Annotated in this window: 49 protein-coding genes and 1 tRNA gene (1 of these 50 cut by a window edge); 42 read left to right on the top strand and 8 right to left on the bottom strand. The window is 70.3% G+C overall.

The features are described from left to right. Window positions 1–2,362: the 3' portion of an exo-rhamnogalacturonan lyase family protein gene (locus tag ABT147_RS14130; protein ID WP_351405483.1), read on the top strand. The gene continues 386 nt to the left of window position 1, outside the view; the window shows 2,362 of its 2,748 coding nt (coding positions 387–2,748); its start codon lies beyond the left edge, outside the window; its stop codon occupies window positions 2,360–2,362. Between the two features lie 108 nt (window positions 2,363–2,470). Here ABT147_RS14130 and ABT147_RS14125 read toward each other — a convergent pair whose 3' ends face one another. Next, window positions 2,471–4,897: an SCO7613 C-terminal domain-containing membrane protein gene (locus ABT147_RS14125; RefSeq protein ID WP_351405481.1), complete on the bottom strand. Its 2,427-nt coding sequence runs from the start codon at window positions 4,895–4,897 to the stop codon at window positions 2,471–2,473. A 103-nt stretch (window positions 4,898–5,000) separates the two neighbouring features. On the opposite strand from ABT147_RS14125, the gene ABT147_RS14120 reads away from it, so the two are divergent. After that, window positions 5,001–5,459 carry an SRPBCC family protein gene (locus ABT147_RS14120; RefSeq protein ID WP_351405478.1) on the top strand — a complete coding sequence of 153 codons (459 nt, stop codon included), beginning with the start codon at window positions 5,001–5,003 and terminating at the stop codon, window positions 5,457–5,459. Between the two features lie 39 nt (window positions 5,460–5,498). After that, window positions 5,499–5,570, top strand: a tRNA-Val gene (locus ABT147_RS14115). Window positions 5,571–5,631: 61 nt separating this feature from the next. Here the strand turns inward: ABT147_RS14115 and ABT147_RS14110 are convergent. Continuing rightward, complete coding sequence (locus ABT147_RS14110; protein WP_351405476.1) at window positions 5,632–6,357, bottom strand: 3'-5' exonuclease; 726 nt, start codon at window positions 6,355–6,357, stop codon at window positions 5,632–5,634. Between the two features lie 168 nt (window positions 6,358–6,525). On the opposite strand from ABT147_RS14110, the gene ABT147_RS14105 reads away from it, so the two are divergent. The 3 genes from ABT147_RS14105 (at window position 6,526) to thrS (ending at window position 10,609) form a co-directional block, all read left to right on the top strand. Next, a complete protein-coding gene (locus ABT147_RS14105; RefSeq protein WP_351405473.1) occupies window positions 6,526–7,092 on the top strand; it encodes a DUF4365 domain-containing protein in 567 nt (188 codons plus the stop codon). 206 nt (window positions 7,093–7,298) lie between these two features. Next, a complete protein-coding gene (locus ABT147_RS14100) occupies window positions 7,299–8,543 on the top strand; it encodes a hypothetical protein (RefSeq protein WP_351405628.1) in 1,245 nt (414 codons plus the stop codon). Between the two features lie 89 nt (window positions 8,544–8,632). Beyond that, entirely contained in the window at window positions 8,633–10,609 is a 1,977-nt protein-coding gene (thrS, locus tag ABT147_RS14095) for a threonine--tRNA ligase (protein ID WP_351405471.1), read from the top strand. 52 nt (window positions 10,610–10,661) lie between these two features. Here the strand turns inward: thrS and ABT147_RS14090 are convergent, their stop codons facing one another. Next, window positions 10,662–11,318: a potassium channel family protein gene (locus ABT147_RS14090; RefSeq protein WP_351405469.1), complete on the bottom strand. Its 657-nt coding sequence runs from the start codon at window positions 11,316–11,318 to the stop codon at window positions 10,662–10,664. Between the two features lie 67 nt (window positions 11,319–11,385). On the opposite strand from ABT147_RS14090, the gene ABT147_RS14085 reads away from it, so the two are divergent. Then, entirely contained in the window at window positions 11,386–11,946 is a 561-nt protein-coding gene (locus ABT147_RS14085) for an HIT family protein (protein WP_351405467.1), read from the top strand. Window positions 11,947–12,198: 252 nt separating this feature from the next. Here ABT147_RS14085 and ABT147_RS14080 read toward each other — a convergent pair whose 3' ends face one another. Both ABT147_RS14080 and ABT147_RS14075 read right to left on the bottom strand, forming a co-directional pair. Next, the gene (locus ABT147_RS14080) at window positions 12,199–13,869 is read right to left on the bottom strand and encodes an AbeC-like domain-containing protein (RefSeq protein ID WP_351405465.1); all 1,671 of its coding nucleotides are present in this window, start codon (window positions 13,867–13,869) and stop codon (window positions 12,199–12,201) included. 317 nt (window positions 13,870–14,186) lie between these two features. After that, entirely contained in the window at window positions 14,187–16,385 is a 2,199-nt protein-coding gene (locus ABT147_RS14075; protein ID WP_351405463.1) for an elongation factor G-like protein EF-G2, read from the bottom strand. Between the two features lie 275 nt (window positions 16,386–16,660). On the opposite strand from ABT147_RS14075, the gene pgsA reads away from it, so the two are divergent. The 15 genes from pgsA to ABT147_RS14000 all read left to right on the top strand — a co-directional run bounded on the left by pgsA (window position 16,661) and on the right by ABT147_RS14000 (window position 32,500). Further along, window positions 16,661–17,401, top strand: a complete 741-nt coding sequence (gene pgsA / locus ABT147_RS14070) for a phosphatidylinositol phosphate synthase (RefSeq protein ID WP_351405460.1) — start codon at window positions 16,661–16,663, stop codon at window positions 17,399–17,401. Next, window positions 17,398–18,360: a phosphatidylinositol mannoside acyltransferase gene (locus ABT147_RS14065; RefSeq protein WP_351405458.1), complete on the top strand. Its 963-nt coding sequence runs from the start codon at window positions 17,398–17,400 to the stop codon at window positions 18,358–18,360. The genes pgsA and ABT147_RS14065 overlap by 4 nt, the downstream gene beginning before the upstream one ends. Continuing rightward, complete coding sequence (locus tag ABT147_RS14060) at window positions 18,357–19,517, top strand: glycosyltransferase family 4 protein (RefSeq protein ID WP_351405456.1); 1,161 nt, start codon at window positions 18,357–18,359, stop codon at window positions 19,515–19,517. The genes ABT147_RS14065 and ABT147_RS14060 overlap by 4 nt, the downstream gene beginning before the upstream one ends. 205 nt (window positions 19,518–19,722) lie before the next feature. Continuing rightward, a complete protein-coding gene (locus ABT147_RS14055) occupies window positions 19,723–20,268 on the top strand; it encodes a LemA family protein (RefSeq protein WP_351405454.1) in 546 nt (181 codons plus the stop codon). 304 nt (window positions 20,269–20,572) lie between these two features. Further along, complete coding sequence (gene pdxS, locus ABT147_RS14050; protein WP_351405452.1) at window positions 20,573–21,490, top strand: pyridoxal 5'-phosphate synthase lyase subunit PdxS; 918 nt, start codon at window positions 20,573–20,575, stop codon at window positions 21,488–21,490. Between the two features lie 6 nt (window positions 21,491–21,496). Further along, the gene (gene pdxT, locus ABT147_RS14045) at window positions 21,497–22,105 is read left to right on the top strand and encodes a pyridoxal 5'-phosphate synthase glutaminase subunit PdxT (protein WP_351405450.1); all 609 of its coding nucleotides are present in this window, start codon (window positions 21,497–21,499) and stop codon (window positions 22,103–22,105) included. A 48-nt stretch (window positions 22,106–22,153) separates the two neighbouring features. Next, a complete protein-coding gene (locus tag ABT147_RS14040; protein WP_319105893.1) occupies window positions 22,154–22,906 on the top strand; it encodes a YebC/PmpR family DNA-binding transcriptional regulator in 753 nt (250 codons plus the stop codon). Window positions 22,907–23,073: 167 nt separating this feature from the next. After that, the gene (ruvC, locus tag ABT147_RS14035) at window positions 23,074–23,604 is read left to right on the top strand and encodes a crossover junction endodeoxyribonuclease RuvC (RefSeq protein WP_351405626.1); all 531 of its coding nucleotides are present in this window, start codon (window positions 23,074–23,076) and stop codon (window positions 23,602–23,604) included. After that, a complete protein-coding gene (gene ruvA / locus ABT147_RS14030) occupies window positions 23,601–24,206 on the top strand; it encodes a Holliday junction branch migration protein RuvA (RefSeq protein ID WP_351405447.1) in 606 nt (201 codons plus the stop codon). Before ruvC ends, ruvA begins: the two co-directional genes overlap by 4 nt. A gap of 50 nt (window positions 24,207–24,256) precedes the next feature. Next, on the top strand, window positions 24,257–25,327 hold the full coding sequence (gene ruvB, locus ABT147_RS14025; protein WP_351405445.1) for a Holliday junction branch migration DNA helicase RuvB: 1,071 nt from the start codon (window positions 24,257–24,259) through the stop codon (window positions 25,325–25,327). A gap of 174 nt (window positions 25,328–25,501) precedes the next feature. Next, on the top strand, window positions 25,502–26,020 hold the full coding sequence (gene yajC / locus ABT147_RS14020; protein WP_351405443.1) for a preprotein translocase subunit YajC: 519 nt from the start codon (window positions 25,502–25,504) through the stop codon (window positions 26,018–26,020). A 132-nt stretch (window positions 26,021–26,152) separates the two neighbouring features. Continuing rightward, on the top strand, window positions 26,153–27,943 hold the full coding sequence (gene secD / locus ABT147_RS14015) for a protein translocase subunit SecD (RefSeq protein WP_351405441.1): 1,791 nt from the start codon (window positions 26,153–26,155) through the stop codon (window positions 27,941–27,943). Window position 27,944: 1 nt separating this feature from the next. Further along, window positions 27,945–29,039 carry a protein translocase subunit SecF gene (gene secF, locus ABT147_RS14010; protein ID WP_351405439.1) on the top strand — a complete coding sequence of 365 codons (1,095 nt, stop codon included), beginning with the start codon at window positions 27,945–27,947 and terminating at the stop codon, window positions 29,037–29,039. Then, window positions 29,036–29,575, top strand: coding sequence for an adenine phosphoribosyltransferase (locus ABT147_RS14005; RefSeq protein WP_351405437.1), 540 nt, complete (start codon window positions 29,036–29,038; stop codon window positions 29,573–29,575). The genes secF and ABT147_RS14005 overlap by 4 nt, the downstream gene beginning before the upstream one ends. Window positions 29,576–29,938: 363 nt before the next feature. Next, the gene (locus tag ABT147_RS14000; RefSeq protein ID WP_351405435.1) at window positions 29,939–32,500 is read left to right on the top strand and encodes a RelA/SpoT family protein; all 2,562 of its coding nucleotides are present in this window, start codon (window positions 29,939–29,941) and stop codon (window positions 32,498–32,500) included. Between the two features lie 93 nt (window positions 32,501–32,593). Here ABT147_RS14000 and ABT147_RS13995 read toward each other — a convergent pair whose 3' ends face one another. Together ABT147_RS13995 and ABT147_RS13990 are read right to left on the bottom strand one after the other, a co-directional pair. After that, on the bottom strand, window positions 32,594–33,823 hold the full coding sequence (locus ABT147_RS13995; protein ID WP_351405432.1) for a DUF349 domain-containing protein: 1,230 nt from the start codon (window positions 33,821–33,823) through the stop codon (window positions 32,594–32,596). Between the two features lie 135 nt (window positions 33,824–33,958). Next, complete coding sequence (locus tag ABT147_RS13990; RefSeq protein WP_351405430.1) at window positions 33,959–34,801, bottom strand: peptidylprolyl isomerase; 843 nt, start codon at window positions 34,799–34,801, stop codon at window positions 33,959–33,961. Window positions 34,802–34,971: 170 nt separating this feature from the next. Between ABT147_RS13990 and ABT147_RS13985 the strand changes: the two genes are divergently transcribed. The 20 genes from ABT147_RS13985 to nusB all read left to right on the top strand — a co-directional run bounded on the left by ABT147_RS13985 (window position 34,972) and on the right by nusB (window position 56,754). After that, window positions 34,972–35,688 (top strand): MBL fold metallo-hydrolase, encoded by a 717-nt coding sequence (locus ABT147_RS13985; protein ID WP_184896366.1) that lies wholly within the window; start codon window positions 34,972–34,974, stop codon window positions 35,686–35,688. Between the two features lie 13 nt (window positions 35,689–35,701). Continuing rightward, window positions 35,702–36,964: a histidine--tRNA ligase gene (hisS, locus tag ABT147_RS13980; protein ID WP_351405428.1), complete on the top strand. Its 1,263-nt coding sequence runs from the start codon at window positions 35,702–35,704 to the stop codon at window positions 36,962–36,964. A gap of 324 nt (window positions 36,965–37,288) precedes the next feature. Further along, the gene (locus tag ABT147_RS13975) at window positions 37,289–37,927 is read left to right on the top strand and encodes a vitamin K epoxide reductase family protein (protein WP_351405426.1); all 639 of its coding nucleotides are present in this window, start codon (window positions 37,289–37,291) and stop codon (window positions 37,925–37,927) included. 63 nt (window positions 37,928–37,990) lie between these two features. After that, window positions 37,991–39,346 (top strand): replication-associated recombination protein A, encoded by a 1,356-nt coding sequence (locus ABT147_RS13970; RefSeq protein ID WP_351405424.1) that lies wholly within the window; start codon window positions 37,991–37,993, stop codon window positions 39,344–39,346. Between the two features lie 301 nt (window positions 39,347–39,647). Continuing rightward, window positions 39,648–40,262, top strand: coding sequence for a 30S ribosomal protein S4 (gene rpsD / locus ABT147_RS13965; RefSeq protein WP_351405422.1), 615 nt, complete (start codon window positions 39,648–39,650; stop codon window positions 40,260–40,262). Window positions 40,263–40,504: 242 nt separating this feature from the next. Beyond that, on the top strand, window positions 40,505–40,951 hold the full coding sequence (locus ABT147_RS13960; protein ID WP_351405624.1) for a DUF948 domain-containing protein: 447 nt from the start codon (window positions 40,505–40,507) through the stop codon (window positions 40,949–40,951). Between the two features lie 7 nt (window positions 40,952–40,958). Then, on the top strand, window positions 40,959–41,333 hold the full coding sequence (locus tag ABT147_RS13955; RefSeq protein WP_351405420.1) for a hypothetical protein: 375 nt from the start codon (window positions 40,959–40,961) through the stop codon (window positions 41,331–41,333). After that, entirely contained in the window at window positions 41,333–44,005 is a 2,673-nt protein-coding gene (gene alaS, locus ABT147_RS13950) for an alanine--tRNA ligase (protein WP_351405417.1), read from the top strand. The genes ABT147_RS13955 and alaS overlap by 1 nt, the downstream gene beginning before the upstream one ends. A 38-nt stretch (window positions 44,006–44,043) precedes the next feature. Continuing rightward, on the top strand, window positions 44,044–44,508 hold the full coding sequence (ruvX, locus tag ABT147_RS13945) for a Holliday junction resolvase RuvX (RefSeq protein ID WP_351405622.1): 465 nt from the start codon (window positions 44,044–44,046) through the stop codon (window positions 44,506–44,508). Window positions 44,509–44,632: 124 nt separating this feature from the next. After that, window positions 44,633–46,402 (top strand): endolytic transglycosylase MltG, encoded by a 1,770-nt coding sequence (mltG, locus tag ABT147_RS13940; RefSeq protein WP_351405415.1) that lies wholly within the window; start codon window positions 44,633–44,635, stop codon window positions 46,400–46,402. Further along, window positions 46,403–47,242, top strand: a complete 840-nt coding sequence (locus ABT147_RS13935) for a shikimate dehydrogenase (protein WP_351405413.1) — start codon at window positions 46,403–46,405, stop codon at window positions 47,240–47,242. A 133-nt stretch (window positions 47,243–47,375) separates the two neighbouring features. Next, complete coding sequence (locus ABT147_RS13930; protein WP_351405411.1) at window positions 47,376–49,583, top strand: xanthine dehydrogenase family protein molybdopterin-binding subunit; 2,208 nt, start codon at window positions 47,376–47,378, stop codon at window positions 49,581–49,583. 78 nt (window positions 49,584–49,661) lie between these two features. Further along, window positions 49,662–50,120 carry a (2Fe-2S)-binding protein gene (locus ABT147_RS13925; RefSeq protein WP_351405409.1) on the top strand — a complete coding sequence of 153 codons (459 nt, stop codon included), beginning with the start codon at window positions 49,662–49,664 and terminating at the stop codon, window positions 50,118–50,120. Between the two features lie 184 nt (window positions 50,121–50,304). Continuing rightward, window positions 50,305–51,489, top strand: coding sequence for a chorismate synthase (gene aroC, locus ABT147_RS13920; protein WP_351405407.1), 1,185 nt, complete (start codon window positions 50,305–50,307; stop codon window positions 51,487–51,489). A 32-nt stretch (window positions 51,490–51,521) separates the two neighbouring features. Beyond that, window positions 51,522–52,004: a shikimate kinase gene (locus ABT147_RS13915; protein ID WP_351405619.1), complete on the top strand. Its 483-nt coding sequence runs from the start codon at window positions 51,522–51,524 to the stop codon at window positions 52,002–52,004. Continuing rightward, complete coding sequence (gene aroB / locus ABT147_RS13910) at window positions 52,001–53,092, top strand: 3-dehydroquinate synthase (RefSeq protein WP_351405405.1); 1,092 nt, start codon at window positions 52,001–52,003, stop codon at window positions 53,090–53,092. Before ABT147_RS13915 ends, aroB begins: the two co-directional genes overlap by 4 nt. A gap of 177 nt (window positions 53,093–53,269) precedes the next feature. After that, window positions 53,270–54,265 carry an AAA family ATPase gene (locus tag ABT147_RS13905; protein ID WP_351405403.1) on the top strand — a complete coding sequence of 332 codons (996 nt, stop codon included), beginning with the start codon at window positions 53,270–53,272 and terminating at the stop codon, window positions 54,263–54,265. A gap of 319 nt (window positions 54,266–54,584) precedes the next feature. After that, window positions 54,585–55,691: an aminopeptidase P family protein gene (locus ABT147_RS13900; RefSeq protein WP_351405400.1), complete on the top strand. Its 1,107-nt coding sequence runs from the start codon at window positions 54,585–54,587 to the stop codon at window positions 55,689–55,691. A gap of 59 nt (window positions 55,692–55,750) precedes the next feature. Then, window positions 55,751–56,317, top strand: coding sequence for an elongation factor P (gene efp, locus ABT147_RS13895; protein ID WP_033532566.1), 567 nt, complete (start codon window positions 55,751–55,753; stop codon window positions 56,315–56,317). Between the two features lie 2 nt (window positions 56,318–56,319). Continuing rightward, on the top strand, window positions 56,320–56,754 hold the full coding sequence (gene nusB / locus ABT147_RS13890) for a transcription antitermination factor NusB (protein WP_351405398.1): 435 nt from the start codon (window positions 56,320–56,322) through the stop codon (window positions 56,752–56,754). Between the two features lie 219 nt (window positions 56,755–56,973). Here the strand turns inward: nusB and bldD are convergent, their stop codons facing one another. Continuing rightward, window positions 56,974–57,474, bottom strand: a complete 501-nt coding sequence (bldD, locus tag ABT147_RS13885; protein WP_007380685.1) for a transcriptional regulator BldD — start codon at window positions 57,472–57,474, stop codon at window positions 56,974–56,976. Window positions 57,475–57,671: the final 197 nt, after the last annotated feature.

Below are 57,671 nucleotides of genomic sequence, written 5' to 3'. Positions count from 1 at the left end.
GGCGAAGAAGGTCACCGTCGACAAGAGCGGCGGCACGATCGACGTCTCGACCGGTGTCATCACCGCGAAGATCGGCAAGTCCGGCTCCACTCTCGTGAAGTCCGTGCGGCGCGGCTCCACCGAGATCGCCCACACCGGCCGGCTGGTCCTGCTGCGCCAGCCGGAGATCGAGGACGGCGACCAGGGCGCGGAGAAGTACGAGCGGTTCGAGAGCGTCATCGGTGAGGTCGAGGTCGAGCAGGACGGGCCGGTGCGTGCCGTGGTCCGTATCGACGGCAAGCACCGCAAGGGCAGCAGGAGTTGGCTGCCCTTCTCGATCCGGCTGTACTTCTACGCGGGCGCGGAGTCGTTCCGCATGGTGCACACCATCACCTTCGACGGCACCCAGGAACCCGGAAAGGCCAGCGGCGACTTCATCCGGGGCATCGGCGTCCGCTTCAAGGTCCCGATGCGCGACGCCGCGTACGACCGGCACATCCGGATCGGCGGTGAGGGCACGGGGCTGCTGCGCGAGGCCGTCAAGGGCGTCACCGGACTGCGGCGCGACCCGGGAGCGGCGGTGCGTACGGCCCAGTTCGAGGGGAAGAAGCTGCCTGACCCGTCGACGTGGGACCAGCGCGTGACGACCCGTCTGCAGTACATCCCCGAGTGGGGCGACTACACGCTCTCGCAGCTGTCCGCCGACGGGTTCGGTGTCCGCAAGCGCACCAAGAAGGGCCACGGCTGGATCCCGGCCGGCGGGGGCCGGCGGGCGAGCGGCTTCGGGTACGTCGGCGGCGCGTCCGGGGGCTTCGCCTTCGGGTTGCGGGACTTCTGGGAGAAGTTCCCCGCCCAGCTCGACATCCGCGACGCCCACACCGACACCGCCGAGGTCACCCTCTGGCTCTGGTCGCCCGAGGCACAGCCCATGGACCTGCGCTTCTACCACGACGGCATGGGCCAGGACACCTACCCCGAACAGCTCGAAGGCCTCAACATCACCTACGAGGACTACGAGCCCGAGTTCGGCACGCCCTACGGCATCGCCCGCACCAGCGAACTCCTCTTCTGGGCCCACGAGTCCACCCCGAACGCCGAGGACATGGCCCATCAGGTCGAGGCCGTCCGCACCCCGCCGCAGCTCGCCGCCCCGCCCAAGCAGCTCATCAAGGCCGGTGTCTTCGGCCGGCTGTTCGCCGAGCCGGACCGCTCCACCGCCGCCAAGGCGAAGATCGAGGACCACCTCGACTTCCTCTTCACCTACTACAAGGACCAGGTGGAGATGCGCCGGTGGTACGGCTTCTGGGACTACGGCGACATCATGCACAGCTACGACCCCAGCCGCCACCAGTGGTGCTACGACGTCGGCGGCTACGCCTGGGACAACTCCGAGCTCTCGCCCGACCTGTGGCTGTGGTTCGCGTACATGCGCTCCGGGCGCGCGGACATCTTCCGCTTCGCCGAGGCGATGACCCGGCACACCGGTGAGGTCGACGTCTACCACCTCGGGAAGTGGGCGGGTCTCGGCACCCGGCACGGCGTCCAGCACTACGCCGACAGCGCCAAGCAGCAGCGGATCGCCAACACCACGTACCGCCGCTACTACTACTTCCTCACCGCCGACGAGCGGGTCGGCGACCTCATGCACGCCAACGTCGACTCCGACGAGACGTTCCTCGTCCTCGACCCCATCCGCAAGATCCGCACCGAGCCGTACACCCCCGACCGCAACGCCCTGTCGATCGGCTTCGGCACCGACTGGTCCGGGCTGGTGTCCGCGTGGCTGACCGAGTGGGAGCGGCGCGGGCCCAAGTGGGAGAAGGCCAAGGCCCGGGTGCTGTCGACCATGGAGACGATCGCGGCCCAGCCCAACGGCTTCGTCCAGGGCAACGCGCTCTACGACCTGGACACCGGCAAGTTCGCCGTCGCCACCGAGGCCAGGGTCGGAGTCTCGCACCTGTCGGCGATGTTCGGCCTGGTCGAGCTGAACGCCGAACTCCTCGACCAGATCGACATGCCCAGGTTCAAGGAGGCCTGGCTCGACTACTGCCGCTACTTCAACGCGACCAAGGCGGAGCAGGCGGCGCGCTACGGCTCCAACTTCGGGAGCCTGCTGCTCTTCCAGGGCCACTCGCGGCAGGACGCGTACGCGGCGGTGCAACTGGGCGACGACAAGCTGGCGGCGCGGGCGTGGCGGCAGTTCTACAACAGCGCCGACACCTGGGACTACAAGGAGTCGACCGACTGGTCCACGAAGAAGATCGAGGGGCCGACGGGGCTGGTGCCGGGCAGCGAGGCGGCGTGGGTGTCGACCAACGCGACGGCGCTGTACGGGCTGGCGGCCATCCAGAACCTCGCTCTGGTGGGCGACAAGATGCCGTGACGCTCCGCTGGGGGAGCCGGGGGGAATGGGGGTGCCTTGGCGTTGTGGGGAACTGCGGGTCCGTCGTGGCTGGTCGCGCAGTTCCCCGCGCCCCTGACGGGGCGCGCCTCAGCTCAGCTTTCCGAGCATGTCCCGCACGCGGCGCGCGTCCCGCAGGCGCTGTTCGTACGTGGCGCCGGCCGCGAGGAGTGTCACGCCGGCGAGTGCGGGAGGTACCCAGCGGGGGAGGGCGTCCACGACCTGGGCGATGTACGGGGCCAGTTCGTGCAGGGTGACCAGGGTGAGTGCGGCGCCGCCGAGGAGGAGTGGGGCCTGGAGGCGGTGGCGGGCGCCCAAGAGGGTGATCGCCAGGGCGGCGGCGCCCAGCAGCAGGGGGCGGAGCCAGTGTGTGTCGCCCCAGGCCGCGAGGAGGCTCGGGGCGAGGGTGACGGCGAGCCCGGGGCCGTACGCCGTCCAGGACGAGGCCGTCAGGTCCCGGCGTCGGCGCAGGTGGCCCACGACGAGGGCCGGGACGGTCACCGGCAGGGTGTAGGCCTCCGGGGACCCGACCTCCCAGGCCGCCAGCCGTACCCAGGAGGCCAGCACGAAGAGGGCGGCGGCCGCGTAGCCGAGGTGCCGCCGGTCAGGCCGTACCGCCGTGGCCGTGGCGATGACTCCGCAGAGCGCGAGGGTCAGGGCCAGCAGGGGCGGGTGTACGGCGGAGAGGGCGATGGCCAGGAGGCCGGCCGCGGCGCCGGTCGCCTCGACCGGAATGGTCATGGGCGAGTCGCCGAGGCGGGCCGCGAGCAGGGCGGCGATGGCCGGGACCGTGAGGACGAGCAGGGCCGTGTGCTGCGGCTCCCAGCCGGCGGAGGCACCGATCGCGCAGGTCAGGGCGGTGGCGCAGACGAGAGCGGCGGGTGCCGTGAGGGGGCCGAGGCCCGTGCGCGGGGCCGCTGCCGCGAACAGGACGGTCGAGGCGGCGAGGACGGTGAGGGTCGCCGGTTCGGCGGCGAGGGAGTGGAGGGCCAGGCTCAGGGAGGTGGCGAGGGCCAGGAGGGTGGCGGTGAGGGGCAGGGGTGCCTGGAAGCGCTGGGGCTCCGGTGACCGTACGGCAGCGGCGAAGCCCAGCGTGACCGTCACCAGGAGGCCCTGTGTCACCAGCCCGGCCGTGTACGGCAGTTCGAGGGTCGCGGGGAGCACCAGGGCCGTCGCCCAGGTCAGGACGAGAGTGCCGACCAGGGCCGGGACGCGCCAGGAGACGGTGCGGGCGGCCAGGGCCAGCACCCCGGCGACGAGGGCGAGGACGAGGGGCACGGTCGCAGTGTTCGGGGGCCACGGCGCGTCGAGCGTCACCGCCGCGCGGGCGTCCGCGGGCGCGCCGGACCAGATCCGCTCGATCCAGCCGACCGGGCCCAACAGCGCGATGAGCAGCGTCGGCACGGTGGTGGCCAGGGCCAGGCCCTGGACGGCCGCGGACGCGTGGGCGAGGCCTCGGCGCACGGGCTCGGGGGCCGGTGTCCGTACGGCTGTCAGCAGGGCGATCCCGCAGAGGAGATAGCCGGGGACCGTCCACACGTCGGGCAGGACCGACCGCGCGATCCCGCCGAGGCCCGCCACCGCGAGGAGTCCGCCGGTGAGGGCGGTGCCGAGGGACAGGGCCGGTTTCGGGGCGAGCCCCGCCGTCGTGAGGGCGATCGCCGCGGCGAGGGCGAGGAGCGCCGCCGCACGGGCGGCGGCGCCCGGGCCGACGGCGGCCCACGAGAGCCACCCGGCCGCCAGTACACCCCAGGCACCCCAGCCGAACGCGCCGACCATGGCGACGATCCGTACCGGCTCGACGGGCACCCGGAGCGCGATCGCGGTGTCGGCCGCCGCTGTCACCAGCAGCACGGCCGTGACCGTCTCCACGCCCGCGTTCATCGCGAACGACCAGAGGAGGAGCGGGAGTTGCGCGGCGACCAGGGCGAGGGGGAGGGGCAGGCGGAGCGGGGTGCGGGCGATCGCCGGCCGGTTTCCCGCGTCCGCCGAGGGCATCAGCGCGCCGAGGCTCGTCCCGTACGCCGTCCACATCACCGCCAGCACCGCCGACGAGGCCGCCGCGTAGCCCATGCCGTCCGCGCCGGTGAACGCGACCTCGTACAGGGCGTACGCGTCGAGGACCGTCAGGGCGAGGCCGAGACCGGACACCGCCTCGGCGGTCGAGCGCAGGCCGCGCCTGAGGAGCGGCACGGGAGCGCCGAGCGCGGCCACGGTCACCGCGCCGAGGACCAGGGCCCGGCCCGCGATTCCCAGATGTCCCCAGCTGACCAGCGTGAACGCGACCGCCGCGACGGTCAGCAGGACACCGCCGAGGATCAGCAGCACGTTCTGCACGCTCGGCGCCGTCGCCTCGGGGCGCCGCACGGGCGGTGCGGTGGGCGCGGGCGTCGCCGCGTACAGGGCGTGGACCAGCCAGGCGCGTCGTGCCAGCAGGAAGCCGCGGCGGGCGTCGAGTTGCCGCAGCTCGGCGTCGAGGACCCGCAACTCCTCGGCAGGGGACGGAAAATGCGTCATGCCCCGGAGTGTGGTCCGCGTCACGCCCGACGACATGAGTGCGGGTACTCAGGGATGTACTCAGATCCCGCCCGGACCCGCCCTGAGCGGGCAGAATCCGACCATGGACTGGTGCCACTACCGCTTCCGCAGCCGCTGGACCCTGCCCGCGCCGCCCGCCGCCGTGTACGACGTGCTCCAGCGGGCCGACGACTATCCGCACTGGTGGCCGCAGGTCCGCGAGGTGACCCGGATCGACGACACCACCGGCACCCTCCGGATCCGCTCGGTCCTGCCGTACGACCTCGTCTTCACCGCGCGGGAGGTACGGCGCGACGCGGCGGCCGGGATCCTGGAGATCGCGATGACCGGCGACCTGGACGGCTGGGTCCGCTGGACGCTCACCGCCGACGGGACCGGCACCCTCGCCCGCTACGACCAGGAGGCCGATGTCACCAAGCCCCTGCTGAGACGGTTCGCCGTACCGGGGCGGCCCGTGTTCCGCGCCAACCACGCGCTGATGATGCGGGCAGGACGACGCGGACTCCTCGCGTACCTCGCGGCCCAGGGGCAAGCGGTTTGAACCAGACCCGTGGGGACCTGTATTGTTCAGTCCGTTCCCGGGCGATTAGCTCAGTGGGAGAGCGCTTCGTTCACACCGAAGAGGTCACTGGTTCGAACCCAGTATCGCCCACCGGGTAAAGGGCCGGTCCGCAACCGCGGACCGGCTTTCTTCATGTCCCGTGCCGACACGCTCAGGCCGCCGCCGGCATGTCCGGGCGCAGCGGCCACGCAGGATCCACCGCCTCCTCCGTACCGCTGCGCGCGAACCAGGCCTGCAGCCCGCGGGCCTGCGCCGCGTGCCACACGGCCTGCAGGGTGTGCAGTTCGGCGGGGGAGAGCCGGGCGAGCCGGGTCGTGAAGCGGCGCCCCACCGCGCGTACGACGTCCATCGCCGCCTGCGCGTCGGCCGCCGCGTCGTGCGCGCCGTCCAGAACGACCTCGTAGTGCGCGCACAGATCGGTGAGCGTGCGTCGGCCCTTGCGATAGCGGTCCAGATGCTTGTCCAGGACCCGTGGATCGAGGACCCGCAACGGCGTGGTCTCGAACCAGTGGTCCAGCGACGAGGCGCGATGCCGCCGCAACTCACGGTCCAGCATGGTCAGATCGAACGGCGCGTTCATGACCACCAGCGGACGGCCGCGCACCGCCTGCTCGGCCAGCGCCCTGGCTATCTCCTCCATCACCGGCGCCGGCCAGCGGCCGTCGCGCTGCAACTGTTCGTCCGTCAGCCCGTGCACCGCCGTCGCCGCGGCGGGCACCGGCACACCAGGGTTCACCAGCCACCGGGTCACCCGGGGGCGGGTGCCGGGCGCGTCCTGGACGACGACGGCGGCCGACACGATCCGGTCGGTCTCGACGTCCACACCCGTGGTCTCCGTGTCGAACGCCGCCAAGGGCCCCTCGTACCAACACGTCATGCGTATACAACTCCTCGTTCACCCACGGCAGCTGACGTCCCGTCTTCTGCCAGTTTGGTGATACCCGGGCTGTTTGCGCCGTACGCCGGAAGGAGACAACAGAAGTACGGGTCACCGCAGTTCAGGGGCTCGGCACGGCGAAACATCCGTAGGGGAAGGCTGTTGGTCATGGCCATAGCGCAGCCCGAGCGGGGCGGGCTGCTGCCCGAGCACGCGGCATCGCAGCGCGGCTCCCTCGCCACCACCGCCTGCATGGAGACCCTGCAGGTGGGCTATCTGCACGCGGTGGCAGCCGCGGCCGGCTGCTCGCTCTCCCAGCCCTTTCCGGACAACGGCATCGACTGGCACGTCAGCCACGGCTCGCCCGGCCACACCGTCGACGACGAAGTCACCATCAAGGTGCAGCTCAAGGCCACCTACCAGCTCGCCCCCAACCCTCCGGGCCGGTTCTTCTCCTTCACACTCGACAACCAGCACCTGGCGAAGCTCGCCCGCACACCCGTCTCGGTGCACAAGATCCTGGTCGTGATGATCGTCCCCAGATCGCAGGAGCAGTGGCTGCGCGCCGGCCACGACCGGCTCGACCTGCGGCACTGCTGCTACTGGATCAACCTGGCCGGACACCCGATCACCGGCCGGCACCGCACCACCGTGCGCATACCGACCTCGCGCATCTTCGACGACCGAGCGCTCTGCGAGATCATGACGCGGGTCGGAACGGGAGGCAGACCGTGACCCACGGCCCCATCGACGACGGCTCCGGCCCACGCCCCTACGACGGGGGACCCGGCCGACAGCCCTACGACGACGCGTCCGGCCGACGCCCGCACCGCGCGGACACCTCCGGCCGACGCCCCTACGCCGAGGACGGGCCCCTGAGCCGTTCCCGCGGCGGTGAGGGCGGCCCGACGCGTCACGCCCAGGGAGATTACGAGGACGACATATCCGCACGCCGGCCCATCGCCGAGCCCGTACGTCCCGTACGCCCCGCGCGGCCCCACCCCGTCGAGCCCACCTGGACCCAGCCGCCCGACCCCGCCCAGGTCGACCCGGCGGTCCTCGGCGCCCTGCTGCGCCGGCACGGCTGGCAGCGGCGCGGCGGAGCCACCGGACGGTACGGCCGCTGGACCCCACCGGGACCGGCCGGGCGGGGCATGAGCCTGCTCGTGCCCGAGAACCGGGCCTTCCCCGACAGCGACGACCTGCTCGGCGAAGCCCTCACGGCCCTGTCCCGCAGCGGCTCGCCCGCCGCCCGGGACGTCCTGGTCGCCCTCGCCGTCCCCAGCGACGAGATCCACTGGTGGCGGGACGTGCCGACCGGCCCGCTGGGCACCGCCTCCTGGGTCGTCGAGGACCAACTGCGCTCGGCCGCCCGCCAGATGCTCCTCGCGGCGGCCCTGGCCACCCGTGCGCGGGCCGGCTACTACGGCGCCCGGCACCGCCTGCCCGCCGCGGCCTCCCTCGACGGCGTCCTCGTCGGCGCCGCCCCCGGAGGCCGCCGCCTCACCGCCTTCGTCCCCGTGGCCACCGGCCGCCCCCTCGCCCTACGCCTCCACCAGGCCCTGTACGCCACCCGCGAGGCCATCGACTACCAGCGCGCCACCGGTGGCATGGACGCCTTCGACGGCGCCGTCGAGGCGGGGGTCAGCCATGAGCTGACCGAGGCCCTCGTCGCCCTCGTCCGCGGCACCGAGGGCGCCCGTGTCGCCGTCGACTGGGCGCCCGCCGCCGGGGTCCCCGACGGCGGTGCGGCACCGGCCGAGCCCGTCGAGTTCTCACCGGGCGACCTGACCGTGCTGCGTGACGCCGGGGCCCGCTATCTGCGCGAGGAACCCTCGATGCCGGTGCGGATCACCGGGGCCGTGGTGCGGATGCGGCGGTCGGCGGCGCGCGGCGAGGGCACGGTACGGCTGCGGGTCATCGCCGGAGCCGAGGTCCCCCACGTCCGCATGACCCTGGACGAGGAGTCGTACCGGATCGCGGGACAGGCCCATCTCGTCGGACTGCCGGTCCGGGTCCACGGGAGGCTGGAGAGCCGGGGCGGGTTCCGGCGGCTCACCCACGCCGACGGGATCGCACCCGTGCAGGTCGACGAGGCCGAGCGGGACCGGCTGATGAAGTCGCTCCAGGAGAACCTGGACTTCTTCGACGAGGCCGGGGCGAGGACTGACGGCCGCTGTCCTTAACCGTTTCGCAGAGGGCACGCCTGGCTCGGTACGATTCGGGGACCACCTACGAAAATCCGTAGGTGGTCCCTTTCAGTCAGGAGAAACCGGTGTCCGACGTCCGTGTGATCATCCAACGCGATTCCGAGCGGGACGAGCGCGTGGTGACGACGGGCACTACGGCCGCCGACCTCTTCGCCGGTGAGCGGACCGTCGTCGCCGCCCGTGTGGCCGGTGAGCTGAAGGACCTCGCGTACGAGGTGAAGGACGGCGAGACCGTCGAGGCCGTGGAGATCTCCTCCGAGGACGGCCTCAACATCCTGCGCCACTCGACCGCGCACGTCATGGCCCAGGCCGTGCAGGAGCTGTTCCCCGAGGCCAAGCTGGGCATCGGCCCGCCGGTCCGGGACGGCTTCTACTACGACTTCGACGTCGAGAAGCCGTTCACGCCCGAGGACCTCAAGGCCGTCGAGAAGAAGATGCAGGAGATCCAGAAGCGCGGCCAGCGCTTCTCCCGCCGCGTCGTGACCGACGAGGCCGCCCGCGAGGAGCTGGCGAACGAGCCGTACAAGCTGGAGCTGATCGGCCTCAAGGGCTCGGCCTCCTCCGACGACGGCGCGGACGTCGAGGTCGGAGCCGGCGAGCTGACGATCTACGACAACCTGGACGCCAAGACCGGTGACCTGTGCTGGAAGGACCTCTGCCGAGGCCCCCACCTGCCCACCACCCGCAACATCCCGGCGTTCAAGCTGATGCGCAACGCCGCCGCGTACTGGCGCGGCAGCGAGAAGAACCCGATGCTCCAGCGCATCTACGGCACCGCCTGGCCCTCCAAGGAGGAGCTGAAGGCCCACCTCGACTTCCTCGCCGAGGCCGAGAAGCGCGACCACCGCAAGCTGGGCAACGAACTCGACCTGTTCTCCATCCCGGACGAGATCGGCTCCGGCCTCGCCGTCTTCCACCCCAAGGGCGGCATCATCCGCCGGGTCATGGAGGACTACTCGCGCCGCCGGCACGAGGAGGAGGGCTACGAGTTCGTCTACACCCCGCACGCCACGAAGGGGAAGCTCTTCGAGGTCTCGGGCCACCTGGACTGGTACGCCGACGGCATGTACCCGCCCATGCAGCTCGACGAGGGCGTGGACTACTACCTCAAGCCCATGAACTGCCCGATGCACAACCTGATCTTCGACGCGCGCGGCCGTTCGTACCGTGAACTGCCGCTGCGCCTCTTCGAGTTCGGGACCGTGTACCGGTACGAGAAGTCCGGCGTCGTGCACGGTCTGACCCGCGCCCGCGGCTTCACCCAGGACGACGCGCACATCTACTGCACCCGCGAGCAGATGGCGGACGAGCTCGACAAGACGCTCACCTTCGTCCTGAACCTGCTGCGCGACTACGGCCTCACGGACTTCTACCTGGAGCTGTCCACCAAGGACCCGGAGAAGTTCGTCGGCTCGGACGAGGCGTGGGAGGAGGCCACGGAGACGCTCCGCCAGGTCGCCGAGAAGCAGGGCCTCCCGCTGGTCCCGGACCCGGGCGGCGCAGCGTTCTACGGGCCGAAGATCTCCGTCCAGGCGAAGGACGCGATCGGCCGTACCTGGCAGATGTCCACGGTCCAGCTCGACTTCAACCTGCCCGAGCGCTTCGACCTGGAGTACACCGGCCCGGACGGCTCCAAGCAGCGCCCGGTCATGATCCACCGTGCCCTGTTCGGCTCGATCGAGCGCTTCTTCGCGGTGCTCCTGGAGCACTACGCGGGCGCGTTCCCGGCCTGGCTGGCGCCCGTCCAGGCGGTCGGCATCCCGATCGGCGACGCGCACGTGGAGTACCTGCAGAAGTTCGCCGCCGCGGCGAAGAAGAAGGGGCTGCGCGTCGATGTCGACGCCTCCTCCGACCGTATGCAGAAGAAGATCCGCAACGCCCAGAAGTCGAAGGTGCCGTTCATGGTCATCGCGGGCGACGAGGACATGACGGCCGGCGCCGTCTCCTTCCGCTACCGCGACGGCTCCCAGGAGAACGGCATCCCCGTCGAGGAGGCCATCGCGAAGATCGCGAAGGTCGTGGAGGACCGCGTCCAGATCTGAGGCGCGGAGCAGGACCCGAGCACGTGAGCGCGTGCTCCGAGGCCCCCGGGGTTCAGTCCCCCGGGGGCCTTCGCTCGTCCTCCTCCGCGAACACCTGCAGCAGCCACGACGAGACCGACCCCGTCACCGCCCCGAGCAGCGCGAGACCGCAGGCCATCAGGAACACGGCGATCACCCGGCCCGTCGGGGTCACGGGGGTCACGTCCCCGTAGCCGACCGTCGCGAGCGTGGCGCAGGTCCACCACACGGAGTCCCCGAAGGTCAGGATCGTCGCGTCGGGCGCCGCGTGTTCCTGCTGGTAGACGGCGAGGGCGCCGGTGAAGCCGAGCAGGGTCGCCGACAGGCCCGCGTAGACGCCCACGCGCGCGTGCAGAGGGAGCCGGGGCCGGTCGTGGTGACGCCGCACGGTGTCATGGATCTGCACGATGCGCAGGGGGCGCAGCAGCGGCAGTACGAGCACCACGGTGTCCAGCCAGTGCACGCGGACGAACCTCGGGCCCAGGCCGCTCAGTCGCCAGCGCACCGCGTAGTCGAGGATGAAGACCGCCCAGGCCAGCAGGGTCATCGCGAGACAGAGGTCCCTCCAGCCCTGGGGGAGACCGTGGGCCAGCACCCGTACCGCGTACGAGGTGAGGAAGAGGGCCGACGCCCCGGCGAGGACGCGTCCGGTGCGCCGCTCCCAGCGGAGCGCGAGGCTGTCGTGGTCCATCGCCTCAGCTTCGCCCCGCCCGTCCCGCCCCGGCACCCGGCGACACGCCGCGAACGGGCGAAGCCATATGCTGCACTGCATGACGAGTGAGCCGGAGCAGCAGATCGGAGTGGGCACGCAGGACGCGTTCCAGCGCCTGTGGACGCCTCACCGGATGGCCTACATCCAGGGTGAGAACAAGCCGACCGGCCCCGGCGCCGGCGACGGCTGTCCGTTCTGCTCGATCCCGGCGAAATCGGACGAGGACGGCCTGATCATCAGGCGCGGCGAGCATGTGTACGCGGTGCTCAACCTCTACCCGTACAACGGCGGCCACCTCATGGTCGTGCCCTACCGGCATGTCGCCGACTACACGGACCTCACCGGGCCGGAGACCATCGAGCTGGCCGAGCTCACCAAGCAGTCCATGACCGCCCTCCGCACCGCCTCCGGCGCGCACGGCTTCAACATCGGCATGAACCAGGGCACGGTCGCGGGGGCCGGCATCGCGGCCCACCTCCACCAGCACATCGTGCCCCGCTGGGGCGGCGACACCAACTTCATGCCGGTGGTCGGCCACACCCGCATCCTCCCCCAACTCCTGGCCGACACGAGGAAGATGCTCGCGGAGGCGTGGCCCACGGTGTGACTGCCGGGTCAGGTGGTTCGTTCGACTGCGGGTGAGTGGGGCTTCTCGCGCAGTTCCCCGCGCCCCTAAAAACTTCAGGCCCCTGCGGGCCTGAAAGGCGGCGGCGGGGCTGCGGGTCGAAAAGCGAAGCGGGGCGCAGCCCCTGCTTCGCTTTTCAGGGGCGCGGGGAACTGCGCGACCAGCCCCCACCGAACCCGCGGTCGAAAACGGCGCCCACCCCCCACGCACCCCCCGGCCAAGCCAGCGCAGCGCTCACGCGTCGTAGAGGTCCGCCTTCCGAGGCGAAGCATCCTGCACCGCCCCGCTGAGGAACCCGGCCCGCGACCCGAACTTCTCGGTGTCCACGCCGTTCTCCTTCAAGACCTTGATCGCGGCGTTGTGCACCACGCGGAGCACGGGCGTGGCGGCGCGCAGCGCGTCGTCCGCCATGAAGCGGTGCCGCCACGGCTGGTCGGCCCAGGCGTGCCGCAGGCCGAACGGCTCGGGCAGGCCCATGGACCCGCCGAGCCAGTTGAGCAGCGGCGGGTACCAGGTCAGCGGGGCGCGCGCGGCGAGCCGTACGACCTCGTCGGCGTCGACGAGCGGGAGCTTGATCTTGCGGGTCTCCCAGAACCGCAGCGACTTCTGGACTTCCTTCTCCTTGGCCGCCGGCCCGGTCGTGAACAGTCCGTGCACGGGGCCCAGGGCGTGCCCGGTCACCTCGATGCGGAGCGTCTGGTGCAGGACGGTGACCGTCACCAGCATGGTGATGATCAACTGGCCGTCCCAGAGCGTCCACTGGACGCCCAGGTAGTGCCGGTTGCCGCTGCCGAAGTGCTGTTTGTTGCAGATCTCCTGTATGGCGTGGTTCTTGTACTGGTAGGCGTCCACGTCGGTGCTGTCGGGCCGGGCCACGGCGCCGGCGCCCTCGCCGATGGGGCTGACGATCCAGTGCTTGATGGAAGGGGCCGTGAAACCACCGGTGTTGAGGGGGGTGCGCTCCAGCATGCGCAGCTGGTCGTGGATGGCGCGTATGACGTCCCAGCTGCGGAACGGGTGGATCTCCTTGCCGGAGTCGGCCGGCACGAGGTCCTCGGCGAGCTGCCAGCTGCCCCAGCGGGTGCCCATGCCGAGGATGCCCTTGGGGCCGGCGTAGAAGACGAGGTTGGAGCGCTGCTCGGCGCTGAGCCGGGCGAGCTCCTTGCGCAGCTGCTCGGCCTTGGTCTCGTTGGGGCTGCCGGGCACCGCCTCGGGGATCTTGGCACCGACGCCACCGCCGGCCAGCAGACCCGCCCAGCGGTCCCGCAGGTCCGCGGCGGCGCGCTCGCAGATCTGCTTCGCCCAGAACCAGCCGACCACGGGGAGCACGACGCACGCGCGTGCGTACCAGGCCCAGATGCCGTCGAACGGCATCTTCAGCAGGAAGATCACGGCGAGGGCGCCCACGGCGACCAGCAGGGTGGTGCCGAGGACACCGGCCCGCTTGTCACGCTTGGCGACCGTCGTACGGATCTGGAAGACCAGCAGCCACAGCAGCAGCCCGGGCAGGAAGAGCACGCCGCACAGGACCATCACCGCCGAGAGCCAGTTGTCGCGCTCCCTGCGGATGTTGTTCGCCGCGAGGCAGTGCTCGACGACGACCTGCGGCTCCATGCCGAAGGACTGGATGAGCGGCTTGCGGCCCGCGCCGACCATGCGGTCCCGCACCGCGAGGGAGAACGCCTCCCCGAGGTTCGGCCGGAAGATGGTCGCCCACTTGCGGCCCGGTTTGACCGAGGACTTGTGCCAGTCGTTGTTGGCCTTGAGGATCTCCGCGACCTCGTTGTCCCGGTAGGCCGCGGACGCCAGGGCGTACGTCGCCGCGGTCTGGCCCGCGGTGCCCATCAGCGGCACCTGTGCCCCGGGAGTGAAATCGAAATTGTCCGCCACCGCCGCCGCCCCCATCGCCGCACACTCGCTCCTGCGGCTCTTCCCGACTTCCGTGCTCCGCACACCTGTTGATCAGGTCATCACCCGATCCGGACCTGATCGAGCCATACTTGTCGATCAGGTGATCAGCGTATCCGCAGCCACGGACATCGCGCGGTGCGAAGAACGGACATTCACGGAACCCACCGGCCTCGAACCGGACTTGAGCCGTTCCTGAGCCGCACGTGAGCCGCGTGTGCGCCGTACGTGAGCCGGACTTGGGTGCCCGCGCGCCCCGTGGCGGACGACCGAAGCCGCCCGCCACGGTTCCTCTCAGCCCTTCTCGGCTCTTCTCAGCCGTCCTTCGTCTGTTCGCGGACCTTGTCGGCCACATGGGAGGGCATCGGCTCGTGCCGCGTGTACCGGCGGCCGAAGCGCGCGGTGCCGTGGGACAGGGAGCGCAGATCGACGGCGTACCGGTCGATCTCGATCTCCGGTACCTCGGCGCGGACGAGGGTGCGCCCGCCGCCCGCCTGCTCGGTGCCGACGACCCGGCCGCGCCGCCCGGACAGATCGCTCATCACGGGGCCCACGTACGCGTCGCCGACCAGGACCGACACCTCGGCCACCGGCTCCAGGAGGTGGATCTTCGCGTCCGTCGCGGCCTCGCGCAGCGCCAGCGCGCCCGCCGTCTGGAACGCGGCGTCCGAGGAGTCCACCGAGTGCGCCTTGCCGTCCCGCAGCGTGATCCGTACGTCGATGAGCGGATAGCCGGCCGCGACGCCCTTGGCGGCCTGCGCCCGCACCCCCTTCTCGACGGACGGGATGAACTGCCTCGGCACCGCCCCGCCGACGACCTTGTCCACGAACTCGATGCCCGAGCCGCCGGGCAGCGGCTCCACCTCGATCTCGCAGATCGCGTACTGCCCGTGTCCGCCGGACTGCTTCACATGCCGGCCGCGCCCGGCAGACCTGTCGGCGAACGTCTCCCGCAGCGAGACCCGGTGCGGTACGACGTCGACCTGGACGCCGTACCGGTTGCGCAGCCGCTCCAGCGCCACGTCGGCGTGCGCCTCGCCCAGGCACCAGAGGACCACCTGGTGGGTGTCCTGGTTCTGTTCGAGCCGCATGGTCGGGTCCTCGGCGACCAGCCGGGCGAGGCCCTGGGAGAGCTTGTCCTCGTCGGCCTTGCTGTGCGCCCGGATGGCGAGCGGCAGCAGCGGGTCGGGCATCTCCCACGGCTCCATGAGCAGCGGGTCGTCCTTGGCCGAAAGGGTGTCCCCGGTCTCCGCGCGGTTCAGCTTCGCGACGCACGCCAGATCGCCGGCGATGCAGTGCGAGAGCGTCCGCTGCTGTTTTCCGAAGGGTGTGGACAGGGCGCCGATCCGCTCGTCGACGTCGTGGTCCTCGTGTCCCCGGTCGGCGAGCCCGTGCCCGGAGACATGGACCGTCGCGTCGGGGCGCAGGGTGCCGGAGAAGACCCGTACCAGCGAGATACGGCCCACATAGGGGTCGCTGGCGGTCTTCACGACCTCGGCGACCAGCGGTCCGTCCGGGTCGCAGGTCGCCTCGATCTCGCGGGGCCTGCCGTCGGGTGTGGTGACCGAGGGGGTGTCGCGCTCCAGGGGGGTGGGGAAGCCGCCCGTGATCAGTTCGAGCAGCTCGACCGTGCCGAGGCCCTGTTTGGCGCCGTCGGCCGCGGGGGCGGCGGCCAGCACCGGGTGGAAGACCCCGCGGGCGACGGCCCGCTCCAGGTCCTCGATGAGGATGCCGACGTCGATCTCCTCGCCGCCGAGATAGCGGTCCATGAGGGTCTCGTCCTCGCTCTCGGCGATGATCCCCTCGATGAGCCGGTTGCGGGCCTCCTCGATCGTCGGCAACTGCTCGGGGCCAGGCTCGGACTCCTTGCGCTCCCCGGAGGAGTAGTCGAACAGCTTCTGCGACAGCAGCCCGGTCAGGCCGGTCACGGGCGCGTGCCCGTCGGGACCCTGCGGACCGTGCAGCGGCAGATAGAGCGGCAGTACGGCGTCGGGGTCGTCGCCGCCGAACGTCTCCGCGCAGATTCCGGTCATCTCCTCGAAGTCCGCCCGCGCGGCCTCCAGATGCGTGACCACGATCGCCCGGGGCATACCGACCGCCGCGCACTCCTCCCACACCATGCGGGTCGAGCCGTCGACGCCGTCGGAGGCCGAGACGACGAAAAGGGCCGCGTCCGCCGCTCGCAGACCGGCCCTGAGTTCCCCGACGAAGTCGGCGTATCCGGGTGTGTCCAGCAAATTGATCTTGTACCCGCCCCATTCGACGGGGACGAGGGAGAGCTGCACCGAGCGTTGCTGCCGGTGCTCGATCTCGTCGTAGTCGGAGACGGTGCCGCCGTCCTCCACACGGCCCGCCCGGTTCACCGCCCCCGCCGTCAGCGCGAGAGCCTCCACCAGAGTCGTCTTGCCCGAACCGGAGTGGCCGACCAGCACCACATTCCGTACGGACGCGGGGTGGTCGGCCGCCGGCGCCCTGCCGGCGGCTCCGGGATGTGCGTTCGCCTTGTCGCCCATGGTCCTGCCTCCCGTGCACGGTGAGGTCACTGTGGGCGCGGACACGCGGATCCGCGTGCGGTGGCGGCTCCGATGACGCCCGCGGTGCCTTCGAGCTTTGCACTGGTGTCACCGCTCGTCCATACGAGGGACGCGATCGCTCCTCGCGGCCCGGGCCGCCCCCGGTGGGGACGTTCCGTGATCGCCCCGCGACAGCGGTGCGATCAGGACAGGACACGGCGGGCTGGTGCCCGACGGTCGCACACGCGCGCGCGTGGCTACGATGGGCCAGCCGGATGGCCAGCAGGGGCCACGCGGCGACACCGACCCTCGGGAAGGCCATGCTGAACAAGTACGCGCGTGCATTCTTCACGCGTGTCCTCACACCGTTCGCCGCGTTCTTGATCCGCAGGGGTGTGAGCCCCGACACGGTCACGCTTCTCGGCACCGCCGGAGTGATCGCGGGAGCGCTGGTCTTCTACCCCCGGGGCGAGTTCTTCTGGGGCACGATCGTCATCACGCTGTTCGTGTTCTCGGACCTCGTCGACGGCAACATGGCCCGTCAGATGGGCCGCTCCAGCCGCTGGGGCGCCTTCCTCGACTCCACGCTCGACCGGGTCGCCGACGGCGCGATTTTCGGCGGCTTCGCCCTCTGGTACGCGGGCAAGGGCGACGACATCGCCCTGTGCGCCGTCTCGATCTTCTGTCTGGCGAGCGGCCAGGTGGTGTCGTACACCAAGGCGCGCGGCGAATCGATCGGCCTGCCGGTGGCGGTGAACGGCCTGGTGGAGCGCGCCGAGCGCCTGGTGATCTCGCTGGTCGCGGCCGGACTCTCGGGCCTGCACGCGTTCGGCGTGCCCGGCATCGACGTCCTGCTGCCCATCGCGCTGTGGATCGTCGCCGTCGGCAGCCTCGTCACGCTGATCCAGCGCGTCGTCACCGTCCGCCGCGAGTCCGCCGAGGCCGAGGCCGAGGCCGCCGCCGCGGCCGCCCAGGAGGCGCCGGACACCGCCCGGAACAGCGAGGCGACCCCGTGAGCGCTCTGCGGGAGCGTCTGACCGACGGGCTGTACGGCCTCGGCTGGGGCACCGTCAAGAAGCTCCCGGAGCCCGTCGCCGTCCGCCTCGGCCGGACGATCGCCGACGCCACCTGGAAGCGGCGCGGCCCTCTCGTACGCCGCCTGGAAGCCAACTACGCGCGCGTGGTCCCCGGCGCGAGCCCCGAGCGTCTCGCCGAGCTGTCCCGCGCGGGCATGCGCTCCTACCTGCGCTACTGGATGGAGTCCTTCCGCCTGCCCGCCTGGAGCGAGGAGCGCATAAGGACCGGCGTCACCGTCAAGGACGTGCACCGTCTCACCGACGGCCTCGCCGCAGGCCGGGGCGTCGTCCTCGCCCTGCCGCACCTCGCCAACTGGGACCTCGCGGGCGCCTGGGTCACCACCGAGCTGAAGACCCCGTTCACGACGGTCGCCGAACGCCTCAAGCCCGAGACGCTCTACGACCGTTTCGTCGCCTACCGCGAGGGCCTCGGCATGGAGGTCATCCCGCACAACGGCGGCTCCTCCTTCGGCACCCTCGCCCGGCGGCTGCGCGACGGCGGCCTGGTCTGCCTGGTCGCCGACCGCGATCTGTCCGCGTCCGGCGTCGAGGTCGACTTCTTCGGCGAGCCGGCCCGGATGCCCGCGGGACCGGCGCTCCTCGCCCAGCAGACCGGCGCGCTGCTGCTGCCGGCGACGCTCTGGTACGACGACTCGCCCGTCATGCGCGGACGCGTCCTTCCCCCGATCGAGGTACCCGAGACAGGTACCCGCGCCGAGAAGACGTCTGTCATGACACAGGCGCTGGCAGACGCCTTCGCCACCGGCATCGCCGATCACCCGGAGGACTGGCACATGCTCCAGCGCTTGTGGCTCGCGGACCTGGACCCGGAGAAGAGTCCCGACGGCCCCGCACCGGGTCCGGTGACGGATTCCGGTTCCGAGAAGGGGCGCCCGTGAAGATCGGGATCGTCTGCCCGTACTCCTGGGACGTGCCCGGGGGAGTCCAGTTCCACATCCGCGACCTGGCCGACCACCTCATCCGCCTCGGCCACGAGGTGTCGGTGCTCGCCCCCGCCGACGACGACACCCCGCTGCCGCCGTACGTCGTCTCCGCGGGCCGCGCGGTCCCGGTGCCGTACAACGGCTCGGTGGCCCGCCTGAACTTCGGCTTCCTGTCGGCGGCCCGGGTACGGCGCTGGCTGCACGACGGGACGTTCGACGTCATCCACATCCATGAGCCGGCCTCCCCGTCGCTCGGCCTGCTGGCGTGCTGGGCCGCGCAGGGACCGATCGTCGCCACCTTCCACACCTCCAACCCGCGCTCCCGGGCGATGATCGCGGCCTACCCGATCCTCCAGCCCGCACTGGAGAAGATCAGCGCGCGGATCGCGGTGAGCGAGTACGCCCGCCGCACCCTGGTCGAACACCTGGGCGGCGACGCGGTCGTCATCCCCAACGGCGTCGACGTCGACTTCTTCGCCCGCGCCAAGCCCAACCCCGACTGGCAGGGCGACACCCTCGGCTTCGTCGGCCGCATCGACGAACCCCGCAAGGGACTGCCGGTGCTGATGAAGGCCCTGCCGAAGATCCTCGCCGAGCGCCCCCGGACGCGGCTGCTGGTCGCCGGGCGCGGGGACGAGAAGGAGGCGGTCGAGTCGCTGCCCAAGGAGCTGCGCTCGCGCGTCGAGTTCCTCGGCATGGTCAGCGACGAGGACAAGGCCCGTTTCCTGCGCAGCGTCGATGTCTACGTCGCGCCCAACACCGGTGGCGAGAGCTTCGGCATCATCCTCGTCGAGGCCATGTCCGCCGGCGCCCCCGTGCTCGCCTCCGACCTCGACGCCTTCGCCCAGGTCCTCGACCAGGGCGGTGCGGGCGAGCTGTTCGCCAACGAGGACGCGGACGCCCTCGCGGCGGCCGCCGTGCGGCTGCTCGGTGACCCGGGCCGTCGCGCCGAGCTCCGCGAGCGGGGGAGTGCCCACGTCCGGCGGTTCGACTGGTCGACCGTCGGTGCGGACATCCTCGGTGTCTACGAGACGGTCACGGAGGGCGCGGCCTCGGTGGCGGCGGACGAACGGGCCGGGTTGCGGGCGCGGTTGGGGTTCGCCCGGGACTGATGCGGGGGTGGTGGGGTTCGCTGGTGGTGGGATTCGCCCCCGCCGCCCCTACCCGTCCCATCACCAGGGGCCGCGCCCCTTCGACCCCGCTCCGGTGAGTTCTAGGGCTGCGGGTTCGGTGGGGGCTGGTCGCGCAGTTCCCCGCGCCCCTTCGGGGGCGCCGCGCTCGTAGGTGGTCGCGGTGGCACCGGTAGCCTTGCCGCCCGTGACTTCGACACTCATCTGGATCGCGGTCGTCCTCTTCGCGATCGGTCTCTACCTGAGCTGGACCGCGGGACGCCTCGACCGACTGCACGCGCGCATCGACGCCGCCCGCGCCGCGCTCGACGCGCAGCTGCTGCGCCGCGCGTCGGTCGCCCAGGAACTGGCCACCTCTGGGGTACTGGACCCGGCCGCCTCGATCGTCCTCTACGAGGCGGCGCACGCGGCACGGCAGGCCGAGGAGGAACAGCGCGAGGTCGCCGAGAGCGAGCTGAGCCAGGCGCTGCGCGCCGTGTTCGCGGACGCGCAGCAGGTGGAGGTGGTGCGGGAGGCGCCCGGCGGTGAGGACGCCGCGAACGAGCTGGCCCAGGCCGTTCGCCGGGTTCCCATGGCCCGCCGCTTCCACAACGACGCCGTACGCGCGGCCCGTGCCCTTCGGCGCCACCGCAAGGTCCGCTGGTTCCGTCTCGCCGGGCACGCGCCGTTCCCGATGGCCTTCGAGATGGACGACGAGCCTCCGGCGTCCGTGGCCGACCGGGCGACGACGTGACCTCTTCGGGCGCCTCATAGCTCGGTGGGTGCCTGTGCGTCGGCGGGTGCGGGTGGTTCGTGGTTGCTCGCGCAGTTCCCCGCGCCCCTGAGGATTCAGGCCCCTGCGGGCCTGAAAGCACGGGGCGCAGCCCCTGCTTCTCAGGGGCGCGGGGAACGGCGCGAGAAGCCCCACCGGACCCGCGGACGACCACGCGCCACCGGAAAACGAGCCACCGCCTCCCCATTGGCCCTTGCAGTGGCCTGCTCCCCTCACGTTTCCTCGGTGATTGCAGAAACCCCCTTCCCCGAGCGAGGTCAAACCCGTGTCGAGCACGCTCTCCAACCCCACCGCCCAGTCCCCCGAGACCGGCACCGCCCGCGTGAAGCGCGGCATGGCCGAGCAGCTCAAGGGCGGTGTGATCATGGACGTCGTCAACGCCGAGCAGGCGAAGATCGCCGAGGACGCGGGCGCCGTCGCGGTCATGGCCCTGGAGCGGGTCCCCGCCGACATCCGCAAGGACGGCGGCGTGGCCCGGATGTCCGACCCGGACATGATCGAGGGCATCATCGAGGCCGTCTCCATCCCGGTCATGGCCAAGTCCCGCATCGGCCACTTCGTCGAGGCCCAGGTCCTGCAGTCCCTCGGCGTCGACTACATCGACGAGTCCGAGGTCCTCACCCCGGCCGACGAGGTCAACCACTCCGACAAGTGGGCCTTCACGACCCCCTTCGTCTGCGGCGCCACCAACCTCGGCGAGGCCCTGCGCCGTATAGCCGAGGGCGCGGCCATGATCCGCTCGAAGGGCGAGGCCGGCACCGGCAACGTCGTCGAGGCCGTCCGCCACCTGCGCCAGATCAAGAACGAGATCGCCAAGCTGCGCGGCTACGACAACAACGAGCTGTACGCCGCCGCCAAGGAGCTGCGCGCCCCGTACGAGATCGTCAAGGAGGTCGCCGAGCTGGGCAAGCTCCCGGTGGTCCTCTTCTCCGCCGGCGGTGTCGCGACCCCCGCCGACGCCGCGCTGATGCGCCAGCTCGGTGCCGAGGGCGTCTTCGTCGGCTCCGGCATCTTCAAGTCCGGCGACCCGGCCAAGCGCGCCGCCGCCATCGTGAAGGCCACCACCTTCTTCGACGACCCGAAGATCATCGCGGACGCGTCCCGCAACCTGGGCGAGGCCATGGTCGGCATCAACTGCGACACCCTCCCCGAGGCCGAGCGCTACGCGAACCGGGGCTGGTAACCACCCATGAGCGACACCCCCGTCATAGGCGTCCTGGCCCTCCAGGGCGACGTACGGGAGCACCTCGTCGCCCTGGCCGCGGCCGACGCCGTGGCCAGGCCGGTGCGGCGCCCCGAGGAACTCGCCGAGGTGGACGGCCTGGTCATCCCCGGCGGCGAGTCCACCACCATCTCCAAGCTGGCCGTCCTCTTCGGCGTGATGGAACCCCTCCGCGCGCGCGTGCGTGACGGCCTGCCCGTGTACGGCACCTGCGCCGGCCTGATCATGCTCGCCGACAAGATCCTCGACCCGCGTTCGGGTCAGGAGACCGTCGGCGGCATCGACATGATCGTGCGCCGCAACGCCTTCGGCCGCCAGAACGAGTCCTTCGAGGCGGCGGTCGAGGTGAAGGGCGTCGAGGGCGATCCCGTGGAGGGCGTCTTCATCCGCGCCCCCTGGGTCGAGTCCGTGGGCGCCGAGACCGAGGTACTGGCCGAGCACGAGGGCCACATCGTCGCCGTACGCCAGGGCAACGCCCTCGCGACCTCGTTCCACCCGGAGCTGACCGGCGACCACCGACTGCACGCGCTGTTCGTCGAGATGGTCCGCGCGAACCGGGCGGCGGAGTCCTTGTAGGATCTCTCGGGTTCGTACGGAGTTGGGTTACGCGAAGGAGACAGGCAGATGTCCGGCCACTCTAAATGGGCTACGACGAAGCACAAGAAGGCCGTGATCGACGCCAAGCGCGGCAAGCTCTTCGCGAAGCTCATCAAGAACATCGAGGTCGCGGCCCGGATGGGCGGCGTCGACATCGAGGGCAACCCGACTCTCTACGACGCCATCCAGAAGGCGAAGAAGCAGTCCGTCCCGAACAAGAACATCGACTCCGCGGTCAAGCGCGGCGGTGGTCTCGAGGCCGGCGGCGCCGACTACGAGACGATCATGTACGAGGGCTACGGGCCGAACGGTGTCGCGGTGCTCATCGAGTGCCTCACCGACAACCGCAACCGCGCCGCCTCCGACGTCCGCGTCGCCATGACCCGCAACGGCGGTTCGATGGCCGACCCGGGCTCCGTCTCGTACCTCTTCAACCGCAAGGGCGTCGTGATCGTCCCCAAGGGCGAGCTGTCCGAGGACGACGTCCTGGAGGTCGTGCTCGACGCGGGCGCCGAGGAGGTCAACGACCTGGGCGAGTCCTTCGAGGTGCTCAGCGAGGCCACCGACCTGGTCGCGGTCCGCACCTCCCTCCAGGAGGCCGGGATCGACTACGACTCCGCCGAGGCCAACTTCGTCCCGACCATGCAGGTCGAGCTGGACGAGGAGGGCGCCCGGAAGATCTTCAAGCTGATCGACGCCCTGGAGGACAGCGACGACGTCCAGAACGTCTTCGCCAACTTCGACGTGAGCGACGACGTGATGGCCAAGGTCGACGCGTAGCACTCCACGAGTCGGGCGGAGCCGGACGGGCTCCTTCGCCGATGGGCTTCAACGGGCCGACGGGACACACCCCGTCGGCCCGTCGCGTTCTCGGGCCGTTGCGTTGGCGGCCGTTGTCAGCGGCACCCGATAGCCTGCACAAACAGGTGATCGATGGGAGGGGCGCGGTGCGCGTACTGGGGGTGGACCCGGGGCTGACCCGATGCGGTGTCGGTGTGGTGGAAGGCGTCGCCGGACGGCCGCTCACCATGCTCGGCGTCGGAGTCGTCCGGACGCCCGCGAACGCGGAGTTGGGGCACCGTCTCGTCGCGATCGAGCAGGGCATCGAGCAGTGGCTCGACGAGCACCGCCCCGAATTCGTCGCCGTGGAGCGGGTGTTCAGCCAGCACAACGTCCGGACGGTCATGGGCACCGCCCAGGCCAGCGCCGTGGCGATGCTGTGCGCCGCCCGCCGCGGCATCCCCGTCGCCCTGCACACCCCCAGCGAGGTCAAGGCCGCCGTCACCGGCAGCGGCCGTGCCGACAAGGCCCAGGTCGGCGCCATGGTCACCCGTCTTCTCCGGCTCGACGCACCCCCGAAGCCGGCGGACGCCGCCGACGCCCTCGCCCTCGCCATCTGTCACATCTGGCGGGCCCCCGCGCAGAACCGCCTCCAGCAGGCCGTCGCCCTGCACGCTTCGAAAGGCCGTACGGCATGATCGCCTTCGTCACCGGCCCGGTCGCCGCCCTCGCCCCCGACTCCGCGGTGGTCGAGGTGGGCGGGATCGGGATCGCGGTCCAGTGCACACCCAACACCCTCTCCGGGCTGCGCATGGGACAGCAGACCAAGCTGGCCACGTCCCTGGTGGTCCGCGAGGACTCGCTCACCCTCTACGGATTCGTGGACGACGACGAGCGCCAGGTCTTCGAACTGCTGCAAACGGCAAGCGGCGTCGGCCCCCGCCTGGCGCAGGCGATGCTCGCCGTGCACAACCCCGACGCCCTGCGCCGCGCGGTGGCCACCGGCGACGAGAAGGCGCTGATCGCCGTCCCCGGCATCGGCAAGAAGGGCGCCCAGAAGCTGCTGCTGGAGTTGAAGGACCGCCTCGGCGAGCCGATCGGCGCCCCCGCGATCGGCGCCCCGGTCACCCAGGGCTGGCGCGATCAACTGCACGCCGCCCTGATCGGCCTCGGGTACGCCACCCGCGAGGCCGACGAGGCCGTGTCGGCCGTCGCCCCCCAGGCCGAGGCCGCTGCGGGCACGCCCCAGGTGGGCCAGCTGCTGAAGGCCGCCCTCCAGACCCTCAACAGAACCCGCTGACCCACGTAGCGAAGCTCCGCCCATCCGACCGCGACCCCGAGGCACACGCAATGAACTGGGACGACACGACCGACGACACCGCCCCCGACCGGCTGGTGGGCTCTGTCGCCGACCGTGAGGACCAGGCCGTCGAGGCCGCCCTGCGCCCCAAGGACCTGGACGAGTTCATCGGCCAGGAGAAGGTCCGCGAACAACTCGACCTGGTCCTGCGGGCCGCACGCGCGCGGGGGGCCACCGCCGACCACGTCCTGCTCTCCGGCGCCCCGGGCCTCGGCAAGACCACCCTCTCGATGATCATCGCGGCCGAGATGGGCGCCCCGATCCGCATCACCTCCGGCCCGGCCATCCAGCACGCCGGCGACCTCGCCGCGATCCTCTCCTCTCTCCAGGAGGGCGAGGTCCTCTTCCTCGACGAGATCCACCGCATGTCCCGGCCCGCCGAGGAGATGCTGTACATGGCGATGGAGGACTTCCGCGTCGACGTGATCGTCGGCAAGGGCCCCGGCGCCACCGCGATCCCCCTCGAACTGCCGCCCTTCACCCTGGTCGGCGCCACCACCCGCGCGGGACTGCTGCCGCCGCCGCTGCGCGACCGCTTCGGCTTCACCGCGCACATGGAGTTCTACGAGCCCGCCGAGCTGGAGCGGGTCATCCACCGCTCGGCCCACCTCCTCGACGTCGAGATCGACACGGACGGAGCCGCCGAGATCGCGGGCCGCTCGCGCGGGACGCCCCGTATCGCCAACCGTCTGCTGCGCCGCGTACGGGACTACGCGCAGGTCAAGGCCGACGGCTTCATCACCCGCGACATCGCCGGCGCCGCCCTCGCGGTCTACGAGGTGGACGCCCGCGGCCTCGACCGCCTCGACCGGGGTGTCCTCGAAGCCCTGCTCAAGCTCTTCGGCGGCGGACCGGTCGGCCTGTCCACGCTCGCCGTCGCCGTGGGGGAGGAGCGCGAGACCGTCGAGGAGGTCGCCGAGCCCTTCCTCGTCCGCGAAGGACTCCTCGCCCGGACCCCCCGCGGCCGGGTGGCGACGCCCGCCGCCTGGGCCCACCTCGGACTCACCCCGCCACGCGGCACGACCGGCGGAAACGGACAACAGGACCTGTTCGGGGCGTGACCGTCTCGTGACGGCGCGGTACTCGCCCGGCATGGAACCCCGGTGACATGCTGTGCGTTGTTCCATCACGGTGGACTCGCTTAGACTCCGCCGATGCCGCCCTTGTCGGCAGCACACATACCCCCAACCATCAGGCCGCTCGCCATCGCGGTCGTGTGAAGGAAGTTCCGACCCGTGAGTCTCGTGACCCTCCTCCCGTTCATCGTGCTCATCGGGGCCATGATCCTGATGACCCGATCGGCCAAGAAGAAGCAGCAGCAGGCCGTCGACATGCGGAACCAGATGCAGCCCGGTTCCGGCGTCCGCACGATCGGGGGCATGTACGCGACCGTCAAGGAGGTCAGCGAGGACACCGTCCTCCTCGACGCCGGGCCGGGCGTCGAGCTGCTGTTCGCCAAGAACTCCATCGGTGCCGTCCTCAGCGACGAGGAGTACAACCGCATCGTCCACGGCATCGAGCACGACCTGAAGTCCGACGTCGTCCCGGACGACGCCTCCTCCCTCACCGAGACCGACGAGCCCTCCGACGACGCTTCCGCCGCTTCCGACGACAAGCCCATCGACCTCGGCAAGAAGGACGCGTCCGACGACGCGGCCGACGAGCCCGCCGAGGCGAAGGCCGCCGACAAGGCCGACGACAAGACCGTCGAAGCAGAGCCGAAGAAGGCCGACGGCGAGTCCGACGCGAAGTAGTCACGTCCCGGGAGTGCGAGCGAGAACCGCCCGCGCCCCGGGTACGTGCCGTTTTCGCCCGGATTCCCGACACCAGTCATGGCCGCCCCGCGCTGACCCCGCGTACGGCGGCCCGAGAGGGAGTACGAGAAGGTGGCAGCACCGAAGAAGGGCCGGAGCGCGAGCGCCCAGAGCAAGCCTGGGCGCGCGCTGGCCCTCATCCTGATCGCCCTTGTGGCGCTCACCGGGGGAATGTTTGCCTCCGGACACACCACACCGCGTCTCGGCATCGACCTCGCCGGTGGTACGAGCATCACGTTGACGGCGATCAACGAGCCCGGTCAGCCCAACGCGATCAACAAGACCAACATGGACACAGCGGTCGAGATCATGAACCGCCGTGTCAACGGTCTGGGCGTGTCCGAGGCGGAGGTCCAGACCCAGGGCAATGAGAACATCATTGTCAACATTCCCAAGGGCACGGATTCCGAAGAGGCCAGGGATCAGGTCGGCACCACCGCGAAGCTGTACTTCCGTCCGGTTCTGCAGAGCCAGGTAGGCGCCGGCACGCCGCAGACGCCGAGCGCCTCGCCGAGCACCAGCGCCAGTGGCAGCGGCTCGCCGAGCCCGTCGAGCTCCGACGGCAAGGGAACGGACAAGGACGAGGCCACCTCGCCCGAGTCCGGTGACTCCGCCGACCCGACGTCCTCCGCCACGTCCCAGGGCCGTGCGCTCACCGACGCGCTGAAGGCCGACCCCACGCCCTCCGGCAGCGGCTCGGCGTCCGCCAAGGCCTCCGACAAGGCCTCGCCGTCGGCGAGCCCGAGCGTCGACGCGGAGACCCAGGCGCTCCAGGCCAAGTTCGCCGCCCTCGACTGCAACGACCCGAAGCAGCGTGCCGAGGCCGGCAAGGGCAAGACCACCGACGTCGTCGTGGCCTGCGGCCAGGACAACGGCAGCTGGAGCAAGTTCGTGCTCGGCCCGGTCGGGGTCGACGGCACCGAGGTCGAGAAGGCCCAGGCGCTGCTCGACACGCAGAGCGGCACCGGCTGGCAGGTCGTCATGGACTTCGACTCCAAGGGTGAGAAGAAGTTCGCCGACATCACCGGCCAGCTGGCGACCCAGACCTCCCCGCAGAACGAGTTCGCGATCGTCCTCGACGACGAGGTCGTCTCCCACCCCTACGTGCAGGCGGCGGTCACCGGCGGCAAGGCCGAGATCTCCGGCAGCTTCACGCAGGAGGAGGCCCAGAACCTCGCCAACATGCTGTCGTACGGCGCGCTCCCGCTGACCTTCAAGGAGTCGAGCGTCACCACCGTCAGCCCCGCGCTCGGCACCGACCAGCTGCAGGCCGGCCTGATCGCCGGTGCGATCGGTCTGGCCCTGGTCATGATCTACCTGATCGTCTACTACCGCGGCCTGTCGCTGATCGCCATCGCCTCACTGCTCGTCTCGGCGGCCCTGACCTACGTGATCATGGCGCTGCTCGGTCCGACGATCGGCTTCGCGCTGAACCTCCCGGCCGTCTGCGGTGCGATCGTCGCGATCGGTATCACGGCGGACTCGTTCATCGTGTACTTCGAACGCGTCCGGGACGAGATCCGCGAAGGCCGCACGCTGCGCCCCGCCGTCGAGCGGGCCTGGCCGCGTGCCCGGCGCACCATCCTGGTCTCCGACTTCGTGTCGTTCCTCTCCGCCGCGGTGCTCTTCGTCGTCACCGTCGGCAAGGTCCAGGGCTTCGCGTTCACGCTCGGTCTGACGACCGTGCTCGACGTGGTGGTGGTCTTCCTCTTCACCAAGCCGCTGCTGACGCTGCTGGCCCGCACGAAGTTCTTCGGGAACGGCCACAGCTGGTCCGGTCTCGACCCGAAGCGACTGGGTGCCCGGCCGCCGCTGCGCCGCACCCGCCGTCCCGTCGTCCCCGCCGACCCGAAGGAGGCCTGAGATGTCGAAGCTCGGTGACCTCGGAGCCCGACTCCACCGCGGCGAGGTCGGCTACGACTTCGTCGGCAACCGCAAGATCTGGTACGGCGTCTCGATCCTGATCACCATCACGGCCATCGTCGGCCTGGCGGTCCGCGGTCTGACCATGGGCATCGAGTTCCAGGGCGGTGCCGTCTTCACCACGGAGAAGACGAGCGTCTCGGTCACCCAGGCCGAGACGTACGCGGAGGAGGCCTCCGGCCACGACGCGATCGTCCAGAAGCTCGGCAACGACACCCTGCGCATCCAGATCGCCGGTGTGGACACGGCGAAGTCCGACGAGATCCAGCGGGAACTCGCCAAGGACCTCAAGGTCGACGCGGAGACGATCAACGCCGACCTGGTCGGCCCCAGTTGGGGTGAGCAGGTCGCCAACAAGGCCTGGCAGGGCCTCGCGATCTTCCTGGTCCTCGTGGTGATCTATCTGGCGATCGCGTTCGAGCTGCGCATGGCCATCGCCGCGTTCGTCGCCCTGATCCACGACATCACCATCACCATCGGCATCTACGCCCTCGTCGGCTTCGAGGTGACGCCGGGTACGGTGATCGGTCTGCTCACGATCCTCGGTTACTCGCTCTACGACACGGTCGTCGTCTTCGACAGCCTCAAGGAGCAGACGAAGGACATCACCAAGCAGACCCGCTGGACGTACGCGGAGATCGCCAACCGTTCGATCAACAGCACCCTGGTGCGGTCGATCAACACCACGGTGGTCGCGCTGCTGCCGGTCGCCGGTCTGCTGTTCATCGGTGGCGGTGTCCTCGGCGCGGGCATGCTCAACGACATCTCGCTGTCGCTGTTCGTCGGCCTCGCGGCCGGCGCGTACTCGTCGATCTTCATCGCCACGCCGCTCGTCGCCGACCTCAAGGAGCGCGAGCCGCAGCTGAAGGCCCTCAAGAAGCGGGTGCTCGCCAAGCGGGCCCAGGCCGAGCAGGACCCGGAGCCGGCGGCCGACGGTCCCTACGACGACGAGCCGGAGGACGCCACCCCCGCGGTGGTCGGCCCCCGCGCCCAGTCCGGGAGCCGCAGTCGCGGCCGGGGCGGTAAGCGTCGATGACCGACATCAAGGAACTGCTGCTCAGCCGCATCCGTGATGTCGCGGACTACCCGGAGCCGGGGGTGCTGTTCAAGGACATCACCCCGCTGCTGGCCGACCCGGCGGCGTTCACCGCGCTGACGGACGCGCTGGCGGAGCTGACCGTGCGGCACGGCGCCACGAAGATCGTCGGCCTGGAGGCCCGGGGCTTCATCCTGGGCGCCCCGGCCGCCGTCCGCGCGGGCGTCGGCTTCATCCCCGTACGCAAGGCGGGCAAGCTCCCCGGAGCCACGCTCAGCCAGGCGTACGACCTGGAGTACGGCTCCGCCGAGATCGAGGTGCACGCCGAGGACCTGGCCGCGGGCGACCGCGTCATGGTCATCGACGACGTCCTCGCCACCGGCGGTACCGCGGAGGCCTCGCTCCAGCTGATCCGCCGCGCGGGCGCCGAGGTCGCCGGCGTCGCGGTCCTGATGGAGCTGTCCTTCCTCCCGGGCCGACAGCGCCTGCAGACCGCGCTGGCCGGGGCCCCGCTGGAGGCCCTGATCACCGTCTGACACAGCACGCGAGCACACGGCGGGCGCCCCGGAATCCTTTCCCGGGGCGCCCGCCGCGTTGAGCGCCGCCTTGCGCACCGCATTTCCCGCGGTCCGTATCGCGTATCGCGCGCTCCGTATCGCACGCCCCGCAGGGCGCGCGCCAAAGGGGCGCGGGGAACCGCGCGAGCAACCCCACACAACCCGCACGGAACAGACCACCGCAACCCCGTCTACGCGGCCCCCGGAATCCGCCGCGCACCCCTCGTGTTTCACAGGTAGACCGCCCTCACAGTGGCCTGAAGGCGATCCCGGGGCGCGGGATCGCTACCATGGGTCCTCCGGAGCCTGACCGGGGACCCGGATCGCGCACGAGGAGCCCTCTTGGCAGACGAGGCCCAGCACCTGACCGCCGCCAAGCCCGAGCCCGCCTCGGGCCCCGCGGCCACGCCCGCGCAGAACGCGACGAAGGCGAACCCCGCCGACTCCGCGACCTCCGCGCCGGGCTCGGTCGAGCACGCCCAGTCCGCTCCCGCCGAGAAGGCCGCCGAGCCATCACGCCCCAAGCCGGCCGCGCCCGAGAGCCCCGCGCCCGCGCCCGCTCCGGCGCCCCCGCCCCGCCCCGCCACCACGGGCCAGCCCGCGCGCTCCGGCTCCTCCAACCGCGTACGCGCCCGGCTCGCCCGCCTCGGTGTGCAGCGCTCCAACCCGTACAACCCGGTCCTGGAGCCGCTGCTGCGGATCGTGCGCAGCAACGACCCGAAGATCGAGACGTCGACGCTCCGCCAGATCGAGAAGGCCTACCAGGTCGCCGAGCGCTGGCACCGGGGCCAGAAGCGCAAGAGCGGCGACCCGTACATCACGCACCCGCTCGCCGTCACCACCATCCTCGCCGAGCTGGGCATGGATCCGGCCACCCTGATGGCCGGGCTGCTGCACGACACGGTCGAGGACACCGAGTACGGCCTCGACCAGCTCCGCCGCGACTTCGGCGACTCCGTCGCCCTCCTCGTCGACGGCGTCACCAAGCTCGACAAGGTCAAGTTCGGCGAGGCGGCCCAGGCCGAGACCGTGCGCAAGATGGTCGTCGCCATGGCAAAGGACCCTCGCGTCCTGGTCATCAAGCTCGCCGACCGCCTGCACAACATGCGCACCATGCGCTACCTCAAGCGCGAGAAGCAGGAGAAGAAGGCGCGCGAGACCCTGGAGATCTACGCGCCGCTCGCCCACCGCCTGGGCATGAACACCATCAAGTGGGAGCTGGAGGACCTCGCCTTCGCGATCCTCTACCCCAAGATGTACGACGAGATCGTCCGGCTGGTGGCCGAGCGGGCACCGAAGCGTGACGAGTATCTGGCCATAGTGACCGACGAGGTCCAGCAGGACCTGCGGGCCGCCCGCATCAAGGCCACCGTCACCGGCCGCCCGAAGCACTACTACAGCGTCTACCAGAAGATGATCGTCCGCGGCCGTGACTTCGCGGAGATCTACGACCTGGTCGGCATCCGTGTCCTGGTGGACACCGTCCGCGACTGCTACGCGGCCCTGGGCACCGTCCACGCCCGCTGGAACCCGGTTCCGGGGCGGTTCAAGGACTACATCGCGATGCCCAAGTTCAACATGTACCAGTCGCTGCACACGACGGTCATCGGACCCAACGGCAAGCCCGTCGAGCTCCAGATCCGTACGTTCGACATGCACCGCCGCGCCGAGTACGGCATCGCCGCGCACTGGAAGTACAAGCAGGAGGCCGTCGCCGGCGCCTCCAAGGTCCGCTCGGACCAGCCGAGGACCACCGGCAAGGACGACCACCTCAACGACATGGCGTGGCTGCGTCAGCTCCTCGACTGGCAGAAGGAGACCGAGGACCCCGGCGAGTTCCTGGAGTCCCTGCGCTTCGACCTGTCCCGCAACGAGGTCTTCGTCTTCACGCCGAAGGGCGACGTGATAGCGCTGCCGGCCAGCGCGACCCCCGTCGACTTCGCCTACGCGGTCCACACCGAGGTCGGCCACCGCACCATAGGCGCCCGGGTCAACGGCCGCTTGGTCCCCCTCGAATCCACCCTCGACAACGGCGACCTGGTGGAGGTCTTCACCTCGAAGGCGGCCGGGGCGGGCCCCTCCCGCGACTGGCTCGGCTTCGTGAAGTCCCCCCGGGCCCGCAACAAGATCCGCGCCTGGTTCTCCAAGGAGCGCCGCGACGAGGCCATCGAGCAGGGCAAGGACGCCATCGTCCGCGCGATGCGCAAGCAGAACCTGCCGATCCAGCGCATCCTCACCGGCGACTCGCTCGTCACCCTCGCCCACGAGATGCGCTACCCGGACATCTCCGCGCTCTACGCGGCCATAGGCGAAGGCCATGTCTCCGCGCAGAGCGTGGTGCAGAAGCTCGTCCAGGCCCTCGGCGGCGAGGAGGCGGCCACCGAGGAGATCGACGAGTCCGTACCGCCCACCCGGGGCCGCAGCCGCAAGCGGCGCGGCAGCAACGACCCCGGTGTCGTGGTCAAGGGCGTCGACGACGTCTGGGTCAAGCTCGCCCGCTGTTGTACGCCCGTCCCCGGCGACCCCATCATCGGCTTCGTGACCCGGGGCAGTGGCGTATCGGTTCACCGCAGCGACTGCGTCAACGTCGAGTCGCTCTCCCGTGAGCCCGAGCGCATCCTCGACGTCGAATGGGCGCCCACCCAGTCCTCGGTCTTCCTCGTCGCCATACAGGTCGAGGCCCTGGACCGCAGCCGACTGCTGTCGGACGTCACCCGGGTCCTCTCGGACCAGCACGTCAACATCCTCTCGGCCGCCGTCCAGACCTCCCGCGACCGTGTGGCCACCTCCCGCTTCACCTTCGAGATGGGCGACCCGAAGCACCTGGGCCACGTCCTGAAGGCCGTACGCGGCGTGGAGGGCGTCTACGACGTGTACCGGGTGACGTCGGCGCGCAGGCCTTAGGCACGACAGCCGTAGACCCGGCACGACACGACACACGAGTGAGGGGCTCCCGTACGGTTCGTACGGGAGCCCCTCACTCGTGTGCTGTCGGCGTCAGCCGCCGAACTCCTGCAGACCCTTCAGCGCCTGGTCCAGCAGGGCCTGGCGGCCGTCCAGCTCACGCTGGAGCTTGTCCGCCTTGGCGTTGTTGCCCTGGGCGCGGGCCGCCTCGATCTGGCTCGTCAGCTTGTCCACGGCGGCCTGGAGCTGGCCCGTGAGACCGGCCGCGCGGGCACGGGCCTCCGGGTTGGTACGGCGCCACTCGGCCTCCTCGGCCTCCTGGATCGCCCGCTCCACCGCGTGCATCCGGCCCTCGACCTTCGGGCGGGCGTCACGCGGCACATGGCCGATGGCCTCCCACCGCTCGTTGACCGAGCGGAAGGCGGCACGGGCCGTCTTCAGATCCGTGACCGGCAGGATCTTCTCCGCCTCCCCGGCCAGTTCCTCCTTGAGCTTGAGGTTCTCCGTCTGCTCCGCGTCACGCTCGGCGAACACCGAGCTGCGGGCGGCGAAGAAGACGTCCTGGGCACCGCGGAAGCGGTTCCACAGGTCGTCCTCGTGCTCACGCTGGGCGCGTCCCGCGGCCTTCCAATCGGCCATCAGCTCGCGGTAGCGCGCCGCCGTGGGCCCCCAGTCGGTGGAGTTCGACAGCGACTCGGCCTCCGCGACCAGCTTCTCCTTGGTCTTGCGGGCGTCCTCGCGCTGCGCGTCGAGCTGCGCGAAGTGGGCCTTGCGACGCTTGGAGAACGCCGAGCGGGCGTGCGAGAAGCGGTGCCAGAGCTCGTCGTCGGACTTGCGGTCCAGCCGCGGCAGACCCTTCCAGGTGTCCACCAGCGCCCGCAGCCGCTCACCGGCGGACCGCCACTGGTCGGACTGGGCCAGCTCCTCCGCCTCGGTGACCAGCGCCTCCTTGGCGTGCCGGGCCTCGTCGGACTGCTTCGCCCGCTGCTGCTTGCGCTCCTCGCGGCGCGCCTCGACCGTCTCGACGAGCTTGTCCAGCCGCACCTTCAGCGCGTCCAGGTCACCGACCGCGTGATGCGCGTCCACCTGCTCGCGAATGTGGTCGATCGCGACCTGAGCGTCCTTCGCCGACAGGTCGGTGGTCTTCACCCGCTTCTCGAGGAGGCCGATTTCGACGACCAAGCCCTCGTACTTGCGCTCGAAGTAGGCCAGCGCTTCCTCAGGGGAGCCGGCCTGCCAGGAACCGACGACCTGCTCGCCGTCGGCCGTACGCACGTACACGGTCCCCGTCTCGTCGACGCGGCCCCACGGGTCGCTGCTCACAGCGCCTCCTCCACATGATGCCTGCAAGGGGCCTCAGTGCCCCCGGGCATCGTCCACAGTTTCGTCACGGCCAACATAGGCGACCGGCGGGTTGCCTGTCCGCATCCCGCGCGACCGAAATTTCACTGTTGGCAGTCAGGACTTCTTGACCGTCGCCTTGTTGATCACAACGGTCGCATTGGGCGTCCCATCACCCATGCCCGTGTTCTCGCCGGCCTTGGCGATCTTCGTCAGAACCTTCATACCGGCCTCGGAGATCGTGCCGAACGGTGTGTAGTTGGCCGGCAGCGGGCTGTCCTGGAAGACGAGGAAGAACTGGCTTCCGCCGCTGTTCTTGCCCTCGCCCGTCTGCGCGTTGAACTGGTTCGCCATCGCGACCGTGCCCGCCGGGTACACATCGCCCTTCAGACGCGAGTCCTTCAGGTTCTCGTCCGGGATCGTGTAGCCGGGACCGCCCATGCCGGTGCCCTGCGGGTCACCGCACTGCAGCACGTAGATGCCCTGCGTGGTGAGCCGGTGGCACTTGGTGTGATCCAAGTAGCCCTTGTTCACCAGGAAGTCGAACGAGTTGACCGTGTGCGGGGCCTTCGCCGCGTCCATCGTTATGGGGATGGAACCGCAGGTCGTCTGCAGATCCATCGTGTACTTCGCGGTCTTGTCGATGGTGATCGCGGGTTCCTTCTTGTAGGTGAGCTTCTTCACCTTGCCCGCGGCCGCCTTCTCGCACGGATCCGGCGCCTTGCTGGGGCTGGCCGAGGCGCTCGGGGTCACCTCCGCGCCCGCGTTGTCCTTCTTGTCGTCGCCCTTGAGGACGTCCGTGGTGTACAGCGCCACACTGCCCACCAGGATCACGCCGAGCACCGAGGCGATCACGGCGTTGCGGACATGGGCCTTGCGCCGCGCGGACGTACGCCGCTGCTGCTGCCGCAAGAACTTCTCCCGGGCGAGCTGACGCCGCCGCTGATCCTGGCTGACCACGGGGTTCTCTCCTCATGCGTCTCGTACGTCGACGGGTGCGTCGCGCGTCCGTTGAGTCGACTGATTGCGTGTGACCCGTACCGTATATGGGTTCGCTGAGGAAACGGCAGCGCCGGTAGGCTCTGATCCACAGCAACCCACCACCCTCGTACGACACAAGAAGGACGATCGTGCTCATTGCCGGGTTCCCCGCCGGGGCCTGGGGGACCAACTGTTACCTGGTCGCCCCCGCCGCCGGTGAGGAGTGCGTGATCATCGACCCGGGCCACCAGGCCACCCAGGGAGTCGAGGAGACGCTGAAGAAGCATCGGCTCAAGCCCGTCGCCGTCGTCCTCACCCACGGCCACCTCGACCATGTGGCCTCGGTCGTCCCGGTGTGCGGCGCGCACGACGTACCGGCGTGGATCCACCCCGAGGACCGGTACATGATGAGCGACCCCGAGAAGGCGCTCGGCCGTTCCATCGGTATGCCGCTCATGGGCGAGCTGACCGTGGGGGAGCCGGACGACGTTAAGGAGCTGACCGACGGCGCCAAGCTGGAGCTGGCCGGTCTGGAGCTGTCCGTCGCGCACGCGCCCGGCCATACCAAGGGGTCGGTGACCTTCCGGATGCCCGAGAACACGGAGATCCCCTCCGTGTTCTTCTCCGGGGATCTGCTCTTCGCCGGCTCCATCGGACGCACCGACCTGCCCGGCGGTGACATGGCCGAGATGCTCGACTCGCTGGCCCGCGTGTGCCTGCCGCTCGACGACTCGACCGTGGTGCTGTCCGGCCACGGCCCCCAGACGACCATCGGCCAGGAGCGCGCCACCAATCCGTATCTGCGGCAGGTGGCCGCCGGCGGCCAGGGAGCGGGTCCGACGACCCCTCCCCGACGAGGAATGTGACGAGAGACCTTCCGTGAGCACCTTTCAGGCCCCCAAGGGCACGTACGACCTGCTGCCCCCGGACAGCGCCAAGTACCTGGCCGTCCGCGAGGCCATCGCCGCGCCGCTGCGCGACTCCGGCTACGGCTACATCGAGACACCTGGCTTCGAGAGCGTCGAACTGTTCGCGCGCGGGGTCGGTGAGTCCACCGACATCGTGACCAAGGAGATGTACGCCTTCGAGACCAAGGGCGGCGACAGGCTCGCCCTGCGCCCCGAGGGCACCGCCTCCGTCCTGCGCGCCGCCCTGGAGGGCAACCTGCACAAGGCGGGCAACCTCCCGGTCAAGCTCTGGTACTCCGGCTCGTACTACCGCTACGAGCGCCCCCAGAAGGGCCGCTACCGCCACTTCTCCCAGGTCGGCGCCGAGGCCATCGGTGCCGAGGACCCGGCGCTGGACGCCGAGTTGATCATCCTGGCCGACCAGGCGTACCGCTCGCTGGGCCTCAGGAACTTCCGCATCCTGCTCAACAGCCTCGGCGACAAGGAGTGCCGTCCCGTCTACCGGGCCGCCCTGCAGGAGTTCCTGCGCGGCCTCGACCTGGACGAGGACACGCTCCGCCGCGCGGAGATCAACCCGTTGCGGGTCCTCGACGACAAGCGCGAGGCGGTGCAGAAGCAGCTGGGTGACGCCCCGTTGCTGCGCGACTACCTCTGCGACGCCTGCAAGGCGTACCACGAGGAGGTGCGCGAGCTGATCACGGCGGCGGGCGTGGCCTTCGAGGACGACCTCAAGCTCGTGCGCGGCCTGGACTACTACACCCGTACGACCTTCGAGTTCGTCCACGACGGTCTCGGCTCGCAGTCCGCGGTGGGCGGCGGCGGCCGTTACGACGGTCTCTCCGAGATGATCGGCGGCCCCGCGCTGCCGTCGGTGGGCTGGGCCCTTGGTGTCGACCGCACCGTCCTGGCCCTGGAGGCGGAGGGTGTCGAGCTCGAACTGCCCGCCGCCACCAGCGTGTTCGCCGTCCCGCTCGGCGACGAGGCCCGCCGCGTTCTGTTCGCCAAGGTCACCGAGTTGCGCAAGGTGGGGATCGCGGCCGACTTCTCGTACGGAGGGAAGGGGCTGAAGGCCGCGATGAAGGCGGCCAATCGGTCCGGTGCGCGCTACGCCCTCGTCCTGGGGGAGCGCGACATCGCCGAGGGCGTGGTCCAGTTGAAGGACATGGAGTCCGGTGAGCAGGTGGCGATCGGGGTGAACGAGATCGTGGCGGAACTGGAAGCACGCCTGGGCTGACCGGGGTTTCCTCGCCCCCGCCGCCCCTACCCGTCCCATCCCCGGGGCTCCGCCCCGAACCCCGCTCCTCAAACGCCGGAGGGGCTGAACCGTGCGCGTCGGGGCTGAACCGTGCCGCCGGGGCGTGATCTTTCAGCCCGTCCGGCGTTTGAGGACGAGGCCGTTCAGGCCGAAAGCGGGGGTCTGGGGGCGGAGCCCCCAGGGATGGGACGGGTAGGGGCGGCGGGGGCGAGGAACTTATGCGTAGTGAACGGTGGATACGCGAGGGTGTACGGCACAATGGCCGTGCCCCAGCGGCCCCTTCGACGCTACGGAATCGACGTGATGAGCAAGACGACAGTCAGGGACGTCTCCGCCGCCGAGCGGGAACACACCGCGGCCCCCGGCACGGTGGGCGGCAGCCGCGCCTTCGCGATCCTGCTCCTGATCACCGGCGCGGCCGGACTGCTCGCGTCCTGGGTCATCACGCTCGACAAGTTCAAACTGCTGGAGGACCCGAACTTCACGCCCGGCTGCAGCCTCAACCCGGTCGTCTCCTGCGGCAACATCATGAAGAGCGACCAGGCCTCCGTCTTCGGTTTCCCCAACCCGATGCTCGGCCTGGTCGCGTACGGCATCGTCATCTGCGTCGGCATCAGCCTGCTCGCGCGGGCGACCTACCCGCGCTGGTACTGGCTCACCTTCAACGCGGGCACCGTCTTCGGCGTCGGCTTCGTGACCTGGCTGCAGTACCAGTCGCTCTACAACATCAACTCGCTCTGCCTGTGGTGCTGCCTGGCCTGGGTCGCCACGATCCTGATGTTCTGGTACGTGACGTCCTCCAACATCCGCAACGGCTTCCTGCCCGCGCCCGGCTGGCTGAAGAACTTCTTCGGCGAGTTCACCTGGGTCCTGCCCGTGATGCACATCGGCGTCATCGGCATGCTGATCCTCACCCGCTGGTGGGACTTCTGGACCAGCTGACCGTCCGGGGGCCCGCTGACGGCCCCGACCGGATTGTCAGTGCGGTGACATAGGGTTTTCGGTGTGGAGCCCGATCTGTTCACCGCCGCCGCAGAAGAACGCCAGGAGAAGGACCCGACCGCGAGCCCCCTGGCCGTACGGATGCGTCCGCGCACCCTCGACGAGGTCGTGGGCCAGCAGCATCTGCTGAAGCCGGGCTCGCCCCTGCGCAGACTGGTCGGAGAGTCCGGCGGCGGACCGGCGGGCCCCTCCTCGGTGATCCTCTGGGGCCCGCCCGGCACCGGAAAGACGACCTTGGCGTACGTCGTCTCCAAGGCCACCAACAAGCGTTTCGTGGAGCTCTCCGCGATCACCGCCGGCGTCAAGGAGGTCCGCGCGGTCATCGAGGGCGCCCGCCGTGCCACCGGCGGCTTCGGCAAGGAGACCGTCCTCTTCCTCGACGAGATCCACCGCTTCAGCAAGGCCCAGCAGGACTCCCTGCTCCCGGCCGTCGAGAACCGCTGGGTCACCCTGATCGCGGCGACCACGGAGAACCCGTACTTCTCGGTGATCTCCCCCCTGCTGTCCCGCTCCCTCCTCCTCACCCTCGAACCCCTCACCGACGACGATCTGCGCGGCTTGCTGAAGCGCGCGCTGAGCGACGAGCGCGGCCTCAAGAGCGCCGTCACCCTCCCCGAGGACACCGAGGCGCATCTGCTGAGGATCGCGGGCGGCGACGCCCGCCGGGCCCTCACCGCGCTGGAGGCCGCCGCCGGTGCCGCCCTGGACAAGGGGGAGGACGAGATCGGTCTCCAGACCCTCGAAGAGACCGTCGACCGCGCCGCCGTCAAGTACGACCGCGACGGCGACCAGCACTACGACGTGGCAAGCGCCCTCATCAAGTCCATCCGGGGTTCGGACGTGGACGCCGCGCTGCACTATCTGGCCCGGATGATCGAGGCCGGTGAGGACCCCCGGTTCATCGCCCGCCGGCTGATGATCTCCGCCAGCGAGGACATCGGCCTCGCCGATCCGAACGCGCTGCCGATAGCCGTCGCCGCCGCCCAGGCCGTCGCCATGATCGGCTTCCCCGAGGCCGCGCTCACCCTCAGCCACGCCACGATCGCCCTCGCCCTGGCCCCCAAGTCGAACGCGGCGACGACAGCCATCGGCGCCGCCATGGAGGACGTACGGAAAGGCCTGGCCGGACCCGTGCCGGCACACCTTCGCGACGGGCACTACAAGGGCGCGGCCAAGCTCGGGCACGCCCAGGGATATGTGTACCCGCACGACCTGCCCGAGGGGATCGCCGCCCAGCAGTACGCGCCGGACGAGATCAAGGGACGGGAGTACTACACCCCGACCCGGCACGGCGCCGAGGCCCGGTACGCCGACGCGGTGGAGTGGACCAGGAAGAACCTCGGTCGGAAGCAGTCCTGAACCCCCTGTAGACTCCTCCACAGTGCTGCGTCCCGTGTCCGGCTCCGGTCGGCGCCTCAGGCGGGACATCCAGCCGGATCTTCTGATCCAGGAGCGTCGCGCACCGTCGTAGGTGTCGCGGGCCGCCCACCACCACCCGGAGTTCCGGGACCGGTCGGTGGGCCGTTCGTGTGCTGCACGTATGTGCCCAGAACTAGGGGAACGGCTGCCCGGCAAGTCCCTCGCGGACGAGACGGGAATCCCCGGCTGCGGATGCGACCTCCCGTAACCCTGAGGCAGCCGATAAGGAAAAGGAAAAGAAGTGGCGAACCAGTCCCGCCCCAAGGTCAAGAAGTCGCGTGCCCTCGGCATCGCGCTGACCCCGAAGGCCGTCAAGTACTTCGAGGCCCGCCCCTACCCGCCGGGCGAGCACGGCCGCGGCCGCAAGCAGAACTCGGACTACAAGGTCCGTCTGCTGGAGAAGCAGCGTCTGCGCGCGCAGTACGACGTGTCCGAGCGCCAGCTCGTCCGCGCCTACGAGCGTGCCTCCAAGGTCCAGGGCAAGACCGGTGAGGCCCTGATCATCGAGCTGGAGCGTCGTCTCGACGCGCTGGTCCTGCGTTCGGGCATCGCCCGCACGATCTACCAGGCCCGCCAGATGGTCGTCCACGGCCACATCGAGGTCAACGGCGGCAAGGTCGACAAGCCGTCCTTCCGCGTCAAGCCGGACGACGTCGTCATGGTCCGCGAGCGCAGCCGTCAGAAGCCGCTGTTCGAGGTTGCCCGCGAGGGTGGCTTCGCCGCGGACGGTGAGACCCCGCGCTACCTGCAGGTGAACCTCAAGGCCCTGGCGTTCCGCCTGGACCGCGAGCCGAACCGCAAGGAAATCCCGGTCATCTGCGACGAGCAGCTCGTCGTCGAGTACTACGCCCGTTGATCCCTTCCCAGGGTTCCCGGCGGTCGTAGTACATACGCACCGAGCGTCAGCCCGTCGTCCCCCCGCCCTCGCCGGCGGGCGGGACGGCGGGCTCTCGCCGTACTGCGGCAGGCCGCACCCGGAGGCCACGCGGCAGGCATCGCGGTAGGCGTTAATGCGGTACAGAGCGATCGCGTCGGCGCGATAGGCTCGGGACACGACTTTTCGACGTTCAGGCATGTTCCAGGGAGCGGGTGCACACAGTGTCCGGTGGAGAGGTGGCCGGGATCCTGGTGGCCGTCTTCTGGGCGATCCTGGTCTCCTTCCTCGCCGTCGCGCTGGCGAGGCTGGCCCAGACGCTCAAGGCGACCACCAAGCTCGTCGCGGACGTGACCGACCAGGCCGTCCCCCTCCTCGCCGACGCGTCCACCGCCGTCCGCTCCGCGCAGACCCAGATCGAGCGGGTCGACGCCATCGCGTCCGACGTCCAGGAGGTCACGTCGAACGCCTCGGCGCTCTCCACGACCGTCGCGTCCACCTTCGGCGGTCCCCTCGTCAAGGTCGCCGCCTTCGGCTACGGCGTACGCCGGGCCATGGGCGGCCGCCGCGAGGGCGAGCCCGCCGACGAGCGGCGCCGTACCGTGATCGTCGGGCGCACCGTGCCGGGCGCACGCTGGAGCAGGCGCAACTCCCGTGGAAAGAAGGACTGACCGAGCGATGTTCCGTCGAACGTTCTGGTTCACCACAGGGGTCGCCGCCGGAGTGTGGGCCACCACCAAGGTCAACCGCAAGCTCAAGCAGCTCACCCCCGAACACCTCGCCACCCAGGCGGCGAACAAGGCGGTCGAGGCGGGCCACAAGCTCAAGGACCGGGCGGTCGGCTTCGCGCTCGACGTCCGCGACAACATGGCCCAGCGCGAGGCCGAACTCGGCGAGGCCCTCGGCATCGAGGCCGACCCGGACCGGTATCCGGAACTTCCGGCCCCCCGGCACGTCGTCGCGATCGAGAACAGCAACCCCCCGAAGTACAGCAGGAATCCGAGGTACGTCGACAGCTCGACGTACCCGTACAACCGGAATGAGGACCACTGATGGAGTCGGCCGAGATTCGTCGCCGCTGGTTGAGCTTCTTCGAGGAGCGCGGTCACACCGTTGTCCCTTCGGCGTCGCTCATCGCGGACGACCCGACTCTGCTCCTGGTCAACGCCGGCATGGTTCCTTTCAAGCCGTACTTCCTCGGTGAGGTCAAGCCGCCCTTCGCCCGCGCCACCAGCGTGCAGAAGTGCGTCCGTACGCCGGACATCGAAGAGGTCGGCAAGACCACCCGGCACGGCACGTTCTTCCAGATGTGCGGCAACTTCTCCTTCGGCGACTACTTCAAGGAAGGCGCCATCAAGCACGCCTGGGAGCTGCTCACCAGCCCCCAGGACAAGGGTGGTTACGGCCTGGAGCCGGAGAAGCTCTGGATCACCGTCTACAAGGACGACGACGAGGCCGAGCGCATCTGGCACGAGCAGATCGGCGTGCCCAAGGAGCGCATCCAGCGCCTCGGCATGAAGGACAACTACTGGTCCATGGGCGTTCCCGGCCCCTGCGGCCCGTGTTCCGAGATCAACTACGACCGCGGCCCGGAGTTCGGCGTCGAGGGCGGCCCGGCCGTCAACGACGAGCGGTACGTGGAGATCTGGAACCTGGTCTTCATGCAGTACGAGCGCGGCGAGGGCACCTCCAAGGAGGACTTCGAGATCCTCGGCGAGCTGCCCAGCAAGAACATCGACACGGGCCTCGGCATGGAGCGCCTCGCCATGATTCTGCAGGGCGTGCAGAACATGTACGAGATCGACACCTCCATGGCCGTCATCGACAAGGCCACCGAGCTGACCGGTGTCCGCTACGGCGACGCCCACGAGTCCGACGTCTCCCTGCGCGTGGTCACCGACCACATCCGCACCGCCGTGATGCTCATCGGCGACGGCGTCACGCCCGGCAACGAGGGCCGTGGCTACGTCCTGCGCCGCATCATGCGCCGCGCCATCCGTAACATGCGGCTCCTCGGTGCCACCGGCCCCGTCGTCCAGGACCTCATCGACGTCGTCATCGGCATGATGGGCCAGCAGTACCCCGAGCTGATCACCGACCGCGAGCGCATCGAGAAGGTCGCCCTCGCCGAGGAGAACGCCTTCCTCAAGACGCTGAAGGCCGGCACCAACATCCTCGACACCGCCGTGACGGAGACCAAGGCCTCCGGTGGCCAGGTCCTCGCCGGTGACAAGGCCTTCCTGCTGCACGACACCTGGGGCTTCCCGATCGACCTCACCCTGGAGATGGCCGCCGAACAGGGCCTCTCCGTGGACGAGGACGGCTTCCGCCGTCTGATGAAGGAGCAGCGGGACCGCGCGAAGGCCGACGCCCGCTCCAAGAAGACCGGCCACGCCGACCTCGGTGCCTACCGTGAGATCGCCGACTCCGCCGGGGAGACCGAGTTCATCGGCTACTCGGACACCGAGGGCGAGTCCACGGTCGTCGGCATCCTCGTCGACGGTCTGTCCTCGCCCGCCGCCACCGAGGGCGACGAGGTCGAGATCGTCCTCGACCGCACCCCGTTCTACGCCGAGGGCGGTGGCCAGATCGGTGACACCGGCCGGATCAAGGTCGACTCCGGTGCCGTCATCGAGATCCGTGACTGCCAGAAGCCGGTCCCGGGCGTGTACGTCCACAAGGGCGTCGTCCAGGTCGGCGAGGTGACCGTCGGCGCCAAGGCCCAGGCCTCCATCGACGGCCGCCGCCGCACCGCCATCGCCCGCGCCCACTCGGCCACCCACCTGACCCACCAGGCCCTGCGGGACGCCCTCGGCCCGACGGCCGCCCAGGCCGGTTCCGAGAACCAGCCCGGCCGTTTCCGCTTCGACTTCGGCTCCCCGTCCGCCGTTCCGACGGCCGTGATGACCGACGTGGAGCAGAAGATCAACGAGGTGCTCGCCCGCGACCTGGACGTGCACGCCGAGATCCTGAGCCTCGACGAGGCCAAGAAGCAGGGCGCCATCGCCGAGTTCGGCGAGAAGTACGGCGAGCGCGTCCGCGTGGTCACCATCGGCGACTTCTCCAAGGAGCTGTGCGGCGGCACGCACGTCCACAACACCTCGCAGCTCGGCCTGGTCAAGCTGCTCGGTGAGTCGTCCATCGGCTCCGGAGTGCGCCGTATCGAGGCTCTGGTCGGCGTCGACGCCTACAACTTCCTGGCCCGTGAGCACACGGTCGTCGCCCAGCTCCAGGAGCTGATCAAGGGCCGGCCGGAGGAGCTTCCGGAGAAGGTTTCGGCCATGCTCGGCAAGCTGAAGGACGCCGAGAAGGAGATCGAGAAGTTCCGCGCCGAGAAGGTGCTGCAGGCCGCCGCCGGTCTCGCCGAGTCCGCCAAGGACGTCTCCGGCGTTGCCGTCGTGACCGGTCAGGTCCCGGACGGCACCACCGCCGACGACCTCCGCAAGCTGGTGCTCGACGTGCGCGGACGCATCCAGGGCGGCCGTGCCGTCGTGGTCGCCCTCTTCACCGCCGTGAACGGCAAGCCGCTGACGGTCATCGCCACCAACGAGGCCGCCCGTGAGCGCGGTCTGAAGGCCGGCGACCTGGTCCGTACGGCCGCCAAGACCCTCGGCGGCGGCGGTGGCGGCAAGCCGGACGTCGCCCAGGGCGGTGGCCAGAACCCGGCCGCCATCGGCGAGGCCGTGGACGCGGTCGAACGCCTGGTCGCCGAGACGGCCAAGTGAGCACGAACGATCACAGCAGCGAAGACGACGGCCCGGTCATGCGCCGCGGCCGTCGGCTCGCGCTCGACGTCGGGGACGCCCGGATCGGCGTCGCCTCCTGCGACCCCGACGGAATCCTCGCCACTCCCGTCGAGACCGTTCCGGGACGCGATGTCCCGGCCGCGCAACGTCGGTTGGGTCAACTCGTCGAGGAGTACGAACCGATCGAGGTCGTCGTCGGCCTTCCTCGCTCCCTCAAGGGGGGCGAGGGCCCGGCGGCGGCCAAGGTCCGTGGCTTCGCCCAGCAACTGGCCCGCATGATCGCGCCTGTTCCGGTCAGACTTCTCGACGAGAGGATGACCACAGTGACGGCGAGTCAAGGACTGCGTGCCTCAGGTGTGAAATCCAAAAAGGGCAGGTCGGTCATCGACCAGGCGGCAGCCGTGATCATCCTGCAACAGGCGCTGGAATCCGAACGGGTGTCAGGTAAAGCTCCGGGCGAGGGCGTCGAAGTGGTCATCTGATCGCGATACGGTAACGTTCCGCGCGATGCGGTGGCCTTCGAACAGCCACCGTACAAAAAGAGGCGGGGACGAAAGCCGAGTCACAGGCCCCGCGTGACCGCCGCCTCGCGGCTCTAGGGGATCGATGACTGAGTATGGCCGGGGCCCAGGCTCCGAACCGTGGCATCCGGACGACCCGTTGTACGGGGACGGCGGATGGGACGGGCAGCAGGCCCAGGCGGGTCAGCAGTCCCCTTACGGCGGCCAGCCGCAGCAGCACTACCCGGAGCAGCAGTACCCCGGTCACGGCCAGCAGCAGTACGACCAGGTCAACGGCGGCTGGAACAACGGCCATCAGGACGCCTACGCCCAGCAGCAGTACCAGCAGGAGTACGGCGACCCCGGGCAGCAGTACCCCAATCAGGGCCAGCCGCAGTACGACCAGGCCAACGGCGGCTGGAACAACGGAACACACCAGCACGCGCAGGGCCCTTACATCGCCGACCCGGCCGATCCCTACGGGGGACAGCAGCAGGCGATGGCCTACGGCGGTGGCCAACAGGACTTCTACGGCACGCCGGACGCGTATCCGCCGCCGGAACCGCCCTCGCGCCGTCGCACGGAACCCACTCCCGCACCCACTCCGGAGCCCGAGGCCGAGAAGCAGCCGGCCGCCGAGCGGACCGACTGGGACCCCGGGCCGGACCAGGGCGAGCACGCGTTCTTCGCCGGTGGCGGCGATGACGACGATGACGACGAGGCCGAGGAACGCGCCGGACGGGGCGACCGGAAGGGCCGCGGCGGCAAGTCCAAGAAGCCGGGCAAGGGCGGCAAGAAGCGCCGCAGCGGCTGCGCCTGCCTGGTGGTCGTCATGGTCTTCGGCGGCGGATTCGCCGGCGTGAGTTACTTCGGATACCAGTTCTTCCAGAACCGATTCGGCGAGGCTCCCGACTATTCGGGGAAGGGTACGAACGAGACCGTGACGATCACGGTCGCCAAGGGCGAATTCGGATCGGTGATCGGGCAGAAGCTGAAGGCGGCCGGAGTCGTCAAGAGTGTGGACGCCTTCACGACGGCGCTGGCGCAGAATCCGGAGCAGCCTGATATTCAGGCGGGCGTTTATCTCCTCAAAAAGGAGATGTCCGCTGAAAGCGCTATCGCTCTGATGCTCGATCCGAAGAGTCAGAACAACTTCACTGTCGCCGAAGGCAAGCGGAACAACGAGATCTACGCCGCGATCGACAAGGAGTTGGGCCTGGAGAAGGGCACGACCGAGGAAGTCGCCGAGAAGAAGTGGAAGACCCTCGGCCTGCCCGACTGGGCGAACGACAGCGACGACATCAAGGATCCGCTGGAAGGATTCCTCTACCCCTCCACGTATCCGATCGCCAAGGGCATGAAGCCCGAAGCCGTCCTGAAGGAAATGGTCGACCTCGCCAAGGCGAAGTTCGAGGAATTCGGCCTGGAGGACAAGGCCGAGGCTCTGAAGCTGGACAATCCGCTCCAGGTGCTCACGGTGGCGAGTCTTGTCCAGGCCGAGGGGAAGTACAAGAAGGACTTCCTGAAGGTCGCCCGGGTCGTCTACAACCGGCTCGACAAGAACAACACCGAGACCTACGGACTCCTCGACTTCGACTCCACGGTGAATTACCTGCGCGGTGAATCCAAGCTGGCCACGGGTTCGGTGAACTCGCTGCGACAGATCGACGACCCGTACAACACGTACAAGATCAAGGGTCTTCCTCCCGGGCCGATCGACAATCCGGGTGAGGTGGCCATCAAGGCGGCGCTCAAGCCGGCCAAGGGCGACTGGTACTACTTCGTGTCGATCAACGAGGACGAGACACTGTTCGCCGTGACCAACGAAGAGCACAACAGGAACCGTGCGAAGTACCAGGAAGCGCAGAACGGATAGATGAGCCGCACCGCCACCAAGCGCCGGGCCGCCGTGCTCGGTTCGCCGATCGCCCACTCGCTCTCCCCGGTGCTGCACCGGGCCGCGTACGCCGAACTCGGGCTCACCGACTGGACGTACGACCGCTTCGAGGTCGACGAGCAGGCGCTGCCCGGGTTCGTCGAGCGGCTCGGGCCGGAGTGGGCGGGGCTGTCGCTGACGATGCCGCTCAAGCGGGCGGTCATTCCGCTGCTGGACGAGATCAGCGGGACAGCGACTTCCGTCGAGGCCGTCAACACGCTGGTGTTCACGGAGGACGGGCGGCGGGTCGGCGACAACACCGACATCCCCGGCATGGTCGCCGCCCTGCGGGAGCGAGGCATCGAGCAGGTGGAGTCCGCCGCGATCCTCGGCGCCGGCGCCACCGCCTCCTCCGCGCTGGCCGCGCTCGCCCGGATCTGCACCGGTGAGGTCGTGGCGTACGTACGGAGCGAGGCCCGGGCCGCCGAGATGCGGCAGTGGGGCGAGCGGCTGGATGTCGAGGTGCGTACGGCGGACTGGGCGGAGGCCGAGCGGGGGCTGAGCGCTCCGCTGGTGATCGCCACGACCCCTGCCGGGGCGACGGACGCGCTGTCCGGTGCCGTGCCGGAGCGGCCGACGACACTGTTCGACGTGCTGTACGACCCGTGGCCGACGGAACTGGCCGCGCGCTGGTCGGCGTACGGGGGTGCCGTGGTCAGCGGGCTTGATCTGCTGGTGCACCAGGCCGTGTTGCAGGTCGAGCAGATGACCGGGTGCAAGACGGCTCCCGTGGGCGCGATGAGGCAGGCGGGAGAGCGGGCGCTGGCCGAGCGGGGCTGAGCGTCCGAGTGAGCGTGCGGGGTGTGCGGTCCGGGGTGTGTCGATCCCGTGAAGCCCCTGTACCGGAGGGTAACCAGCGGCCATCATCACCGGGCGGCCCGGCGGCGTAGGCGGGGCGTTGAACGGAGCCTCCATGTCACGTCACTCCCGGCGCAGGTTTCTCACCTACCTGGTGGCCGCGCCCACTCTCGCCGTCGCGACCAGGACAGGTCTGGACGTCTACGACCCGGGCAGCGCGGAAGCGGCGATACCCACCTTGCCGGCGCCGGCGGATCTGGTGGACCTCGGCGATCTGCTGATCCTGGCCGGGGCGCCGACGGCGAACATGCTCGTGCTGCGCGTCGACGACGAGGGCGTCGCCCACTTCCGGCTGCCGAGGGAGGAGGTCGGGCAGGGGCTCACCACGGCGGTGGCGATGCTGGTGGCGGAGGAGTTGGACACTCCGCTGGACCGGGTCCGCATCCAACTGGACGACGCACGGCCCGAGTTGCTCTTCAACCAGCTCACCGGCAGCTCCAACTCCATCCGGTCGCTGTACGACCCCGTGCGCCACACCGCGGCTGCCGCGCGGGCACGCCTGGTTCGCGCCGCCGCCAGGCAATGGGGGCTCCCGGCCAGTGACTTGACGGTGCGTCAGGGTGTCGTGGTCGCGCCGGACGGACGTACCGCCTCCTACGGCTCGCTGTCGGCGGCCGCGGCTTCCCTCGACCTCGGCTCCCTCGTCGTCACGCCGAAGAAGGAGTCCGAGCACACCCTCGTCGGCACCCCCACCTCACGCATCGACGCCCGCGCCCTGGTCACCGGCAAACAGGTCTACACGCTCGACCTCGATGTGCCCGGGGCCAAGCCGTGCATGGTGCGCCGGCCGCCGACCATCAACGGCACGGTGAAGTCGGTCGACAACGAGGCCGCCGTACGGGCCATGCCGGGGGTGCTCGACGTCGTCACCATCGACACGGGTGTCGCGGTCGTGGCGGAAACGTTCGGGCAGGCCCTCGACGGCAAGGAGGCGCTGGAGGTCACCTGGGGCCCGGGGAGCGTGGACGCGCTGTCGGACGACGGCATCAGGGCGAAGCTGAAGGCGGCCACGCCGTCGCTGGACGTGCTCGGGCCGCTGGTGAAGAAGGTGGAGGGGGAGTTCGACTTCGCCTTCGCCAGTCACGCGCCGCTGGAGACCAACTCGGCCGTGGCGGACGTACGGGAGGACCGGGCCGAGATCTGGTCGGGGCTGAAGTCACCGATCGCCGCGCAGGCCGCCATCGCCGAGGCCGTGGGGCTGCCCGTGTCCAAGGTCGAGGTGCATGTGGTGCAGTCGGGCGGGTCGTTCGGCCGACGGCTCTTCCACGACGCGGCTCTGGAGGCCGCCGTCGTGTCGAAGAGGAGCGGACGGCCCGTGCGGCTGATGTGGTCGCGGATCGACGACATGCGGCACGGGCGGATGCGGCCCGCCACCCACCACCGGATCCGGGCCACCTACGCGGCCGGACAGGTGCTCGCCTTCCAGCACCGGGTGGCCGCCGTGGAGACCGACTTCCGGCACGGGCTCGGCGACGCGGTCACCGCCGCCGCGGCGAGCCTGCCGTCCGGCATCGGCAACGCGACCTTCGCGCAGACCCTGTTCCTGACCACGGTGAAGTCCCCGTACCACTTCGGCCTCACCACGCAGACGCTCACCGAGGTGCCGATCAGGATGCACACCGGGTCGTGGCGGTCGGTGTACTCGGCCAACACACGTGGGACCGAGGAGATCATCGTCGACGAGCTGGCGGCGAAGCTGGGCAAGGACCCGGTCGCCTTCCGGCGGGAGTTCCTGAAGACCGCGCGACAGCGCGCCGTGCTCGACAAGGCCGCGGCGGAAGGGAACTGGGGACGGACTCTGCCGGACGGCTGGGCGCAGGGCGTCGCCTTCCACGACGAGTACAAGGCCTGCACGGCCTGCCTGGTCGAGATCGACGCCACCGATCCCAAGAAGCCCCGGGTGACCAAGGCGGTCATCGCCGCCGACGTGGGCCGGGTGATCAACCCGCGCGGTCTGGAGGCCCAGCTGCTCGGCGGGCTCACGGACGCGATCTCCACGACTCTGCGGGCCGGGCTCCACATCGACGAGGGGCTGCCGCTGGAGGGCAGCTACTCCCAGTTCCACTACGCCCGCCAGAAGGACTCCCCGAAGGACGTCAGGATCTTCGTCATCGAGGGCTCCGACGAACCCGGCGGCGCGGGCGAACTCGGCGTCCCGGCGGCCGTCGGCGCCGTCGCCAACGCCTTCGCGCGCGCCACCGGCACCAAGCCGCGCAGCTTCCCCGTCAACTTCGACGTGGACTTCACGCCCTTCCCCCGCTGAGCCCCGCTCGCCTCTTCCCCACCGAGCCCCCTCGTACGATCCGCGCGCCGACCCGCGCCAGGCTCCAGGAGCACATCGATGCCCTCCCACACCTTCACCGTCAACGGCGAGACCGTCACCGTCGACGCCCCCGACGACCTGCCCCTGCTGTGGGCACTGCGCGATCTCCTCGGTATCCGAGGCCCCAAGTACGGCTGCGGCATCGACGTCTGCAAGGCCTGCACCAGCCACCTCGACGGCGAGGCCGTCCGGCCTTGTGTGGTCCCGGTCGCCGAGGCGGCGGGCCGTGAGGTCACCACCATCGAGGGGCTGGCGCACGGCGACGAACTGCATCCCGTCCAGGAGGCCTGGCTGGAGCAGGACGTCGCCCAGTGCGGCTACTGCCAGCCCGGCCAGATCATGGCCGCCGTCGCCCTGCTCAAGCGCACCAAGAACCCCACCGACGCCGACATCGACGAGATCGCGAACGTCTGCCGCTGCGGCACCTACTTCCGTATCCGCGAGGCGATCAAGAGCGCGGCGGCGAAGATGGGGTGACCCCGCGGCGCGTGGCGGGCACGCGTCGTCCGCCTGATGGACCTGTGACCAGGGCCCGGCCACGAACGTGGGAGGATCGGACATGGCGGGCCGGGGCCGCGCACCCGGCAGCCGTCGCCGTACGCGAGGACGCGCGTACACGTAGGCAGCACGCAGTACAGGGCGCGAGCACTGAGGAGCACCGTTGAGCAGGTTGCGTTGGCTGACCGCGGGGGAGTCCCACGGTCCCGCACTTGTCGCGACGTTGGAGGGTCTTCCCGCCGGCGTGCCGATCACCACGGAGATGGTGGGGGACCACCTGGCCCGCCGACGCCTGGGCTATGGACGCGGTGCCCGGATGAAGTTCGAGCGGGACGAGGTCACGTTCCTGGGTGGTGTGCGGCACGGGCTGACCATGGGTTCGCCGGTGGCGATCATGGTCGGCAACACCGAGTGGCCGAAGTGGGAGCAGGTGATGTCGGCGGACCCGGTCGACCCGGAGATCCTCGCCGGCCTGGCCCGCAACGCCCCGCTGACCCGCCCCCGCCCCGGTCACGCGGACCTGGCGGGCATGCAGAAGTACGGCTTCGACGAGGCCCGCCCGGTCCTGGAGCGCGCCTCCGCCCGGGAGACCGCGGCCCGTGTCGCCCTCGGCGCCGTCGCCCGGTCGTACCTCAAGGAGACGGCCGGCATCGAGATCGTCAGCCACGTCGTCGAGCTGGCGGCCGCGAAGGCACCGCAGGGCGTGTACCCGACGCCGGCCGATGTGGAGCGGCTGGACGCGGACCCGGTGCGCTGCCTGGACGCGGACGCGTCGAAGGCGATGGTGGCGGAGATCGACCAGGCCCACAAGGACGGCGACACCCTCGGCGGCGTCGTCGAGATCCTGGCGTACGGCGTGCCCGTGGGCCTCGGCTCGCACGTCCACTGGGACCGCAAGCTGGACGCCCGCCTCGCCGGAGCGCTGATGGGCATCCAGGCGATCAAGGGCGTCGAGATCGGCGACGGCTTCGAGCTGGCGCGCGTGCCCGGCTCCAAGGCCCACGACGAGATCGTGAACACCCCCGAAGGCATCCGGCGCGTCTCCGGCCGCTCCGGTGGCACCGAGGGCGGCCTTTCCACCGGCGAGTTGCTGCGGGTGCGGGCGGCGATGAAGCCGATCGCGACCGTGCCGCGCGCGCTGCAGACCGTGGACGTGACCACGGGCGAGGCCACGCAGGCCCACCACCAGCGCTCCGACGTCTCCGCCGTCCCGGCGGCCGGGATCGTCGCCGAGGCGATGGTGGCCCTGGTGCTGGCCGACGCGGTGGCGGAGAAGTTCGGCGGCGACAACGTCACCGAGACCGCCCGCAACGTCCGCTCCTACCTCGACCACCTCGCGATCCGGTGACCCCGGTGCCTCTGGTCGTCCTCGTCGGCCCCATGGGCGTCGGCAAGTCCACCGTCGGACAGCTGCTCGCCGAGCGGCTCGGTGTCGCCTACCGCGACACCGACGACGACATCGTGGCCGAGCAGGGCCGCGCCATCGCCGAGATCTTCGTCGACGAGGGCGAAGCCGCCTTCCGCGCCATCGAGAAGCAGGCCGTACGGACGGCACTGGCCGACCACGACGGTGTCCTCGCCCTCGGCGGCGGCGCGATCCTCGACGCCGACACGCGCGCCCTGCTGGCCGGGCAGCGGGTCGTCTACCTCTCCATGGACGTCGAGGAGGCGGTGAAGCGCACCGGCCTCAACGCGGCCCGCCCGCTGCTCGCCGTCAACCCCCGTAAGCAGTGGCGGGAGTTGATGGAGGCCCGGCGGAACCTGTACGAGGAGGTCGCCACGGCCGTCGTCGCCACGGACGGCCGTACGCCCGAGGAAGTCACCCAAGCGGCCCTGGACGCACTGGAGTTGAAGGAAGCATGAGCGAGACAGTGACCCGTATCCAGGTCGGCGGTACGGCGGGTACCGAGCCGTACGAGGTCCTGATCGGGCGTCAACTCCTGGGCGAACTGGGTGGGTTGATCGGTAACAGGGCGAAGCGGGTGGCGGTGATCCATCCCGAGGCGCTCGAAGGCACGGGGGAGGCGCTGCGCGCGGATCTGTCCGGGCAGGGTTTCGAGGCGGTCGCGATCCAGGTGCCGAACGCGGAGGAGGCCAAGACCGCCGAGGTCGCCGCGTACTGCTGGAAGGCGCTGGGTCAGTCGGGGTTCACCCGTACCGATGTGATCGTGGGTGTGGGTGGCGGCGCCACGACCGACCTCGCGGGGTTCGTGGCGGCGACGTGGCTGCGTGGGGTGCGCTGGATCGCCATTCCCACCACCGTGCTCGCCATGGTGGATGCGGCGGTGGGCGGCAAGACGGGCATCAACACGGCCGAGGGCAAGAACCTGGTCGGGTCCTTCCATCCGCCGGCCGGTGTCCTGTGTGACCTGGCGGCGCTGGAGTCGCTGCCGGTCAACGACTACGTCTCCGGGCTGGCGGAGATCATCAAGGCCGGGTTCATCGCGGACCCGGTGATCCTGGACCTGATCGAGGCCGACCCGCAGGCCGCGCGCACCCCGGCCGGGCCGCACACCTCGGAGCTGATCGAGCGCTCGATCCGGGTCAAGGCCGAAGTGGTCTCCGGGGACCTGAAGGAATCCGGGCGCCGGGAGATCCTCAACTACGGGCACACGCTGGCGCACGCGATCGAGAAGAACGAGCGCTACCAGTGGCGCCACGGCGCGGCGGTGTCCGTCGGGATGCATTTCGCGGCCGAACTGGGGCGTCTGGCGGGCAGGTTGGACGACGCGACCGCCGACCGGCACCGCACGGTCCTGGAAGCGGTGGGGCTGCCGCTGCACTACCGCTACGACCAGTGGCCCAAGCTGCTGGAGACGATGAAGGTCGACAAGAAGTCCCGCGGCGACCTGCTCCGCTTCATCGTCCTCGACGGTCTCGCCAAGCCCACCGTCCTGGAAGGGCCCGACCCCGCGATCCTCCTGGCCGCCTACGGCGAAGTGGGCCAGTAACGCCCGCTCGGGCAGGACTTGCCCGATTCGCCTTGTGGTCATGGCCACTTGGGCACTTCGGGCTGCCCCCGGCCGTTCACCAAACGGAGGCCGGGGACGGTACCGTTCGGTAAGGGCGGGGTCGAAAGGCCCCGCCCGCCAGTGTCGATGTGACTGTACGAGACGGAGTGGCACCGGATGCAGCACGCAGTGGGAGCTCCGCTGCCGCCGCCCCATCGGCCGGGGCAGGACCCGGCGGCCCCCTGGTCGCCGCCCGCGAACCACCAGGGACACCCGGCCCCTCCTCACCCGGGAGCGCCGGGCGGGAACCCTCCGGGCCATCCGGGAGCGGGCCACCCGGCGCCTCCGGGCACGCACCCGGGTCCTGTGCCGCCACCCCCGCCCGCGCCCATGGCCCCGCCCACACCGGCCGCTCCCCCCGGTTCCATGCCCCCGGCCGCGCCTCCCGGGTCGGCGCCTCCGCCCGGCCCTGGCTTCGCCGCGGGCCCTGGGCATCCGCCCACCTCGGCTCCGCAGCAGCCCGGGGTGCCTCGGGACACCACCGGACACGTGCAACTGCCGCCGGGCGGCCCCGTCACCATGCCGGCGCCCGCCACCGGCGCGCCCGACGTCACGACCACCACGCTCGCGGTCCTGCTGATCGGGCCCGCCGGAGCCGGCAAGACCAGCGTCGCCAAGTACTGGGCGGACCACCGCCGGGTGCCCACCGCGCACATCAGCCTGGACGACGTCCGGGAATGGGTGCGCTCGGGCTTCGCGGACCCGCAGTCCGGCTGGAACGACAACTCCGAGGCGCAGTATCGTCTCGCCCGCCGCACCTGCGGCTTCTCCGCGCGGAACTTCCTGGCCAACGGCATCTCCTGCATCCTCGACGACGCCGTCTTCCCCGACCGCCCCGTCGTCGGCCTCGGCGGCTGGAAGCGGCACGTCGGCCCCGGCCTGCTGCCCGTCGTCCTCCTGCCGGGCCTGGAGATTGTCCTCGAACGCAACGCCGAGCGCTCGGGCAACCGCCGCCTCACCGACGAAGAGGTCGCCCGCATCCACGGCCGGATGGCGGGCTGGTACGGCTCCGGCCTGCCGATCATCGACAACTCCCAGCTCGACGTCCCCGCCACGGCCCGCGTCCTGGACGAGGTCCTGGCAAGGTCGATCGCAAGCCCCCCGAAGTGGTAGCCGGGGACGAGCGGACGGCACTGACAAACACGTCACCCTGAGCCAACCCAAAGGGGCGCGCGGAACTGCGCGAAGAACCCCCACCGGCCCGCAAACGGCACACAACCCCTGGCCACACCCCCCGGCACCCGCGCCCCCACTCGGCCGCACTCGACCATCTGCCCGTCGCCCCACCAGGGGCGCGGGGCCTGCGCGAAGAACCCCCACCGGCTCGCACACGGCACACAACCCCGCGCCGCACCCCCACACCCCGCACCCCCGGCCCCCACTCGGCCGCGCTCGACCGGCGCCCCACCAGCGAAGCTCATACGCTCGGCACATGTCAGAGGTGTACGCGGCCCGCCGCGCTCGGCTGAGAGAACGCTGCCACTCCAGCGGCAGCGCCACCGCACTCGTGACCCGCCCGGCCAACGTGCGCTACCTCGCCGGCGCGGCGCCCCGGGGCGCGGTGCTGCTGCTCGGGAGGAGCGAGGACGTCCTGCTCTGCGGCACACCGCCGAGCGGCGAGGTCGGCGAGGGCCGGCCCGACGAGGCCGTACGCGTCCAGGTGCTGCCGACACCCGGCGGCGACCCCGCCGTCGCGGCCGCCGACCTGGCCACAGCCGTACACGCCGAGTCCCTCGCCGTCGAGGAACACCACCTCACCATGGCCCGCCACCGCGCGATCCGCTCGGTCGCGCCCCGGCTGCGGCTCGCCGACCTCGGCGGGGCGGTCGAGCAGCTGAGAGTGGTCAAGGACGAGGAGGAGATCTCCTGTCTGCGGATCGGCGCGGAGATCGCCGACCAGGCACTGGGCGAACTGCTCGAATCGATCCTCGTCGGCCGCACCGAACGCCACCTCGCCCTGGAACTGGAGCGCCGCCTCGTCGACCACGGCGCCGACGGCCCGGCCTTCACCACCTCCGTCGGCACCGGCCAGAACTCCGGCCGCCCCGGGCACATCCCCACCGACCGCCGGGTCGAGGAAGGCGACTTCCTCTCCGTCTGCCTGGGCGCCACGTACCGCGGCTACCGCTGTGAGATCGGCCGTACCTTCGTGATCGGCACCTCTCCCGCCGACTGGCAGATCGAGCTGTACGACCTGGTCTTCGCAGCCCAGCGCGCCGGACGGGAGGCCCTGGCCCCCGGTGCGGCCTACCGCGCCGTGGACCGCGCGGCCCGCCAGGTCCTGGACTCCGCGGGGTACGGTGACGGCCTCCCGGTGCTGATGGGACACGGGGTCGGACTCGAAATCGACGAGGACCCGCAGTTGGCCCCCGCGGCCATGGGTAAACTGGACGCTTGTGTGCCGGTCACCGTCGAACCGGGGGTCCACCTCCCGGGCCGGGGCGGTGTCCGGATCGATGACACGCTCGTCGTACGCCCCGAGGCGGACGGCGGACCCGAGCTACTCACCATCACGACCAAGGAGCTGCTCGCGCTCTAGCTCATCGGCTGTGCGCGTGGCCCGGGGTCGTCCACGTCAGTCCAGGAGATTCCGCAACCGTGGCTTCCACGAACGACCTCAAGAACGGCCTGGTGCTCAAGCTCGAAGGCGGCCAGCTCTGGTCCGTCGTCGAGTTCCAGCACGTCAAGCCCGGCAAGGGCCCGGCCTTCGTGCGCACCAAGCTCAAGAACGTGCTCTCCGGCAAGGTCGTCGACAAGACGTTCAACGCCGGCGTCAAGGTCGAGACGGCCACTGTCGACAAGCGCGACATGCAGTTCTCCTACATGGACGGCGAGTACTTCGTCTTCATGGACATGGAGACCTACGACCAGCTCATGGTCGACCGCAAGGCCGTCGGCGACGCCGCCAACTTCCTGATCGAGGGCTTCACCGCCACCGTCGCGCAGCACGAGGGCGAGGTGCTCTTCGTCGAGCTGCCGGCCGCCGTCGAGCTCGTGATCCAGGAGACCGAGCCGGGTGTCCAGGGCGACCGCTCCACCGGTGGCACCAAGCCCGCCACCCTGGAGACCGGCCACCAGATCCAGGTGCCGCTCTTCATCACCACCGGCGAGAAGATCAAGGTCGACACCCGTACGAGCGACTACCTCGGCCGGGTGAACAGCTAACCGTGGCTGCCCGTAACACGGCCCGTAAGCGCGCCTTCCAGATCCTCTTCGAGGGCGACCAGCGCGGGGTCGACGTCCTGACCGTCCTCGCGGACTGGATCCGGCACGCCCACAGCGACAACCGGCAGCCCCCGGTCAGCGAATACACCATGCAGCTGGTCGAGGGCTATGCGCAGCACGCCAAGCGGATCGACGAGCTGATCGCGCAGTACTCGGTGGGGTGGACGCTCGACCGTATGCCGGTCGTGGACCGCAACATCCTGCGGCTCGGCGCCCATGAGCTGATCTGGGTCGACGAGACCCCGGACGCCGTGGTGCTGGACGAGATGGTGCAGTTGGCGAAGGAGTTCTCCACGGACGACTCGCCGTCCTTCGTGAACGGCCTGCTGGGCCGTCTGAAGGACCTGAAGTCTTCGCTCCGCAGGGAAGCCGACTGAAGGACGGCCGAGCAGGGAGCGCCGTAGGGGGTGCTGTGCGGACCTGGCCGCGGGTTGTCCGTGGCTGGTCGCGCAGTTCCCCGCGCCCCTTCAGGGCACTGCCGCCGCCCTCGGCGACCAGGCGCCGTATGACAAGCCAAAGAAACCGCCGGGGTGACCCGAACCAATCGGTTCGGGTCACCCCGGCGGCACGTTTCTGCTGGGCGTTGCCCGCAGGCGTCAGCTGTCCTCGTGGGAGACCGCGCGGCGCGCGTCCGCGTCGAGGACGCCCCAGCTGATCAGCTGCTCGGTGAGGACCGAGGGGGACTGGTCGTAGATGACGGCGAGTGTGCGCAGGTCGTCCTGGCGGATCGAGAGCACCTTGCCGTTGTAGTCACCTCGCTGGGACTGGATCGTCGCCGCGTAACGCTGCAGCGGGCCCGCCTTCTCGGCCGGCACGTGCGCCAGGCGCTCCAGGTCAAGGACGAGCTTCGGCGGCGGCTCGGCGGCGCCACCGGGGGTCGTACCGGGAAGAAGCTCCTGCACGGGAACCCCGTAGAAGTCCGCCAGCTCCGCGAGGCGCTGCACGGTGACGGCGCGGTCGCCGCGCTCGTACGAACCGACCACGACCGCCTTCCAGCGTCCCTGGGACTTCTCCTCGACACCGTGGAGGGAAAGGCCCTGCTGGGTGCGGATGGCCCGGAGCTTGGCCCCGAGCTGTTTGGCGTATTCGCTGGACATATAGCTCCCCGGACGAAGGCTGGTGACTCACTGTGAGGTTACGCAGCGTGACTCTGCCCCGTCAAGCCGAATGGTCCGGACCGACTCTTCCGTGGTAACCGTGTTCCGTTGCGCCAGGGGGGTGATCAGGGGCGTTTCGGGGGCCTGCTACCGTTGACGGCGCAATTCCGACGTCCTTTAAGGTCCGTCCCGTGAGG

Source organism: Streptomyces sp. NPDC001868 (assembly GCF_040297125.1).
Taxonomy (GTDB): Bacteria; Actinomycetota; Actinomycetes; order Streptomycetales; family Streptomycetaceae; genus Streptomyces.
This window is presented reverse-complemented; position numbering and strand designations above follow the sequence as displayed.

Excerpts from the sequence above, each read along its gene's own strand:
- alaS (WP_351405417.1), top strand. The coding sequence starts at position 41,333 with ATGGAGTCGGCCGAGATTCGTCGCCGCTGGTTGAGCTTCTTCGAGGAG.
- ABT147_RS14080 (WP_351405465.1), bottom strand. The coding sequence starts at position 13,869 with ATGGGGGCGGCGGCGGTGGCGGACAATTTCGATTTCACTCCCGGGGCA.
- secF (WP_351405439.1), top strand. The coding sequence starts at position 27,945 with ATGTCGAAGCTCGGTGACCTCGGAGCCCGACTCCACCGCGGCGAGGTC.
- mltG (WP_351405415.1), top strand. The coding sequence starts at position 44,633 with ATGACTGAGTATGGCCGGGGCCCAGGCTCCGAACCGTGGCATCCGGAC.
- ABT147_RS13930 (WP_351405411.1), top strand. The coding sequence starts at position 47,376 with ATGTCACGTCACTCCCGGCGCAGGTTTCTCACCTACCTGGTGGCCGCG.
- ABT147_RS14005 (WP_351405437.1), top strand. The coding sequence starts at position 29,036 with ATGACCGACATCAAGGAACTGCTGCTCAGCCGCATCCGTGATGTCGCG.
- ABT147_RS14120 (WP_351405478.1), top strand. The coding sequence starts at position 5,001 with ATGGACTGGTGCCACTACCGCTTCCGCAGCCGCTGGACCCTGCCCGCG.
- ABT147_RS14110 (WP_351405476.1), bottom strand. The coding sequence starts at position 6,357 with ATGACGTGTTGGTACGAGGGGCCCTTGGCGGCGTTCGACACGGAGACC.
- pgsA (WP_351405460.1), top strand. The coding sequence starts at position 16,661 with ATGGCCAGCAGGGGCCACGCGGCGACACCGACCCTCGGGAAGGCCATG.
- ABT147_RS14105 (WP_351405473.1), top strand. The coding sequence starts at position 6,526 with ATGGCCATAGCGCAGCCCGAGCGGGGCGGGCTGCTGCCCGAGCACGCG.
- ABT147_RS13975 (WP_351405426.1), top strand. The coding sequence starts at position 37,289 with ATGAGCAAGACGACAGTCAGGGACGTCTCCGCCGCCGAGCGGGAACAC.
- ABT147_RS13900 (WP_351405400.1), top strand. The coding sequence starts at position 54,585 with ATGTCAGAGGTGTACGCGGCCCGCCGCGCTCGGCTGAGAGAACGCTGC.
- aroB (WP_351405405.1), top strand. The coding sequence starts at position 52,001 with ATGAGCGAGACAGTGACCCGTATCCAGGTCGGCGGTACGGCGGGTACC.
- pdxT (WP_351405450.1), top strand. The coding sequence starts at position 21,497 with ATGAGCGACACCCCCGTCATAGGCGTCCTGGCCCTCCAGGGCGACGTA.
- ABT147_RS14125 (WP_351405481.1), bottom strand. The coding sequence starts at position 4,897 with ATGACGCATTTTCCGTCCCCTGCCGAGGAGTTGCGGGTCCTCGACGCC.
- ABT147_RS14090 (WP_351405469.1), bottom strand. The coding sequence starts at position 11,318 with ATGGACCACGACAGCCTCGCGCTCCGCTGGGAGCGGCGCACCGGACGC.
- ruvX (WP_351405622.1), top strand. The coding sequence starts at position 44,044 with ATGCGCCGCGGCCGTCGGCTCGCGCTCGACGTCGGGGACGCCCGGATC.
- ruvB (WP_351405445.1), top strand. The coding sequence starts at position 24,257 with ATGAACTGGGACGACACGACCGACGACACCGCCCCCGACCGGCTGGTG.
- bldD (WP_007380685.1), bottom strand. The coding sequence starts at position 57,474 with ATGTCCAGCGAATACGCCAAACAGCTCGGGGCCAAGCTCCGGGCCATC.
- ABT147_RS14085 (WP_351405467.1), top strand. The coding sequence starts at position 11,386 with ATGCTGCACTGCATGACGAGTGAGCCGGAGCAGCAGATCGGAGTGGGC.
- ABT147_RS13935 (WP_351405413.1), top strand. The coding sequence starts at position 46,403 with ATGAGCCGCACCGCCACCAAGCGCCGGGCCGCCGTGCTCGGTTCGCCG.
- ABT147_RS13955 (WP_351405420.1), top strand. The coding sequence starts at position 40,959 with ATGTTCCGTCGAACGTTCTGGTTCACCACAGGGGTCGCCGCCGGAGTG.
- ABT147_RS13915 (WP_351405619.1), top strand. The coding sequence starts at position 51,522 with ATGGGCGTCGGCAAGTCCACCGTCGGACAGCTGCTCGCCGAGCGGCTC.
- ABT147_RS13905 (WP_351405403.1), top strand. The coding sequence starts at position 53,270 with ATGCAGCACGCAGTGGGAGCTCCGCTGCCGCCGCCCCATCGGCCGGGG.
- ABT147_RS14075 (WP_351405463.1), bottom strand. The coding sequence starts at position 16,385 with ATGGGCGACAAGGCGAACGCACATCCCGGAGCCGCCGGCAGGGCGCCG.
- ABT147_RS14040 (WP_319105893.1), top strand. The coding sequence starts at position 22,154 with ATGTCCGGCCACTCTAAATGGGCTACGACGAAGCACAAGAAGGCCGTG.
- ABT147_RS13925 (WP_351405409.1), top strand. The coding sequence starts at position 49,662 with ATGCCCTCCCACACCTTCACCGTCAACGGCGAGACCGTCACCGTCGAC.
- ruvA (WP_351405447.1), top strand. The coding sequence starts at position 23,601 with ATGATCGCCTTCGTCACCGGCCCGGTCGCCGCCCTCGCCCCCGACTCC.